The sequence below is a fragment of the Rhodothermales bacterium genome, assembly GCA_034439735.1.
Taxonomy (GTDB): Bacteria; Bacteroidota; Rhodothermia; order Rhodothermales; family JAHQVL01; genus JAWKNW01.
Map to the genome: position 1 here is coordinate 1 of JAWXAX010000125.1, position 57,671 is coordinate 57,671.

The following is a 57,671-nucleotide window of genomic DNA, read 5'->3' on the forward strand; positions in this document are numbered from 1 at the left end:
CAGCGGCCGGCCGCTGCGCGCATCCAGCACCTGCCCCAGTAGTCGTCCGCGAACGGCTTCCCGTTGGATCGGTGGCACAACGACATAAGTCCCGGACGAAAGCCGGATGTAATCCAACTCGGCGGACGACAGGATACAGCCCAGCACGGCCTCGGCGCCGGCGTTTTCGATGGCGCAAAAGGCTTCACGATGATCAACCAGTTGCGGGTCGAATGACACGGCGCGGCCGGTGAGTCGGGAGAAATACGACAGGGCCTCGACGAGCGGCACGTCCCGCAACGACACGGAAAAGCCGGCCGCCCCGGATTGCCCCAGGGCCGGCGCGGCCAGTGTCATGGCTAATAAAAGGGTCGCTATGCCTGCACGCGCGCCTCGGGCCATCAGCTTACAGTGTGTTGAGTGTACCGATAAACAGGATTGCGCCGGAGTGCGCCTCGCGGATGGCGTAGATAAACGGCCGGTCGGCGCGGAAGAAGATTTCCCGCGGCTCGTTCGGGTTGTAGCTGGTCGTGGAGACCTCGGCGGCGGTGACGGCCGCGGCTTCGGTGCCTTCTTCGTTGACCTCGACAAACGTCTTGTGGAGCACTCGGCTGATGACCAGTTCGATGGCCGGGTCCTGCGGGATGCCCGAGAAATCGGCCAGCCCCTCGACGAACGCATCCTCGATCCCGAGCGCCGTCAGGGCGTCGTTCAGCGTCTGCTTGTATTCCAGGGTAAAACGGGGCAGGAAGATGTTGACGGCCTGATCGTCGAAGTCATCGACGAGGCGGGCCCATTTTGTGTCGTCAAGGGAGGCGATCAGCGCCGGCAGATCCTCCGTCGTTTCGGGCAGGATGACCGTCATCCGGTACTGGCCGTTGCCGTACGGGAGATCGATCGAGGCGAAGTCGTCGCCGGCCTGGTAGGGCACCGTCGCCTTCATCCGCATGAGCGGCGCCTGGGTGATGGCGCCGTCGGAGCCCGTGAACGGCTCGGGCTGCGTGGCCGCGGCGTCGAACTGGTATTTCCAGCTGCCTTTGAAGTAGATGGCATTGATGAGATACATCACCGCGTCGTCCGGAATCGCGTCGATGATGGTCTCGATCTTATCGTTGGTCTTGTCCGCCACCCAGTCGTTGATGACGTCGACGGACGCCGGCGCCCGGAAGTCCAGCGACTCGACCACAGCGTCGTAATACGTGGTGTTGGTCTCTATAAACGCCGGCGCCGGGGTAAAGGTCGCCTCGTGCCAGATCGAGTTGGCGATGTCGGTCTGGACAAGCGGATCGAGCCCCTGGAGGTACTCCATGAGCGATTTCGAGGCCGTGTTCAGGTCCTCGACGGACAGGCTGGCGTGACCGAGCGTTTCCACCATCTGGTCGCGCGTGTCGCCGGCGGCGCCGTTGACGGCCATGCCGAGGGCGAAGGTCACGCTGGTCGGGGAGATAAACAGGTTCTCGTCGGGTGCGTCATCGGCGAGCGCGGCGTAGAGACGCAATCCAAAGGCATTGCTAGCACCGACGACCGATTGTTCGCTCGCGGAGAGCGCGCGGAGGTCAGGGTTGGCTTCGTCGACGGAATCACACGCCGGCGCGAGAAGGGCAAGCGCCAGCAGGGCCGTCAGGGAAGCATGTTTTATGGGTATGGGTATCAGGGATATGTTCATGATCGTGTACGTCGATGGGTGGATGGGGCGTGCGCGCGGCGTCGCGTTCATGGACGGTAGATTTCGTATCCATTGGCGGTGCGGCGATAGGCCAGGTTGACCGACGCGCAGATGTCGGTGAGGACGGATTCGAGGGATTGTGGCGAGGGTTGGATGTAGCCAACGGAGACCTCGCCAAGGGTTCGTTCGACCGCGATGGTGCGGCCGTATCGCCGGCCGAGCTCGTCGGTCGCCAGCCGGAGGGGAAGGCCCTGGAAGGCCAGGCCGCCGCTGCGCCACGCGAGGGTTAGGTCCAGCGCGACCGTTGTGGGTCGTTTCGGGCGTGTGGTGTCGGCGTGGACGACGGTTTCCTGGGCGGCATCGAGGGTGACGCCGGCATCGTCCGGCACGAGCGCCTGGACGAAGACGCGGCCTTCCTCGACGGCGACGCGGGTTTCGCGGGCGTCGAGCGCCGGGCGCGTCGATACGTTGAAGCGGGTGCCGAGGACCTGGACGCGGGCATTGTGTGTCTCGACGACAAACGGGGAGCCATCGGATGCAACGCTGAAGAACCCTTCACCATCGAGGCGGACGGTGCGAGAGAGCCGGCCCAGGAACGGACGATAAGTGAGCGAGGAGGCGCTGTTGAGCTCGACGGTCGAGCCGTCCGGTAGATGGGCCACGAGCCGTTCGCCGGGCAGCGCCTCGATGGTCCGTAATGTCGTCCACCACAGGAGGCCGCTGATAACGAGCAGGACGACCGAGGCCGCAAGGGCGAGCATCTGATAGGAATGGAGTGGAAATACCAGCCGCAGGGTCGGTGCCTTCGCCTCCGCGACGCGTCGCAACACGTCGTCGGTGAAGGTATTCGAAAACGTCGCGGCGCCGCCGGCGTGGATGGCCTCGCGGAGCCATTGATGCTGCCGGTGCAACAACGCCGCGTCCGGGGAGGTGCGCAGCAGGTCGTCGAGCCGGGCGGCCTGGTCGGGCGACAGCTCGGTGTCCAGCGAACGCAGGATCAGCGCTTCGTCATGCTCGTTCATCGTCGTGCAGGTAAGGGAGCAGCAGCTCGCGTAATTTGGATTGGGCGCGCGACAGGCGCGATAACACAGTTCCTAACGGGAGGTCGAGGGCGTCGGCCGTCTCGCGGGTTGAAAACCCCTCGATGAGCCGAAGCACGATGACGGACCGGAAGGCCGGCGGCAGCTGGTCGATCGCCCGGCGCACCAGATGGCGCTTTTCGGCAGCCAACACCGGTCGGTCGGTCTGCTCCTTCGACGCCATATTGGCCAGGGCTTCCGGTTCGGCCGGCGCGAGGCGTTGCCGCGTCCGTTGCCGGCGTTTGAGTGCGTTGAGCGAGAGGTTGACGGCGATCCGGTGCAGGTACGTCGCGACGGACGAGTCGCCCCGGAAGGTGTCGATCGTCCGGTAGAACCGGATAAACGTCTCCTGGCCAATGTCTTCCGCTTCGTCGCCGGGGCCCATCATCCCGATCACCACTGCCGCGACGCGATCCTTGTACGCATCGACGAGGACGCGAAAGGCATCCCGGTCGCCGGATCGGATCCGCTCGATCAGGGCAGCCTCGCCGGCATACACTCTGGCTTCGCCTCGTTTCTGGGTTTCGTGCAACGATATCACCCGATTGCGCCTCTCTTCGGTCTGGTGTCGCTCGTTAGACACCGGGTAGGCTCGGTCTATTCCCGAAAGGTGACATCGCATCACCCATGAATTCCGATATACCCCGCCTCGCCGGCGACGACATCCCCGGCGGCGCTGATTTCAGCCAGAAAAACCAGTTCGGTCCGCCCGCCTTTCGCTGCCTCGTACGGCGCCTCGACCCGGATGTAGTTGTCGGTATACCCGTGCATCAGGCCGCTGTCGTGGGCATGCTCCCAGTGGACGGGCCGGGTCTGCCCGAGGTGCGTGCGGTAGAATGCGAGGCGTTTTTGCTCAGACAACACGCGTAGCCGGCGATTCCGGCGCGAGCGCACTTCGGGAGGCACAGGCGTTTTGCCGTCTGGCAGGAGGCGGCCGACAGCCGCGGTATTCGGGCGCTCGGAATACGTAAAGGCGTGGAGATAGGCGAGGGGCAAGTCGGCCAGGTACGCGTGTGTCGTTTCGAACGAGCGGTCATCTTCGGCGGGGAAGCCGACGATCACATCCGCGCCGATGGCGGCGTGGGGGAGGACGGAGAGAATGCGTTCGACGCGGGCGGTGTAGACGGCGCTTCGATACCGCCGTCGCATCGCGCCGAGGACCGCGTCGTCCCCGCTCTGTAGCGGGAGGTGAAAGTGGGGCTGGAAGGCGCGCGAGCCGGCGACGAAGTCGATGAGCGCATCAGTGAGCAGATTGGGCTCGATCGAGGATATCCGATACCGCTCGACGCCGTCCACCGCGTCGAGCGCGGCGACTAGATCGAGCAGCGACTCCCCGCTATCTTCCCCGAACAGCCCGATGTTTACGCCGCTCAGGACGATTTCGCGAAAGCCACGGCCGGCGATGTCCTGGGCCTGACGAACGGTTTCGTGGATGGACTGGGAGCGACTGCGGCCACGGGCGAGGGGGATCGTGCAGAAGGCGCACGTATAATCGCACCCGTCCTGTACCTTCAGAAAGGCCCGGGCCCGCTCGCCGGCGTGGTAGGCCGGCCCGAAGGTGTCCGCTTCGTCGATGCAGGATACATGGACCTGGCTGGCTTCTCCCTTTTCGAAGGAGCGGATAAGGCCAAACAGGTTGAACTTTTCCCTGGCTCCGAGGACGGCATCGACCCCGGGGATGGCGGCGATCTCTTCCGGCTGGAGCTGTGCGTAACAGCCGGTGACGATCACGAAGGTATGTGGATTGGCCCGCAACGCGCGCCGGATGACCTGCCGGCACTTGCGGTCCGCCTCGTCCGTCACCGTGCAGGTGTTGACAACCGTAACGTCCGCCGGCTCGCCGAAAGCCACGGCTTCGAAGTTACGGGCGACAAACGATTCCTGGAGGGCGCCCGTCTCCGCGTAATTGAGCTTGCAGCCGAGGGTATAAAAGGAAACACGCGCCATATGCTGCAAGCGGATTGCGGGAAACTGGCCGCCCGGGTCTTAATCAAGAATCGGTGCGGCGAATGGGATGAATCCGTATCTTACTGGCCGTTCTCGTTGGGACGCGACGTAAGGAGGACACGAGGTATCGTCTCCCCACGGGGACGGCCGATTGGATTCTATAAACTTAACTAGACGAACATTGATCGCCCGAGAAGGATATTTCATCGTTGCCATGGCCACCCTGTTTGCCATCGTGTGCGTGATGGTGGGGCTACAAATAGAATCCAAACTGCGTTTGTTCCTAATTGCTCTGGGTGCGATTGCCCTGGCGTTCACCCTCTATTTCTTCCGGGACCCTCGGCGCACGGTGCCCGTACATCCGGATGCGGATCGGATGATCCTGGCGCCGGCGGACGGGAAGGTGGTGGAGATCGTGGCGGAGACCGACTCGTTGTATATCAAGGGGCCTGTTCGTCGGATATCGATCTTCCTGTCCCCGCTCAACGTGCATGTCAATCGGGCGCCGGTAACCGGCGTGGTGGAGTTCGATCAGTACGTATCGGGCGATTACCTCGTCGCGTGGCACCCGAAGGCGAGCGAAAAAAACGAGCGGTCGCAACTGGGGGTACGCCATCCCAGTGGGGCGCCGGTATTGTTCAAGCAGATCGCCGGCGCCGTGGCGCGGCGTATCGTCTATCATATCACGGTGGGCGATTCCGTGCAGGCAGGGGAGCGTTTCGGCATCGTCAAGTTCGGGTCTCGGATGGACGTACTGGTTACGCCGGACGTACACTTTGATGTCGTCGTTGGGCAGAAGGTCACGGCTGGCGAAACCATTCTGGGATTTTTCCCGCCCGCCGATCCAGCCCGTGTCGTCGGCGCGGCGCGGCAGGGGGGCCTCGAGTGAGCGATATGGCGACCCCTCCCAGCGACAACCAACCGCCGAGCCATCGAATGGCGAAACAGCGTAGATTTCGCGAACGTCTGATGGCGTATCGCGCGAACCGGGGCGCCCGCCCACGGCGGCAGATCCCGCTCGTGGCCGTGCCCTCATTTTTTACGCTCATGAACCTGTTGTGTGGGTTCGGGGCGATCATCCAGATCCATGAAGGGCGCTTCGATCAGGCCGGGTGGCTCATCGTCTTCGCCGGCTTTTTTGACGCGCTGGATGGGATGATGGCGCGCCTGACGAACGCGTCGAGTATGTTCGGCGTCGAGTTGGACTCCTTGAGCGACATCGTCTCCTTTGGTGTCGCGCCGGCGTTCCTCGTGTATATCTTCGGGCTCCAGCAGTTTGGTCTTCTGGGGCTGATCGTGTCCGCGTTGCCGGCGTTGTGCGGCGCCGTGCGTCTGGCCAGGTTCAACCTGAGCGTCGATACTCAGGGGGACAAGCCGGAATATTTCAGCGGCTTGCCCATACCGATCCAGGCGGCCGCCATCGTGGCGCTGATCCTGAATATCAAAGATGTGACCTGGCTAAATCAGTTCAGCTTCAGCTCGATCTCGCTCCTGATCCCGATCGTGGCGGTGCTGGCCGGCCTGATGGTCTCTACCATCCCCTTCGACGCACTGCCGAAGCCGACGCTGCGCTACATCCGGTTGCACCCGTACAAGTTCGGCGCCTGCGCGATCGGCCTGCTCCTTACAATCTTCCTCCAACAGGTCGGTCTCCTGATCTCGATCCTGGTGTATATTCTGGCCGGGCTGACGAATGCCGCGGTTCGTGTGGGTAGAGCCATCATGAACACACCGACGGAATCTCCGATCCAGAACAACGAATATCCCTGAACCGCGCGCACGAGCGCATTGATGTCGCCATGTATAAAGCCATCGCCACCATCACGTTACGCCCTTCGATCCTCGATCCACAGGGGAAGGCCACACAACGTGCCCTGCACGACCTGGGCGCGTCACTGGTCGAGAGCGTTCGCATCGGGAAGTCCGTCGAACTCATGATCGACGCGGCCACGGAGGCCGAGGCGCGTGAGGTGGCGGCCCGGGCGTGTCAGCAGCTCCTGGCCAACTCGGTCATGGAGGATTACCGGATAACCGTGGAGGCGCAGCCGGCTATGCGCGCCTGAACGCCGACGAGCGAAACTCAAGACAACTAAGCATGCGATACGAACCGCAACATCCTGATACACGTCCGGCCTCGTCGGTCGCGCCGGATGAGGAGGTGCTGGTCGAAGAGGGTACGGAAGAGCGCCTGGACACCCCGTGGCGCGTGATCTTGTATAACGACGACATCCACTCATTTGAGGAGGTGATCCTGCAGATCGTCAAGGCCACGGGGTGTACGGATAGTCAGGCCGAAGCACACGCTTGGACCGTCCACACGCAGGGTAAGGCTGCCGTGTTTGAAGGGACGTTTGAGGAATGTTTTCGCGTGCAGGGCGTGCTGCGCGAAATCCAGCTGGTGACCGAGATCGAAGGGTGACCGGGGATACGCTGTGCGCCCGATTCAGGCGCTGCGGCGGAGGGTGATATTCTCCTGGAGGACGTGTACGTTCGATTCGGTGGCGATACTGGGAGCCGGCGTGGCGGTGTCCGGCGCTGAGAATAGGGGCAGCAGCGTGTCTGTCAGCTTCGCATAGTCCTGCGCCCCACGGGAGTTGAGGTCGAGGTCAAAAACCGTCGCTCCGCCCTTATACGAGTTCGCGAGGGAGGAACAGGTACGAATTTCTACATCGAGCACCTGGGCCGGATACCTCCCTTGAAGGTATTCGCGGTACCGGTCGTGCACGCGCCGGCGGGCGTCCACCTGGGTGAGTACGAAGTAGGGGAGATGGAGGTCGGGGTTCAGCTTGTCGCGGATGACGCGGATGGTCTCGGCGGTTTGTTCGGCGCCCATCACGGGCTGGTACTCGGGCGTGACCGGGATGAGCGTATAGTTGGAGGCGACGAGTGCGTTGAGACTGAAAACCGTGATGGCGGCGGCGGTGTCGAAGATCACCATGTCATATTCGCTGCCACGGGCGAGGGCTTCCTTGATAAAGAACACGTCGGTTGCCTTGTTCAGGTGCCGCATCTTGCTCGTCATCATGGTGGAGCTGGGGAGGATGTCGAGGGAGCCGACCCGTGTGAGCTGGATCTCGCGAAGGGAGGCGCCGGGCTCGAAGAGCTCGAGGCACGAGCCGGCGCTGGGGCGCTGCTGGAGGCCGAGCATGCTCGTGAGGAAACCCTGGGGGTCCAGATCCACAAGCAGCGTTCGGTGCCCTGTGAGGGAGAGGGCGGCCGAGAGATTGACAGCCGTGGTAGTCTTCCCCGTCCCGCCTTTGTGGCTACAGATCGTAAGAATGCGCATGCGAGGTCTATCGCTTGATGAATCGCGGTTCGTTCGCCCGAGGCTGTCCGGCTCCATGCCTCCGCTTATTAATGTCCCTGCCGTTTGAGAAGCCGCTCGATGCGGTCGACCCGGGCGTTGAACTGCGGGTCGGTGTCCATATAGCCCTCGATCGTCCGCAGCGCGTGGATGACCGTGCTGTGGTCGCGGCCGGCAAAGTAGGCGCCGATCGACTTCAACGACTGGTGCGTGAGCAGTTTGGCGAAGTGCATCACCGTTTGCCGGGCGAGCACGACTTCCCGTTTGCGCGACTTCCCGACGATGTGCTCGCGGAGGATGCCGAACTCTTCCGAAACCACGTCCATGATTCGCTCCAGCGTGATGCGCGTCATGGGGGTGCCTCGTTCACCCAGGACCTCGCACACGAGTCGTTCGTCGATCTCCGTCTGGTGGAGCAGGCTGTGCGCCAGCAGCTTGGTCAGAATACCTTCCAGGTCGCGGATGTTCGTGGACACCGACCGGGCGATCGTATCGATCACTTCGGGGGGTAAGTCCAGGTTATACCGCCGTGATTTCTGCAATAGGATGGCGGCACGCGTCTCGAAATCTGGCGCACTGATATCCGCCGTCAACCCCCACTGGAAACGGGAGACGAGGCGGGCATGAATGCCCTGGATGTCGCGCGGCGGGCGGTCGGCGCATAGGACGATCTGTCCGCCCGATTGGTGGAGGACGTTAAACAGGTGGAAGAACTCTTCCTGGGTGCGTTCCTTGCCGCTGAGGAACTGGATGTCGTCCACTACCAGCACGTTCAAGCCGCGGTAGAAGTTGGCGAAATCGTGGCTCCGGTTATTCCGGATGGCCGCGATAAACTGGTTCGTGAAGTTGTCACTCGACACATAGACCACGCGCAGGTCCGGATGGACGCGCATGGCCTGGTGGCAGATGGCCTGGGCGAGGTGCGTCTTTCCCAGGCCGACGTTCCCATAGATGAACAGGGGATTAAAACTCGTCGACCCCGGTCGGTGGGCGATGGCCAGGGCGGCGTTGCGCGCCAGGCGGTTGCCGTCGCACTCCACGAACTCATCAAACGTGTAGTGTTCGTTCAGCTGAGGCGGGGCGATGTTGTCGTCCTGCACGGAGCCAGAGGCGGAAGGGCGCGCGGACGCGGGAGCCGGCGCAGGTTCGGGTTCGCGGATGGACATCGGCATGCCGTCGCCGGCCGGCAACGGCTCGCGGGTATAGTGGCGTTCGGCGGGTGGTTCCGCCTCCTCGAAGCGAGAACCGCCGATGGTATACGCCGGCCGCGCATTCGGGCCCAGCACCAGGCGGACGCTGTCGTCCATGACCTCCCGGAAATGCTCCTCAATCCACCGTTGGTGGAAGGCGTTCGGTACCTCCAGATTCAGAATTTGCTTTTCGTGACCGTCGAGAGACAGCGCCCGAATAGGACGGATCCAGGTTTCGTAGCTATAAGCGGGCACTCTGCTCGAAATCTGCGCAAGACAGTCAGTCCAGACGGTTTGTGCCCGTGCGTTCATGCGAGTTGACAGAGATAGCGAGTTGATTGGTCGCTGATGTGCGGTAAAAAAGGGTCTTAAGAGTACGTCTCGAAACGGTTCACTTGCAACCAGACATCGGCGCAATTTTCCCACACGTTATTGGACAGGTTACCCACAGCTTTTGACGCCCCCGCACCGGGTTTTCAACAGGTTGTCCACACGGGCGTACATGTTCCGGGTTCAATGTTTGGGGTTCCGTGTTTTATAAAGAAAAAACCCGGAACTCCGCACCCGGAACCCTTCTCTCTTCATTCGTTGCAGCCGCATGGATCGGAAGATTATCCACATCGATATGGACGCTTTTTTTGCGTCTGTCGAGCAGCGGGACGACCCTTCGCTGCGAGGCCGGCCCGTGGTCGTGGGTGGCAGCCCGACAGGTCGTGGGGTGGTGGCGGCCGCCAGCTATGAGGCGCGCGTCTACGGCATCCACTCCGCCATGCCGGCTCGAACGGCGCTGAGGCTCTGCCCGGACCTCGTCTTCGTCCGAGGCGATTTTGCGCGGTATCGCGAGGTGTCCAGCCAGATGCGAGGCATCGTGTCGGACTATACGGCGCTTATCGAGCCCATGAGCCTCGATGAATGTTACCTCGATGTTTCCGATCTGCCCCACGGATTTAAGACCGCCACCGCCGTGGCCAGGGAGATCCGGGCGCGCATCCGGGACGAACTTCGCCTCACGGCCTCCGCAGGGGTGGCGCCGCTCAAGTTTGTAGCTAAAATGGCATCCGACTTCAAGAAGCCGGATGGCCTGACCGTCGTTCCGCCCGCGCGCCTGCTGGACTTCCTCCACCCGCTAAAAGTCGCCCGCCTACCGGGCGTCGGTCCGGCGACGGAGGCGTTTCTGCACGAACACGGTATCCACACGATCGGTGATCTGGCCGTCGTATCCAGGGAACACGCCGATGGGTTATTCGGGAAGTTCGGCTGGCGGTTATGGGAACGCGCCAACGGAATCGATGCGGGAGAAGTGCGCATCCATCACATCCGTAAGTCCCGCAGCGCCGAGCGCACCTTCGCCGAAGATATCGCCGTGCGCCCCGAGATGCATCGCGCGCTGGAGTCCCTCGCCGCTCGCGTGTGCCACGAGATGGCGCGCGATATGCTGTTGGCGCGCACGGTTCGGATCAAAGTCCGCTACCGCGACTTTACTACATTCACCCGCGCCACTACCCTGTTCGACGCCACCGCCGACGAAGCCCTCGTCGCCCGGGTCGCCATCACCCTGCTTGAACATGTGGCGCCTGTACAGCCCGTCCGTCTCCTCGGCGTAGGCCTCGCCAACCTGGTTTATCCTGATACCCCGAGGCAGCTGCGTCTGGATCTGTAAACGCGTTGAACGTTAACTCGTCGTCCCGAGCCCAGCGAGCGGCCCCCACTTTTCACTTTTCACTTTTCATTTTCTGCTATGCTCGAGCGCCTTCAGCAAGCCCTTTCCGACTATCATTTCGCCGGCGTACCCCTGTACGATATCGTGATCATCGCCGGAGTGTGGATCCTACTTGCCGGCATCCTGCTCTTCATTCAACAACAGGCCGGCGCGCGTCTGGAACGGATGGCCGCTCGGACCTCCAACCTGATCGACGACCTGCTGTCGACCGTCGTGAATAACACGCGGGGCTATTTTCTGCTGGCGATTGCGTTTCTGTTTGCACTGGGGTTCGGGGAAATTCCCGACGGGGCGGCCCTGGTGATTCGCCGCATCGTGTTATTGATCTGCCTGATCCAGATGATCGTGTGGGGGTCAAGCTTGATCACCCTGTGGATCGACAATTACCGGAAACGGCGGTTTGAGGAAGACCCGGCGGCGGTAACCACCATGATAGCGGTGGCCTTTCTCGGCCGCTTGGTGCTCGGCCTCATCGCTATTCTAATCGCGCTCGACAATTTTGGGGTTGACGTGACGGCTCTTGTCGCCGGCCTGGGGATCGGCGGCATCGCGGTCGCCCTGGCCTTACAAAACATTCTCGGGGACCTGTTTGCTTCGTTATCGATCATCCTCGACAAGCCGTTTGTCGTGGGAGATTTTCTGATCGTGGGCGACACGCTGGGTTCGGTGGAGAAGGTGGGGTTAAAAACCACCCGGCTGCGCAGCATCTCTGGCGAACAGATCATCGTGTCCAATAGCGACCTGTTATCCAGCCGCATCCGGAACTTCAAGCGGATGTACGAGCGCCGGGTCGTGTTTGAGATCGGGGTGATCTATGAGACCAAGCGCGAAGTACTCGCCGAGATCCCCGAGATGCTCAAGGCGATCGTCCTATCGCACGAGAAAGTTCGGTTCGACCGCGCCCACTTCAAAGGGTTTGGCGACTTCGCGCTGACCTTCGAGGTGGTGTATTTTGTGCTCAGTTCGGACCACGTGTTGTACATGGACATCCAGCAGTCCATCAACCTGGAACTCTTCCGACAGTTCGAGGAGCGCGGCATCGGCTTCGCCTATCCGACGCAGCTGGTGTATACCAAAAGCGTGGAGGCAGCGGCGTGATCGACACGTACCGCACCCTCGCCGGCCCCGTCCGCGCCGAACTTAAGGTCAAGGGCTCGCGGTTCATCGCCGAGGCCTTCCCGATTACGGCCCCCGAGGAGGTGACGGCACACGTCGCGGCCATCCGCAAGCGGGCCTATGACGCCACCCACCACTGCTTCGCCTATCGCCTCGGTGATGATTTTCGCTACAGCGACGGAGGAGAGCCCTTCGGCACGGCCGGCCAACCCATCCTCCGGCAGATCGATGCGAAGGAGGTGACGAATACACTGGTGGTGGTGACCCGGTATTTCGGCGGGGCGAAGCTGGGCACCGGCGGACTCATCCGCGCGTATGGTGACGCGGCCGCCGCTGCGATGGCGGAAATCGTTGTCCGGGAAGAGGTTGTGCTCGTCATGCTGAAGTTGCGATTTCCGTACGATGAGACCTCGCCGGCGATGCGGCTGATCGAGGAGATGGAGGGGAAGCTGGTCGGATCGACCTACGGCGACGACACGGAACTGGAGGTGGCCGTCCGCGCATCGCGTGTGCAGGCGTTTCGGGAGGCGTTTGTGGAGCGGTTGCGGGGGCGAGGGGCGATCGATTAATGCGGCCGCGATATCTCGGGGCCCTACGATTGTTGAGTGCGGCGAGCGGCCACCGCCAGTTCGTCACACCGGTTGTTGAGCCTGTCGTCCGCGTGGCCTTTAACCTTGGCCCAGACGATCTTGTGGCGCTTCTCAAGCTCCAGCAGGCGCTTCCAGAGATCCTGGTTCTCCACCGGCTTCTTGCTTGCCGTCAGCCAACCGTTTTTCTGCCACTTCTTGAGCCAGCCGTCCGTGAAGGCGCGTAACATGTAGGCGCTGTCGGTGTGGAGGGTGACTTCGCAGGGTTCCTTGAGGGCGTCCAGCCCCTCGATCGCCCCCGTGAGCTCCATGCGGTTGTTGGTAGTGAGCTTCTCGAAGCCCGTGAGTTCGCGCTGGGTGGCGCCGTGGATCAGGATGGCGGCCCAACCGCCCGGCCCCGGGTTGCCGCTGCAGGATCCGTCGGTGTAGAGGACGATGTGCTTCAAACGAGCGTTGAACGTTTTTGGGTTTGGACGTTTAACGAGGTCCGGTCGAGAGAATGAGCCGGCCCACCAGGATACGCATTCCACGGTATCCGACTGTACACGAACGATGAAATTTGTCGATTACGTCACCATCTCGGTCCGCAGCGGGAAAGGCGGCGCCGGCGCTATATCCTTCCGGCGCGCCAAGTATGAACCCAACGGTGGGCCCGATGGGGGCGACGGCGGAGCCGGCGGCTCAGTGATCCTCGAAGGCGATACGCACCTCTACACGCTACTCGACCTACGCTACAACCGCCACCACTTTGCCGACAACGGCAAGCCGGGCTCTGGGGCCAATAAACAGGGCCGGAGCGGCGACGATATCGTCCTCCGCGTCCCGATGGGTACGGTGGTGCGGAACCTGGAGACCGACGAGATCATCGGAGAGATCGTCGCGCAGGGCCAACAGCTCATGCTGGCCCAGGGCGGCCGCGGTGGCAAGGGCAATACGTTTTTTAAGACATCCACCCACCAGACTCCCCGATACTCGCAGCCGGGTGAACCGAGCATCGAACTGGAAGTCGTCCTCGAACTCAAGCTCCTGGCCGATGTCGGTCTCGTCGGCTTTCCGAACGCCGGCAAAAGCACGCTTGTGGCGTCCCTCTCCGCGGCTCGCCCGAAGATTGCGGACTACCCGTTCACTACCCTTGAGCCGGCCCTCGGGGTCGTGCGTGTCGAGGAGTATAAGTCGTTCGTCATCGCGGATATCCCCGGCATTATTGAGGGGGCGAGTGAGGGCCGCGGCCTCGGGCTCCAGTTCCTGAAACACATCGAGCGGAACGCGATCCTCCTGTTCGTTATCCCGGTCACCGACGACGACCCGGGCGCCTCGTATCGTATCCTGCTCAACGAGTTGGAGGCGTTTAATGCGGACCTGCTTCGGAAGCCACGGATGGTCGCGCTCAGCAAGATCGACCTCTTGCCCGTAGAAGACGCCGACGAGTGGATTACGATGGTTCGCGCCGGTTTCCCGGCCAATCTGCACATCGTCCCGATCAGCGCCGTCGCACAAAAAGGGCTGGAGAGGTTACGTATGGACCTCTGGAATCGTCTAGAGAAGAGTAAGGGATGACACGCAGGCCGGCGGCATCCCGCCTTGTGCCTTCCGAATCGATTCCCCATGCCCCACGTACCCGACGACTCCCCGGATGAACAACGCGCGCTGATCGCGCTGTCGCTGGTGCCCGGCGTGGGACCCGGCAGGATCAGACTGCTGGTGAACGCCTTTGGATCTGCCGCCGAGGCGCTTGAGGCGCCGCGCGCCGCGCTGGCGCGGCTGGAGGGATTCGGCGGCATCACCGCGGACGCGATCGTCAAGTTCGATGGGTATGACCTGGTCGAGGAACAATGGCGCCGCGCATGCCAGGTCGAGGCTCGCATGGTCACCGAATGGGACCCCCTCTACCCCGAAGCGCTGCGTACGATCTATGATCCCCCGGTTTTTTTGTGGATGCGCGGTGAGGCCGTGGCGGCAGACCAGCGGGCGATCGCCATCGTCGGGACGCGCAAGCCGTCGGAATACGGGAAGCGGATGAGTGAGCGGTTCGCTGGCGAACTCGCCGAGCGCGGCTATACCATCGTGAGCGGACTGGCCTACGGAGTGGACGCGATCGCCCACGCGGCGGCCCTGCAGGCCGGTGGCCGCACGCTGGCCGTGCTGGGGTCCGGGGCCGATTGGATTTATCCCGCCCGAAATCTCCCGCTGGCCATGCGCATCCAGGCGGCTGGCGCCATCTTCTCCGAGTACCCCCTCGGCGCCCGCCCGGATGCCGTGCATTTTCCCCGGCGCAACCGGATCGTGAGCGGCTTGTCGCTCGGTACACTGGTGGTCGAGGCCTATGAAAAAGGCGGCGCGCTGATCACGGCCGGCCTGGCGCTGGAGCAGAACCGCGAGGTGTTCGCCATCCCGAGCGCATTGACCAACGCGGCCGGAGCGGGAGCCAACCGGCTCATCCAGCGCGGCCACGCCAAACTTGTGCAATCGGTGGACGACGTGCTTATCGAGATCGAGCCGGCGTTTGAAGCGAAATCAACCCCGACAGCGCCGCCGCTCGATCTGAATCCCACCGAGCGGCAGCTTTACGAGGCGCTTGCTTCAGAACCGATACACATCGATACCCTGTGCGCGCGTACCGGCTTCGATACCTCGACAGCGCTCGTGTATTTGCTCAGCCTCGAATTCAAGGGATTGGTGTTTCAGATGGCCGGCAAACAGTTTTATATCAGCGACCGTGCGCGATAACCCGACGATAGCGCGTGTTGCCGTTCGAACCCGTAGGGACACGATACTTGTCAGGCGCTATAGAGTATATCTAGGTATTGCGCTGTAGCGTTGCGACTCTGAATGATTTGTTGCGCTGATCCGCAAGCTAATTGGGCTACTTCCTCCTCGTTATTTACTGACTTTACCTTTACGCGTTTACTCGTTGCGCGTTATTCGATCGGTATGAAAATCACGCTCCACAGCGCAACGGTGCGTACCAGGATACCAAACGTTCAACGGAAAAACGTGAAACGCGTAACGTCAGTTATTTAGTACTGTCATCCCCGACCCCGATCGGGGACCCATACAAGGTTTAATTTTGCACAAAACCGTGCCTGGCACCGCAAGTAAGCCATTATGAAGTCTCCTGTGGATCCCCGCGTTCGCGAGGAGGACGAATTACTGACGTTACGCGCACACAGCGCGAATGTCATCCTGAACGCAGTGAAGGACCTTTCTAAGACGCGTCGATGGCGTTTTTTAACGCAAAATCGCGTTCTAGAAAGACGCTTCACGAGGCTCAGCGTGACATGCATGCCGGGTTGCGTAACGTCAGTTAGAAGGCTTTGCATGATCTTCTGTCCAGGTAGAACGGTGTGGCGCCAAGTGTACTGGCTCAGCGTGATCGCAACCCTACAGCGTCTGACTTATGTTGTGTCCCTCTTGACCGCCATCGTGTCCTGATGAATCGCGCGCCGTTGAACGTTTAGCCGCTCGGGCGTTAAAGAGGGCCACTCGAACGGTAAACGTCGGTGCAAGAACCAGGGATCAGTATGGAAATGGAGCGCGAGGAGACACAGATCATCCTTGAGGTGCCGGCCGGTTATACCGAGTCCGAGCGCCTGGATGTGTACATCACGGGTTTCGTCGCGAACGCGACGCGGACAAAGGTGCAGCAGGCGCTTCAGGACGAGCGAGTTCGGGTTAACGACCGGGTCGTCACCCGCTCGTCGTACAGAGTCCAGGGCGGCGATCACATCGTCTGCACCGTCCTCCGGCAGCCACCCGTCGAGGCGCGGCCTGAAGCGATACCTCTGGAGATTGTGTATGAGGATGCATGGCTGCTGGTGGTCAACAAACGCGCCGGCATGGTCGTGCATCCCGCCTACGGCAACCGGACGGGTACGCTGGTGAACGCGTTGCTGCACCATCTCGGCGCCGGACCGATATCGTTCGAAACGGAAGAGGAGGAGGAAGAGGAGGTCGTGGTCGGCCTTTCGATGGCCACGGCGCGCCCGAGAGGTATGGAGGGAATCGATATCCGGCCCGGAATCGTGCATCGGTTGGACAAGGACACCTCGGGCCTGCTCGTGGTCGCCAAGGACGACGCCACCCACGCCCACCTCGCAAGGCAGTTCTACGACCGCACGAGCCGTCGCACGTACGAGGCGCTCGTCTGGGGAGAGCCAACGCCGCGCGAGGGCGTGATCGAGACGTCGCTGTTTCGGGACAGTCGGGATCGGCGGAAGATGGCGGTGGTGCCGGCGGAAAAAGGCAAACGCGCCGTCACGCACTACGCACTGATCGAATCGTTCGGTTATACCTCGCACCTCCAGTTCAGGCTGGAAACCGGGCGCACGCACCAGATACGCGTCCACGCCGAATATCTCCGGCATCCAATCCTCGGGGACGCCACCTATGGCGGGCAAGAGGTTCGGTTCGGACCGCAAAGCTCCAAACGAGCGTCGTTTTTTCGTAACTTGTTCGAGCGCATGCCGCGGCAGGCGCTGCATGCCCGCACCCTTGGGTTTACCCACCCCAAAACTGGCGTGGCCATGGATTTTGACTCACCGGTGCCCGAGGACATGGCGTGGGTGATGGAACGCCTCCGCGATGTCGACGCCCTGTTGTACCGCGGCGAGTAGGTACACGATCCGTCGTGTACTGCCTGCCAGGAAGCACGGCTCCGGGGATTTGGCGAGGATCGGAACGAGTCCCCCCCTGGGTCGTTCTTGCTTGCCATAATTGGCCGGCCGGCCATCGCATGCGCTGCCTCGAAGATTACCCGGAGTTGACGTGTTCGAAATCGCCCAGTTGTTAACATCGAAGACGGTGCGCGTCCAGCTTCCGGGGAGCACGAAGGCCGAGGTGTTGAAACACCTCCTCGAGCTTCTGGAAGACGATCCCCGGATTGGCGATTTTGAGCGGGTCCGGGAGGCCGTCCTGGTTCGCGAGGCGTTGATGTCCACCGGCGTTGGTAAAGGACTCGCTCTGCCCCATGCACGGACGTCGGCTGTTGACGAAATTGTCGCCGCATTTGCCACCTCGGCCCACCCCGTGCCATTCGATGCGATCGATGGGGAGCCTGTGCAGCTTTATTTTTTGCTCGTCGGGCCCGAAAACGCCCGATCCGAGCATATAAAGACCATGAGCCGCGTATCCCGACTGATGAACGAAGCCGCCTTTCGTGAGCAGTTGCTGGCGGCGAAATCGGCCGCGGCCATCATCGCCCTGTTTGAAGAAAGCGAACGAAACCTGGGATGAGCAGCCGTCTGAAGAATATTACCGGTACCTTCGACATCCTGCCGGCCGGCGCAAGCCGCGAGGGGGTCCATGCCCAGGGCGCGGCCGAATGGCGGTACATCGAACACCGTATCCGGTCGATCTTCGAGCGCTTCCAGTTCGAAGAGATTCGCACGCCAATCCTCGAACCCACCGAGTTGATCGCCCGGGGTATCGGCCAGCTGACGGATATCGTCTCAAAGGAAATGTTCGCCTTCGAGCGGGAGGACACCCAGTATGTGCTTCGGCCGGAACTGACGGCGCCGGTCATGCGCGCCTATCTACAGCATCGCATGGACCAGCTCGGCGGTGCGCAGAAACTATTTTACATCGGCCCCTGCTTTCGGGCCGAGCGGCCTCAGAAGGGCCGCTACCGCCAGTTTCATCAGTTTGGCGCCGAGGTGATCGGGGTCGAAGCTCCCATGGCGGATGCGGAGACGATTGCGGTCATGATGGCCATCTACCACGATTTCGGTGTAACGAATCAGCGCCTACGGATTAACTCCCTCGGCGACGCCGCCAGCCGGCCGCGATACCGCGATGCGCTCCGGGCCTACTTCGAGCCATTCAAGGCCGATCTTACCGAGACCAGCCTGGCCCGGCTCGACAAAAACCCGATGCGTATCCTCGACACCAAAAACGAGAAGGAACGTCGGCTTCTCGACGGCGCTCCGCGCCTGGTGGATTTTATCGACTCCGAAAGCCAGGAGCATTACGAGGCCGTCAAAGCGTACCTTGCCGATGCGGGCGTCGCTTATATCGAGGATCCCTTTTTGGTTCGTGGGCTCGATTATTACACCCGAACGGCGTTCGAACTCGAGAGTGACGAACTGGGCGCCCAGAGCGCGCTGGCCGGCGGTGGGCGGTACGACCTCCTGGCCCGAGAGATCGGCGAAGAGGTCGGTGTGCCGGCGGTCGGCTTCGCTGCCGGCATCGAGCGCCTCTTCCTCGCGATTGAAGCCCTCGGCCACGCCTTCCCGGAACGCTCTCATCCCGACGTCGCCCTGGTGGCGCTCGGAGAAGCGGCCGGACGGTGGGCGTTTATCCAGGCGCTGGCGCTCCGCGCCTCCGGTCTGGCTGTCAGTGTCGATCTCCAGGGTCGCTCCATGAAAGCCCAGATGCGCGACGCCAATCGCTCCGGCGCGCGGTACGTGGTGATCGTGGGCGACACCGAACTCGCGCAGCGCGCCGCGCCCGTCAAGCACATGGCCACCGGCAACCAGGAGTCCGTCGCGATCGACGCCCTGGCGCCGTATCTGACGTCTCACGCGCCGCAGGGGGCTTAATCTAGGAACAGCATGTATCCACGACTCAGCGACATCTTCCGGGACCTGTTCGGGTTTGAACTCCCGTTTCCGATCTTTTCGTTTGGCGCCATGGTGGCGATCGGCGCGATGACCGCCGGCTGGCTGCTCGGGAAAGAGCTGGACCGCTACTACGGGATGGGGCGGATCGGCGGGGTATTGATGAAGGTGGACGGGAAGGGCAAAAAAGGCCGTACCGGCATGCAGAAGGTGGCGCCCTCCAATGTGGTATGGGTCGTGACGATGATCGCCCTCGGTGCGGGGTTCGCCGGCGCAAAACTCTTTCACATTCTCGAAAATCTCGACCAGTTTGCCCGCGGCCCACTTGCGATGATCTTCTCTTCGGGCGGGTTTACCTTTTATGGCGGCCTGGTCGTGGCCACCATCGTGATCGTGTGGTATCTGCGCAAGAAGGGGTTAAGTGTACCCATTTTCGCGGATAGCCTGGCGCCGGGGCTCATGATCGCCTACGGGATCGGGCGACTGGGGTGCCACCTGGCCGGCGATGGGGACTGGGGCATCGCGAGCGACATCGCCAGCAAGCCGTTCTGGCTGCCGATGTGGATGTGGGCCGAGACGTATCCGAACAACATTCTGGGCGCTAACCTGTCTCAAGCGCCCGTATACCCGACGCCCATCTATGAATTCCTGGCCTGCACGCTGCTGGCCGGGTTGCTCTGGAGCGTTCGAAAACACCCCTTTCAAGCCGGCTGGCTGTTTTCGCTCTATCTGTCCCTCAATGGCATCGAACGGTATTTGATTGAACAGATCCGGGTGAATAACACCTTTGATCTCTTCGGCATCGTGTTCACTCAGGCTGAGATGATCGCTGTCGTCCTCTTCGGACTCGGCGTGTTCGGGCTCATCCGCTTTTCGCGTAGACCACCAACCCACGGCGATGAACGAGACAACGAGAACGGTCCTGATCGGGCGAAAGCCGGTAAAAGAAGCCCTGATCAATCAGCCGCGGTCCATTGACAAGATTCTGCTGACCAAAACGAGCGGCTGGCCCGAAATCGATGCCATTCGGGCGGAAGCGTCGCGAAACGGCGTGCCCGTGCAGTATGCGCCGGACGTCCGGCTGGATAAAGAATGTGGCCGCGCCAACCACCAGGGGGTGGTCGCTTTTGTCAGCGGCGTCGACTACCGGGACCTCGACGACATGCTGCGGGAGGTGGCCCCGACGCGTGACGATGTGACCGAGAAACAGCCGATCCTTCTCGCGCTCGATCGGGTGGAGGATCCGCACAACCTGGGGGCGATTCTGCGAAGCGCGTTGGCCGCCGGCGTGGCCGGAGTCGTCGTGCCCGATCAACGGATGGCGCCGCTAAATGCCGCGGCCATGAAGGCCAGCGCCGGCGCGGCGATGCGCCTCCCGATCGCCCGCGTTACGCGGCTGGCCGATGCCCTTTATCTGATGAAGGAGCGGGGGTATTGGGTTGTCGGGGCGGATGCGAGCGGCGAGGCTACGATCTGGTCCTACGACTGGCGGCGCCCCGTGGTGATCGTGGTTGGCAGTGAAGGCGCCGGCCTACATCCATCCGTACTCGAACAGTGTGATGCGCTGGTTTCCATCCCGCTGTACGGACCGATGGAGTCGCTCAACGTGTCGGTAGCGAGCGCGCTCACGGTGTATGCGGCGGCGAAGCAGCGGCATGAGGCGTGAACGTCCGGAGAAAAGGGTAGAGGACGATAGGGGGAATACAGGGCGCGCGGACGACCAGCCACGCGTTATTTTCGGGGGTTGAGTCGGTAAACGATCTTCCGGACGGTGTCGAATTGCAGGTACGGATATTCGCGCCGCAGCGTTTCGATCGCGTCACACGCCGGCACTTCTTTTTCGCGCAGTATCCAGAATTTGATGCGGATCTGGTAGTCCCGTATCCCTTTATCACTTAGCAGCGAATGGCTCGCCAGCATATCGTACATTTCGTCGCTGAGGAATTCAGCGAGTGGATTCTGCGTGTCCTCGCGGGTTTCGGTCAGGAGATACATCGCTTTCGGAGTCTTCGGTTAACAGGCATCACGTAGGTGGATACCCTGTACGCACGCGGCATAAGGAGTAATCACCTGTATAATCCTAACCGATTATGCTCCTACATTCGCCGCAATTTCCTCCGAACCGTATTGGCTTCCCGGCGAATCGTTTTATTGCCGAGGCGAACGGCCTACTCTGCCAAGAAATGGTGAACGGACGTGGGTCAGGGGCTGTGTCGTGCTTCGCGCCGGAGATGGGGTAGGGAAAATAAGGAGTCAACGTCGGCGCTGGCGTCGGCACTCAAGGCCCTCTCGGCGACGCGCGCGGCGGTACGGACGAGCGGAGAGGGGTCGTCGATCAGCGATGCGATGGCCGTTGCGGCCGTCTTGTTCTCCAGCCGCGCGTAATACGCCAGGAGGCGGATGGCACCGATTCGAAGTTCGGTCGGTTGGTTGGCGGACGTATAGGACGACGCCAGCTGTACCCCTTCCCGCGTCGATATCCCCACCTGGGGGATGGCGACCATGCCGGCGAGACGCACACGTTCTTCGTGGGACGGCGTGATCAGGGCCGAACGAACGATATCCTCGGCGGAGGGCGCTTTTACAGCGGCCAGAACGCTTACGGCCGTCGCCTGAAGGGCATAACTCATCGCTGTTTCGGCCGTTTCGAGCGCCATGATCGTGGCGTTGGCGGTATCGGAACGGCGCGCGAGGCCCTCCAATACGGTCTGACGGATGCGCGGGCTCTCCTCTTCAAAAGCGTTCATCAACATCCGATCCCCGTTCTCGGAAGGGGGCAGTGCGGCGAGAAGGGTAACGATGGCGGTGTAGACCGCTTCGGGCGGTCGGCTCTGCACGGCCGGCTGGAGTCCGATCGCCAGCGCGGGATCGTTGCGGGAGGCGCCAAGCGCTTCAACAGCCGCGAGCCGATCCATGATGTTCGGGGCGTAACGCAGCTGGGCGACCCACGCCGTGAGCGTCTGCTCCACAGCAACCGTCATCAGGTAGCGATGATCGGGGTCGACCAACACAAATCGCGGCGCAAAGGTAAGCGGAAAGGAAGCGGTCTGTTCGGCCTCGTTCATGGCGAGGGTGAAGCGCTGGCTGCTCCCGAGGGTGTGGACCTCGAGGTCCAGGGAGAGGTCGAAATCCGCCGGCACCAGGTACCCATCCTGTCGCTGGCTGAGGTTGACATAGAGCGACTCGGCCACCGGGTCGTACCGGTAACGCACATCCAACTCGGGGTGGCCGGCGCTGTACACCCACTGGTCGAAAAAGCTCTCAAACGACGTTTTGGACCAGGTGGCGAGGGACTGTTTCAGCATGTCCGCATTCACGGGCGAAAACGCCCTGGCGCGGCGGAAGGCTTGGAGAAAGCCCCAGAACGACTCATCGCCGAGTTGCTGATGGATCGCATGGAAGATCCAGGCCCCCTTGGCTCGGGCATGGGCATCCGAAAGCTGCGCCGGCTGCTCCCATTGATTCCAGACGAGGGGACGGCGGTACTCCGCTCCCTCGTCGAAGTACAGCTCGGCCAGATGATGGAGGCCGGCGTAAAAGGCATCATCCCCCTCGCGCTCGCGGAGGTACAGGAGTCCGATGTAGGAGGAAAGTCCGGTGGCGATCCATGCGTCCGCCCAGAAATCGGGCGGAAGCATCGCGCCCACCCACTGGTGGGCGAGGGCCGTGGCGAGGGGCAGGGTCGGCGACTCATCCAGGATCGCGCGTTCGTCGAGCAGGAAGCGGTCGTTGAACAGCGTGTACCCGGTGAAATCCAGCGTGTCGATCAGGAGGTCGTTGGCCAGTACCTGTGTATATCGGGGCCATGGGTAAACGGCGTCGAACCGGGCGGAGAGGAAGTTTAGGATCGATCCCGTCTCCTGGAAGGTTCGCGCCACGTCGTCTGTCCGTTCTTCTGCCACCCACTGGGCGAAGGGGACGGTGTAGCCGTTGCTGAGGCGTACGGACTGTTCATATTTATAGAATCGGCCCACAACAAGCCCTATGGCGTAGGTCGCGTGTTGTTGATCCTGCACGTAATGAAACTGTACGAGGCCGTCTTCGGTCGGCATCGTTTCTGACAGGAGTCCGTTCGCGAGGACCTCCATATCCGGCGGGACGGCGACGAGGACTTCGGAGGTCGCCAGGTCGGCCGGGCTGAAGGGCAGCGGCAGCCAGAAACGGTGGCTCTCCGGCGCGGCGTCGGTCCAGAGTAGGGTCGGCGCGCGTGAACCGGCCGGCCGGTGCAGGTAGAGACCTCGGGCCGGCGTGGCAGCGTAGGTGATCTGAACCTCGATAGGGCCGTCGGTGTGCGCGAGAGAATCGAGCCCGACATGCAGGGTATCCGTGCCGGAGAAGGCGAATGTCGCCCCTGTTTTTTCCCCGTCGAGGATGCCCATGCGCACACTGAAGACCTCGATGGACTCGGCGCGGAAGGGCAGGGTCGAAAGGGAATCCTCAACGAGACGAACGCGGTAAGTGGCGACGCCAAAGATGCGGCCGGCGTCCATCTCGACGCGCAGGGACACGCGTAGATGTTCAAGATCAAACGGCTGGGCCGGCATCTCATGCGCCGGCGCGGTGAACAGCGCGTGGGTGGTGGATGACTCGGACAGGGTACCTTGCTCGACAATCGGTTGCGCGGACGCGACGCACGTGGCGCCGAGCACCAGCAAGGACAGCATGAGGCTGCGGAGCGCTACGGTCGAGTTCATGTCGGATCAAGGAAGCCGAGGTTCGCGAGGAGATGGGAGCTTACAGCGCTTTCCTCGGAGATTCAACCGTATCCGTGCGAAGTACCTGCCAAGATACGCCCTGGAGCACCAGGGCGGCGGCTCCGAGTAGGGTGTACAAGACGAGCTGAATGCCGTGGGAGAGTACGGCGTAGACGACCGCGTCGGCGGCGTCGATTCCGAAAACGTGCATCAGGGCGAGCTTGATGATGTAGTGATACGAGCCTGTACCCCCTGGCGCCGGCACGGCGATGCCCAGCGAGCCGAAGACCATGATGGCGAACGCATCGACCAGGCCGAGATCGTAGCGGGCCGTCATATCCAGCATTAATAACGGGAGGTAAGCCATCATCACGTAGGCGCCCCACATCGCCACGGTGGTGGTTAGCATGATCATCCGTCGCGGCGAGCGGTGCAACGTGTACATCCCATCTCGAAACGAAAGAGCGGCCTTGCGGAGTCGGCGCATGAGGCGGTGGTCGCTCCGCCGCGCGGCGCGGATGGCGAGGATGATGGCGCCGAGGCCGAAGGTGGTTGCCAGTGCATAGCTGACGGCGGAGATTCGCCCAAGCGCACCCAGGAACGGACGCCACAAGCTTTCATCGAGGAAAGCCAGGTGGTCCAGATACAGTGCGAACGTGGCTACGAGCGCAAGCAAGAGCACCAGGCTATCCAGTAGCCGCTCGATCACGACCGTGCCGAGCACGCCACTGATCCGCAGGTTTTCCTGCCTGGCCAGGTTGGCCGAGCGCACCACCTCGCCGAGTCGCGGCGTGGCCAGGTTTACCAGATAGCCGATCAGCACGGACAGGAACGCGGTGCGGAAAGAGACCGTTGCCGTTGGCGCGGACGCGCCCTGTGGGGGAAGCGCTTCAATCAACATCTTCCACCGGTACGCCCGCAGGGCGTGGGCGAACACGATGACGGCTAAGAGCGGCAGAAGCCATACATACCGGGCCCGTGCGAGAGCGTCCCCCAAGTCGCCGAGAGCCACGCCGCGCAAGGCCAGATACAACAACACACCGCCAAGGAGCAGGCTGATACTGTACGACAGAAAGCGCTTCATGGGCGGAGTACACAACAAAGGCCAGGGAGCCTATTCGGCGCGAAGGTCGATGACCTCGACGCCATCGGGCGGCTCGAAGGTGAAGGGATCGCCGGCGAGGGGTGGATCGAACTCGAGGTGCTCGAGGCCAAAGTCCAACTCGGCCTCGTTCATGTCCAGCACGCGGAGCCGCGTGATCACGCTGTCTGTATCTCGCATCCAGAGCGTGACCTCCCGGAAAAACGATTCCTCCGCGAGCGGCCGAAGCGTGAGCACCTGGTGTCGAACGCCGTCCAGGTACTTCAGATTCGTCTCGAGGATTTCGTAATGCGTGTCGAAGGCGAACAGGAAGTCGCTCAGCGAAAAGGTCGAGGGATCGTCCACATAATAATGGACCAGTACCTGGTTCTCGTATCGGTTGTAGATCCAGGTCGTCTCGCCGTTCGTGACGAGGGTCTGCCCGTCGGTATCGACCCGGTACCGGTCGCCCAGGAGTACGATCGTTCCTTCCACACCCGGCAGGCGCTCGCCATCGGGGGACGTGAGTTGCTGGCTGAAGTCCGCCCGGATCGCCACGTCATCCCGGTATGTTGCTTTGAGCCGGCCGAGCATCTCTTCGGGCGATTGGGCGTGGAGCAGTGGCAGACTCAGTAGGGAGTGCACTAAATATAGTACAGCGTAGGCAGCGAGATGGACGTTGGTGCGGCGGTGGAGACGCTTCATAGAGGGTCTGCCCGGATGGCCGGACATCGTTTCTGGTGTAAAAAACGGCCCTGGTAGAGGTGCCGGACGCCAGATGGCGGCTCCAGCGCCCGATGGGCCGCGTGTGTTGAACAGGATCGTCCAAGGACCGTGCCCCGCGTTTACGGCTGCCCGGCGAAGAATGCCTCCAGGGCGTCGGTGAACGCGGCGACGTCGCGCTCGTCGTTATACACATGAGGCGAGATCCGGATCGCGGTGCCTCGTTCGGATACACTGATGGCATGCTCGCGTAGGAGCGTGGCGAGGCCGTTGATGGGTCGATCCGATGGGATCCGAAGCCCGAACAGGTGATGCGCGCGGCAGTCCGCATCGTCCACGAATCCCCCCAATTCCCGAGCCCGCTCGATGAACGGCGCCATTAAGTCCGCGGTATACAGCTGGATGGCCGGCGGCCCCCAGTCCAGGACGCGATCGAGCGCGGCCAGCAGCATGGGCAGGAGGATGAAATTCGATCGTTCACCGACATCGAACCGCAACGCGCCGGGCTGGTAGGTGTCGCTATACCGCACCAGTCCGCCAAACTGCTCGCTCCCGGCGCGGCCGATCCAGTTTTCTTCAAGCGGAACGCCGTCGTCGAACCGCGGCCCGAAATAAGCGAGGCCGGTGCTATAAGGTCCCATTAGCCACTTATAACCGGCGCAGATGACGGCATCTGGCTGGATGCGAGCGACATCGATCGGGAGGGCGCCAATCGACTGCGTCCCGTCGATGACCAGGGCTGCCCCGATGTCGCGGCAACGCCGGCCGATCGCATCTAGATCGAACAGCGTTCCATCAGCCCAGTGTACGTGCGGCATTGCCACGATCGCCGTTCCTGGGACGATAGCCTCGAGCACGCGCTCGTTCCACCGCCGGCCCCGCCCCGGCGCCACGGGTGGCGCCTCGACGGTGTGGATGACCGCGCGACGCTCGTTCGCCAACCGACGCCAACTGTAGATGTTACTGGGAAACTGCTCCTCCAGTACAACGATACGCTCGCCGGCGCTAACGGGAAGATTACGCGCCGCCGTCGCGATGCCATAGGAGGCCGAACCCACGATGGCGATCCGATGCGGATCCGACGCTCCGATCAAACCGGCGAACCGCTCGCGCACGGCGCGTGCAGGCTCAAAAAAATCCGCCGGCGCGATGTGATACGGCGCTCGTTTCTGCCGCATCCCAACGATACCGGCCTCCTCTACCTCGCGCAACAGGGGCGACATATAGGCGCAGTTGAAATAGTGGCTGTCTTCGGGGAGGGAGAAGAGGGATTTCTGGCAAGAAAGCATGGGAAAGGCAAAAGGGGAAAGTGAAAAGTGAAAAGTAAAAAGTGAAAAGTAAAAAGTGAATAGAAGACCTGTCATGCTGCTGTCATCCTGAACGCAGTGAGGGATCTTCGAGCGGCAGGCGGTGAAGGACTGGTAGGATGTATCAGTTCAACGCAAGAACGTTCAACGCGTAAACGTTCTACAAACGCGGGAGGGTCAACCCCCCGTCTAGGGTGATGGCCTGGCCGCTGGCGTAGGGTAGATCGCCTCGGACGAGCATGGCCGCGGCCTTGCCGATGTCCCCGGGGGTGCCCCAGCGGGGTTCGAGGAGCAGACCCTGTTCGATGAGAGTGTCGTATTTCGAGGCGACGCTGGCGGTCATGTCGGTCTGGATGAGGCCGGGGCGCAGTTCGTACACGGGGATGCCGTGCGGGGCGAGGGCGACGGCCCAGAGCTGTGTGGCCATGGCGAGGCCGGCTTTGGAGACGCAGTATTCGCCCCGGTTGATCGAGGCGACGGTAGCGGAGATCGAGTTGATGGTGACGATGCAGCCCCGCCAGGAGGAATCTTCGGCCTTCTGAGAGATCATCCAGCGCGCCGCGGCCTGTGTCAGGAAATACGGGCCCTGAAGGTTGACCCGCAACACCTCCTCGAAGCTCTCCTCGGTGGCGTCGAGCAGGGCGTTGCGGGCGCGGGGCGCCATGCCGGCGTTATTGACCAGCACATGCAGGCCGCCGAAGGTGTCCCGGGTGCGGTCCAGCAACGAGGCGCGATCGGCGGGGTTGGCGATGTCGGCCACCTGGTACGCGGCGCGGACGCCGGTCGCGCCCAGGTCGGTGAGTACGTCGATGACCTCGATGGCGGGTCGGCGGCCACACAGCATGAGGTCGTATCCCTCCGCCGCCAGGGCCCGGGCAATGCCGAGTCCGATGCCGCGGGTGCCGCCGGTGATCAGGGCTACACGGTTCATGCGAGGTCCCTCTCCAGGTCGGGCACAGTCACCCATGCGCGTTTTTTCCAGGATTCGATGGCCTTTTCGGCCAACTGGACGCCTTTCGCACCCTCGAGTAGGTCCAGCCGGTAGGGCGAGTCGGTGACGACGTGCCGCAGGAATAGCTCCCACTGCGCGCGGAAGGCGTTCGGGTACGGCTTGTGGTCCGGCACCGGCGTCCAGCCGGTGTAGAAGTTGATCGGATTCGGGATATCTGGATTCCAGACATGCCGAGGCGTGGCGCCGTAGGGCTGGAGCCAGCATTGCTGCAGGCCGGCGACGGCCGAGCCCTTCGTGCCATCCACCTGGATCGTCAGCAGGTCGTCGCGCCGGGGGCGGGTGCACCAGGACGAGTTGAAGTGGGCGATGATGTTGCCGGCAAGCTCGAACGTCGCGTACGCGGCGTCGTCCGATGTGGCCGCGTAGGGTTGGCCGTCTTCGTCCCACCGCCGGTCGATGTGGGTGGCACCGAGGCAGGAAACGGATTGAACGGCGCCGAACAGGTTATCGAGCACATACCGCCAGTGGCAGAGCATATCCACCAGAATCCCGCCGCCATCCTCCGCGCGGTAGTTCCACGAAGGCCGTTGGGGCGGGACGATATCCCCCTCGAACACCCAGTAGCCGAACTCGCCGCGCACGCTCAATATCCTCCCGAAAAACCCGCTGTCGATGAGTGTCTTGAGCTTCACCAGGCCCGGGAGGTACAGTTTGTCCTGGACGACGCCGTGTTTCACGCCGGCCTGTTTCGCGTAGAGGTACAGGTCGTACGCCTCGCGCGCGGTCATCGCCGTGGGCTTTTCGCAGTAAATGTGTTTCCCGGCGGCAATGGCCAGCCGCACGGCCTCGACGCGGCGCGTGGTGGTCTGGGCGTCGAAGTAGACACTGTACGCCGGGTCGGCCAGGGCGCTAACGAGGTCGGTGCTCCAGCGGTCGATGCCGGCCTGATGGGCGAGGCGTTCCAGCTTGACGCTATTGCGGCCGATGAGGAGCGGTTCGGGGAAGATGACTTCCGTTTCGCTGATCGGAATGCCGCCCTCCTTACGGATGGCCACAAGAGAGCGCATCAGGTGCTGGTTGGTCCCCATGCGCCCCGTGACGCCGTTCATGATGATGCCGACTTTATGGATCGATACCATATTTTGACCAGTAAAAATTACAGGTTGGAAATTAAAGTGAACGGTCGTCACACGTGGTGTTTGTAGGCATCCACGATGCGGTCTAGAAACACATGCTGGTCCATCGCCCAGTATTCGGTGGAGAAGATCTCGACTTCGATGAACCCGGCGAAGCCGGCCTTTTCCACCAATCGACGGATCTGTCGGATGGGAATGCAGCCCTCGCCCATGAGGCCCCGGTCGTTGAGCAGGTCTCGGGTGGGCGAGCGCCAGTCGCATACGTGGAAGGCGAGGATACGGTCCCCGCAGCGGGCGATTTCGGCGGCGAGGGCGGGGTCCCACCAGACGTGGTAAACATCGACCGCCACACCCAGGTGATCGTCCGCGACGGCCTCCACCAGGCCGTTCGCCTGGCCCAGTGTGACGATGGCCGAGCGGGTATCGGCGTACATCGGATGGAGCGGTTCAATAGCCAGTTTCACCCCGCGCTCCCTGGCGTGCGGCAGTACCGCCTCGATGCCGGCCCGGATCTGCCGGCGCGACTCCTCCAGTGACTGGCCGACGGCGGCGCCGCATACGAGAACAACAAGCGGCGCGCCGAGCGCCGCGGCTTCGTCGATCACGCGCTTGTTTTCGTCGATGGCCGCCGCGCGGCCTTCGGCTTCAAGCGCCGCGAAAAAGCCCCCGCGGACATACGATACGATCGTCAGGCCGGCCTCGCGGATCCGCCGGCCGGTGTCGGGAATCGACCGACCATCCAGGGCGTCGCGCCAGACGGAAATGCCTCCAATGCCGGCCGCCGCATAGGCGTCGATGGCCGTCTCGATGGGCCAGGGCTTTGTGGTGATGGTGTGGAGGCAGAGACGGGAGGACATTGCAAAAGGCAAAACGCAAAATGCAAAAGGTAAAAAGGCAAGAGCAGTTCTTCTGTAGGTGTTGCCGATGCCTCGTTATTGAGAGGCCCCTCCCCGCGTCGAGGAGGGGCGAATCTCGGCGGCGATTTATCGACGCGGGGATGGGGAGGAGTCGAAGATTGAATAAAACGTCAGGTACGGCTTATTCTCGGCGAGGCGCTGGATGTAGAGGGCGAGTTCGCGGAGGTGGTAATCGCCCCACATACACGATTCGCCGCGCGGGACGCGGTCCGCGTCCGGGGCGTGGTCCCATCCGTTCGGGCGGTGGTATACGGCGTGGAGGAGCAGGCCTTCGTGGTTTGGGTCTTCGCTGAGATAGGGGGCGCCGAGGAGGGTTTTTGCGGTGGTGAGGCCGGCATTCAGGTACGTATCGCCGCTGCCGGCGGCCCTCCCGTTCAGGTAGGCGCCGAGGCGCAGTAGACCCTGCGCCGTGATGGCGGCGGCGGAGCTGTCGACGGGTTCGTGGGGATTAAACGGGTCGGCCCGACGGTCGAGGTAGTCGCCCATCCGGGCCAGTCCAGGGGCGCCGGTATCCCAGTACGGCACCCCGCAGGTGGGGGTCTGCGCGAGGTAGAAATCGGCCGTGGTTTTTGCCGTGCGGAGCAGGAGGGCTTCCACCTCGGCGCGCCCGCCGAACGACGTGAATGCCGCGTCGGGCAGGGTCGCGAAATACTCAAGCTGCTCTGCGTAGCCACAGACGATCCACGCGAGGCCGCGCGTCCAAGTGGAGAACGGCGTGTAACCCTGTTGGGTGCTCGGGCAGCGGTACCGGCGGTCGTTGAGGTTGAAGATGCTCTCGTGGACGACGCGGCCGGCGATGTCATACGCGTCCCGCCCTTCGCCGAAGTAAACGTTGTAGCGCGACGTGCTCCGCAGGTGGTCGATTGTCCTGCCCAGGAGCGAGATGCGAGCGTCATTTTCGCCCATGAGCGCGTGGCCGAGGCGGTCGGCGAGGACGAGCGCGCGCAGGGAGCGGACGGTGTCCGAGAACAGCGAGTGGGGGCCGTTGAACGAATAGATATAGCCGCCCGTCTCAGGGAGGGCCGTCCACCGCGCGGCCTGGACAGCGCCGGAGCACTTCAGCGCCAGCTCATAAAAACGCCGCTCCCAGGCATCTTCCGGGAGCCGGCCTTCGGCCATGAGGCGGAGGAGGTTGCCGTAGGTGCTGACGTTGTTGAATCCGTGGTCGTGGACGCCTACGTGGGATACGTGGGAGGCCATGAAATCGACCGTTTGTTGCCGGCCCAGCTCAAGGTAGCGATCTTCGCCCGTGGCGTCGAACTGAAGGATGGCGGCGCCGAACTGGAAGCCCTGCGTCCATTCCGTCCACCCCCTTGCGGTGTACTTTCCCTCGATGGTAAATACCGGGGCGCCGCGGGTGATGTCGAACGAGGCGGCGAGGCGGTCGATTTTGTGGGCGCTGAGATCCCACAGGTGGTGGATGGCGGGCAGGAGGGCAGCCGGCGTGAGGGTGGCGTCGGAATGAATCACGGTGCGCGGGAGAGTGGATAGAAAGCGGCTAATCTACAAGAATCGGCGCGAATATACGCAGGATTGCCAGATCTTCCGTACGTTCCGCTCTCGCCTTGCCCGAAACCTCATCGAAGAACCGCATGCGCTCCGCCGTAATAGTATCCGTTATTGCAAGTGGATATATCCTGATCGGCTGCCAGAAGCCTCCTGTCGTCAACGAATACGGCCTTGTGCCGGGCGTGGTGGGGGAGGCCTTGAGCCCGGGTCAGCTGCGGGAGATCGAACATGCGCTGGATGGCCTGGAGGTAGCTCCGGGGCTAGAGGCGACGCTGTTTGCGGCGGAGCCGATGCTGGCGAACCCGACGAACATCGACATCGATGCCCGGGGCAGGGTGTGGGTTACCGAAGGCATCAACTACCGACCCCAGCTCAACCCGCAGAATCCCGTTCGCGGGGAAAGCGAACGCATTCTCATCCTCGAGGACACGGACGGCGACGGCGCGGCCGATCTGCGCAAGGTGTTTTACGAGGGTACCGACATCAACGCAGCGCTTGGGATCGCCGTTTTTGGAAACCGGGTGTTCGTTTCCGTCAGTCCAAACATATTCGTGTTCGTGGATGAGGATGGGGACGATGTGGCAGATCGGAAGGAGGTGTTGTTCACGGGCATCAAGGGCGTTCAGCACGACCATGGCGCGCATGCCTTTACGTTTGGGCCGGACGGCCGGCTGTATTTCAACTTCGGCAACGAAGGCAAGCAACTGCTCGACGCCGACAGCGTCCAGGTGGTCGATGCCTCGGGCGAGGAGGTGAAAGAAGACGGCCAGCCGTATCGGCAAGGCATGGTGTTTCGGATGAATCCAGACGGGACCGACTTCGAGGTGCTGGGGCACAACTTCCGCAACAACTACGAGGTCGCGGTGGATGCGTTTGGCACGCTGTGGCAATCGGACAACGACGACGACGGCAACCGCGCCACCCGCATCAACTTCGTGATGGAGTATGGCAATTATGGGTTTCGGGACGAGATGACCGGGGCCGACTGGCGCCAGCGGCGCACGGGATGGGAAGAGGAGATTCCGCAGCGGCACTGGCACCTGAACGACCCCGGCGTGGTGCCCAACCTGCTTCAGACGGGGGCCGGCTCGCCAACGGGGATCGCCATCTACGAGGGCCGACTCCTTCCGGAAGTGTACTGGGATCAGATGATCCACACAGATGCCGGCCCAAACGTCGTCCGCTCGTATCCGGTCAGCAAAACGGGTGCGGGGTACAAGGCCGAAATCGTCAACATCCTGAAGGGGACGCACGACCAGTGGTTTCGGCCGTCGGACGTGGCGGTGGCGCCGGACGGATCGCTGATCGTGTCCGACTGGTACGACCCCGGCGTTGGCGGGCACCACGTGGGCGACCTGGCGCAGGGCCGGCTCTACCGGATCGCCCCGCCCCGCACGCCCTACACGGTCCCGACCCACGATCTATCCTTACCAGAAACAGCCGTTATTGCATTAAGAAGCCCTAACGTGGCCACTCGGTATCTGGCGTGGACAGCCCTCAATGTAATGGGAGCCACGGCGGAGACGGCGCTGGATGAGCTGCTCGACGATCCGAATCCGCGCATGCAGGCGAGGGCATTGTGGTTATTGGGACAGATCGAGGGGCGCGGAGCGTCGACGGTGGAGATGGCGCTTGCGGACGAAAACGAGGATATCCGCATCGCCGGCCTCCGTCTGGCCCGGCAACTCGACCTCGACCTTATTCCGTATATCCAGCAGGGTGCAGACGATCCCTCACCCCAGGTGCGGCGGGAGGCGGCCATCGCGCTGCGCCACAACGACTCGCCGGAAGCACCGGCGCTCTGGGCGCGGTTGGCCGCGCAGCACGACGGCGTGGATCGATGGTATCTCGAGGCGCTCGGTATTGCAGCCGACCGCCAGTGGGACGCGTTTTTTGCGGCGTGGCAGGAGCAAAATCGGGAAGATTGGGACACGCCCGCCGGCCGCGACATCGTCTGGCGCGCCCGCGCCGAAGCGGCGCTGCCGTTGTTGACTGAGTTAATCCTGTCCCCGACCACCACCGACACGGAGCGGCTGCGCTACTTCCGCGCGCTCGATTTCCACCCCGCGAGTCCGGCGAAAGCGGCCTTGCTGGGCGGTTTACTCGCCGCCGACCACCCGAGAGAGCTCGACATCCGGGTGTTGAGCCTGCAGCATCTGGCCGGCAGCGACGCCATGGAAACCCCCGCCACCCGCGACGCGATCTATTCGACCCTGGACGACGTCCGCGGCACCCGCGCCTTCCTCGACCTGGTGGACCGATTCGAGCTTGCCGATCAGGGAGAAGCCCTTTTTACGATGGCCCTTGCCGACCCCGCAGGCGACCTCGGCAAGGATGCCGGCCGCATTCTGCTTGATCTGGACGGTCGTGAACGAATCGCCGCCGCGGTAGCCGCGGCCTCCACGGAGGAAAGCACCGCGATCATTTCGCTGCTCGACGGAGTCGAGTCCAACGGCTCTCGCGGCACGCTCGAGTCCCTTTTCCGAGACCCCTCCTTGCCGCTCGAAGTGCGCCGGCGGGCCCTTGAGGCGTTTGGCCCCGGCTGGCAGGGTGAAAACCGGGTACTGACGCTGCTCAAGGAAGGCGTCATGCCGGAGGAGCTCTCCGCCACGGCTTCGAGTATCCTGTTCGCCTCGACGGATAGCCGGCGCCGCGGGCAGGCCGAGCAGTATTTTGAGCCCCCCTCCGGCATGACGGGTGAAGCGCTGCCGGCCATCGAAGCGCTCGTGACGATGCAAGGCAACCCGAAGGAGGGGGCGGTCGTGTTCGCACAATTCTGCAGCACGTGCCATGTCGTCCAGGGCCACGGGGTCGACTTTGGGCCCGCGCTTACCGAAATCGGCAACAAACTGACCCCGGAAGCGCTCTATACCGCCATCCTCTACCCCGACGCCGGCATCGGCTTTGGCTACGAAGGCTACGTTTTGAAACTGAAGGACGGCAGCGAGGCCGTCGGCTACATCCTCAACCAGTCCGGCGACGAAATCCGCCTCCGCGAAGCCGGCGGGCGGACCAACAGCTACTCGGTGTCCGATGTGGCAAGTAAAGAGATGCTGGGCCAGTCGCTCATGCCGGCGCTCGGCCGCTCGCTACGTCAGGAAGAACTGGTGGATCTGGTGGCATACCTGAAGGATTAGCGATTAAACGATTAGCGATTAAACGAATAGCGATTAAACGATTAGCGATTAAACGAATAGCGATTAAACGATTAGCGATTAAACGATTAGCGATTAAACGAATAGCGAATAGCGATGGGGGGGTGCACTACATCCCTCTACATCGCTATTCGCTAATCACGAATCACGAATCGCCAATCAGTACGCTCCTTGCCGGGTGAGGACGACTGTTGCGGTGCGGACGAGGATCTGGAGGTCCAGCATCATCGACCAGTTGCGGACGTAGTACGGATCCCACTGCTTCATCCCGTCCAATCCGCTGTCGCTGCGGCCGGAAACCTGCCAGAGGCCCGTGATGCCTGGCTTCACAACGTTGCGCAGTTCGCGGACTTCCGTCGGCAGCGCGTTGTGGTGGTACGCCGGCAGCGGGCGCGGGCCGACCATCACCATGTCTCCGATGAGCACGTTCACCAGCTGCGGCAGCTCGTCGAGGCTCGTACGGCGCAGGATATTGCCGATCTTCGTGATGCGGGGGTCCTTGCGGAGCTTGAAGAACATTTCCCACTCCTGACGCAGCACTTCGTCTTTGGCGAGGGCCTGCTTGAGGGCTTCCTCGGCGTTGACGACCATCGTCCGGAACTTGAAGGTGCGGAAGATGCGGCCGTCCTTGCCGAGGCGCTCCTGCAGAAACAGCGGGTTTTTGCCGTCTTCCAGGAGGATGGCGAGGTAGATCACGGCGCAGACCGGAAGCCAGAACGGCATCGTGACGAGCACGATGAGAATGTCGATGAGCTGCTTGGCGGCCTGCTTGGCTTTCGAAGGGCGGACGGTGACGAGTTCGGCGGTAGACATGATCGGGGGGGAGCTTCGGGGGGGTGTGCCTGAGTGACGTAAGAAAAATACCCCAATCCCCGGCCGCGCCGGTGCGCCTGCCGCATCGCCCGTCATACGCAATTATGCATCATCACACATGATCTCAGGCTATCGCGTGTGGTCCATTGGAGTAGCGTGAAGCGCCATGTGGCGCATTGGGTGTGAGTATGCTTACCGATCCCGGGATAGGGCCAGTACGATCAGGGAAGCAACGGCTTGAAGAACATTCAAACGTGGGCGTTTTTTAGCTTGACTTCAAAAATGACGCAAATACGTTATTGCAGTTACCATAACATGTTATGTAGGTTGCGCATAACATGTATGTCAAGCAGGCCAAAGTGTGGCTTTGAATGGGAAGGTATTCCCCAAATGTCGCCATTTTGTCATTTCCATGTGCGCAAGTGTCATGATTCCATGATCCATCTCCTCCGGGTGGTGAACGAGAAGAGAATGCCTGTCGGCGTATGTGCTCTGTCCCTGTGGCGGCCGGCTTTTGCTGACCGCCAGTACATTTCAACCTGAGGAATACGATGAAACCACGTGTCTGGCTGTCGGCACTGACAGCCCTCCTAGTGCTAGGGATGGCGGCATGCGATGCCTCGTCCCCTGATGATTCACTTCAAATTAGAGGACCAGAAAACGTTTCAGCCGATGTGCAACCCGATCCGCCGGCAGGTGATGTGCTGCCTGTCATCACCGTGGATGGGGTGATGTTCTGCGGCACGACGCATACCGTGGATCTCTGGGCCGGCCAGTTTGAGGATGTCGGCAGCGTAACGATCTATAATGACGGGAGCAACCTCTACGTCACGGTCTATTCCGAGGCCGGCTATCAGGCGGGCGAGGAGCAACTCAAGATGTGGGTGGGCGGTGATCTCGCGAACATGCCAAGGAACGGGCCCGGCAACCCGCAATTTGGGCAGTTTCCCTACAAGATCACGACGGACGGCGGAACCACGTACACCTTCACTATTCCGCTTGACGACCTGAGCCTGGTCAACGCCTGTGGAGACCTGATCTATGTCGTGGTCCACGCGGATGTGACGACACCGGGGGGTGGAAGTGAAACGGCTTTCGGTGGCGATACGGGCGGTGATACGGGTGAACGCTGGTGGTACTACACCACCTATACCATTCAGTGCTGCGATACGCCGCCGCCGTTTGACCAGAGCGAAACGGCCTTTGCGAAAGGAGGCTATGTCTGGACCACCGCCAAGAAATCGAATCCAGAAAACCTACCTTCGCTTAACCTCATCAAGAACCGATGGGGATGGGCCATCAATCTGAATGGCGACGGTACGACGACCTACGAAATCTGGGCAGGCGCCGGCCTGAATCTTACCTCGAATGGTACGCTCGTAGGATCGCTCAGCGTTGAGGTGATTGGCTCGTCGGTCACCGTTTCGTATACCATGACGCCGGGGTATGCGATGCAGGAAGCACACATTTACGTTGGTGACCTGAGCCCGACAACCACTGCTCCGGGCCAGTATGGCCACACGGTCTATTTCGACCCGCTGGCCTCGTCCTACAGCTACACCTTCGACGCGACCGATACGAACGGGGATGGCATCTGGGTGATCGCTCATGCGGTTGTGAACTGGTAAGAACTCCCGTTCTGGACTGCAAACGAACTACGGAAAGCTCCCTTCGGCAACGGAGGGAGCTTTCTCACATTGTACCACGGGGGAAGTGATGAATGGGTCTGGATCGAAATCCAAACCATCACCGCGTAATTCCAGTTCTCAGCCGGGGAATGCATGAGTGGCAGTGGAAATAGTGGCCGGCGACGCGTTATGTTGAGGTCAGTTTCTCATCAGGCAGTTGAAAACGTATCGGACGCGTCCCATGAATCGTCGCACCTTTCTCGCCCAAACCACCGCTCTAGCCGCCCTCGCTCCGCTCATGCCCGTATCCACACATTCCATCAAGCCGTCTTTTTCGATCTCGCTGGCCGAATGGTCGCTCCATCGCACCCTCTTTTCGGGTGCGCTGCAGCCGTTGGACTTCCCCGTGGTGGCCAGGCGCACCTATGGCATCGACGCCGTTGAATACGTCAACCAGTTTTTCCTGGTGTCGGAGCTGTTTGTGGCCGAATTAAAACGGCGGGCCGACGGTGAGGGGGTAAAAAATCTGCTAATCATGGTGGACGACGCCGGCCGGCTTGGCGATGCCAATCCAGCCCTCCGCCAGGACGCCATCAACCGACATCGGCCCTGGCTGGACATCGCCGCCGCGCTCGGCTGTCACTCTATCCGCATCAACGCCCGCAGCGAGGGCTCGGCGGAGGAGCAGACGAAGTTGATGGCCGACGGCCTACAGCGTCTGGGCGATGAGGCCGCCACGCGAGGGCTCAACGTCATCGTCGAAAACCACGGCGGTTTCTCAAGCCAGGGCGCCTGGGTGGCCAATCTCATGCGAACGCTCAACCACGCCAACGTGGGCACCCTGCCCGATTTTGGCAACTGGTATCCGGCGGACGAATACGGCGGCCCGACGCCGGCGGGCAAGGCTGGCCCGTATTACGACCGGTACCAGGGGGTCGATGAGACGATGCCTTTCGCCCGCGGACTCAGCGCCAAGTCGTACGCCTTCGACGCGCAGGGCAATGAAACCAGCACGGACTTTGGGCGCATGATGGCAATCGCCGTGAAACACGGATTTTCAGGCCACGTCGGGATCGAATACGAGGGATCGGCCCACAGCGAACACGACGGCATCCTGGCTACGAAACAGCTGCTGGAGGGCGTCAGGGCCTCGATGGGGTAATCCAGGAGCGCTTGTTGCGACAGGCATCAGAGCAGTAGCGCACCTCCTCCCACACCCGCTCCCACTTTTTTCGCCAGGTAAACGAGCGGTTGCAGACGGCGCATGCCTTTTTCTGGAGGTCCCATTTGTTCGGTTTTCGGGGCATAGGACTCAGTTTTTTGTCCTCAACGTAGACCGTCCTCCATCGACCCCCATGATCTGCCCCGTTATCCAGCCGGCTTCTGGGGATACGAGAAAGGCGGCAAGGTTGGCGACATCCTCGGCGTCGCCCAGGCGCTGGAGAGGGTGTAATTCCGCGATAGCCGCGGCCATCTTTTCGTTGCCCAGCATGCCGGCAGCCAGCGGGGTGCGGGTAAGCGACGGGGCGATCGCGTTGACGCGGATCTTCGGGGCGAGCTCGGCGGCGAGGGAAAGGGTGAGTCCGTTCACGGCGCCTTTCGCCATGCCCATCGAGGTGTGAAATGAAAATCCCTGCGAGGCCGCTACGGTGGAAAAGAGGACGACCGAGGCCGGCGACTCCGATTGTTTGAGTGCCGGCACGGCCGCCTGGACGGCCAGCGCCGCTCCGAGGGCATTGACCTGGAAATCCTTCATGAAATCTGACTCCGTCATCCGCCCGAAGCTGCGCAGATTAATCGTGCCCACGGCGTAAACCAGGCCCGCCCACGGCCCCGGGGCGTCGCTGGAAACACGGCCGAACACGGTATGGTCCGTCACATCCCCGGCCGTATAGGTGGCGCCGAGTTCTTCGGCTACAGCCACCAGCCGGTTTTCGTCACGCCCGACAAGATGGAGCGGGTACCCCCGTGCGTGGAGGAGCCGGGCCGTAGCCGAGCCGATGCCGCCAGAGCCGCCGTAGATGATATAGGGTGCGGACATGATGTTGGGCCAATCTGTGTGGGAGGTTGCCGAGAGTAACTGCCAACGATAACCTCCATTACCCGAGAGTGCCTATTCGCTCCGCCCCAACGCATCGTTCACTCCTTTCAGGGCCGGGTAGAGGGCTTTGTAGAGTTCGTAGAACCGCGCGTACGTCGCCACGGCGTCGGGCCGGCACGGGGTGCTTCCTGTAACCCGGATACACGCTTTGGCTGCCGCGTCTACATCCGGCCAGGCGCCCACGCCCACGCCGGCCAGCAGCGCCGCGCCGTAGGCGGCGCCCTCGGTCGTGTTCACCGTCGCCAGCTCCGCCCCGAGAATGTCGGCCAGGATCTGGCGCCAGACGGGGCTTTTCGCGCCTCCGCCCGAGATCCGCACCTGGCGCGCCGCGGGGAGTCCGGACGACCGCAGTAACTCGAAACTGTCCTTCAACCCGAAGCCCACGCCTTCCAGCACGGCGCGGGTGAGGTGGTCGCGGGTGTGCCGGACCGTCAACCCTACGAAGGCGCCACGTGCGTAGGGATCCGGATGGGGCGTGCGTTCCCCGGTGAGGTAGGGGAGGAAGAGCAGCCCGTCGCTGCCGGCGGGAATGTCCGCCGTAGCATGTACCAGGTCCTCGAACTCGACCCCGGGTGCGATCGTGTCCCGATGCCAGCGGAGGCTGCCGGCAGCGGATAACATCACCCCCATCATATGCCAGCGCCCCGGCACGGCGTGGCAAAAACCATGGAGCCGCCCCTCGGGCTCGATGGCCGGCTGGTTAGCACTGGCGAACACGACACCCGAAGTGCCGAGCGTCAGGGCGACGATCCCTTCTTCCACGGCGCCGACCCCGACGCCCTGCGCCGCCTGATCCCCCCCGCCGCCCACAACGGGGATGCCGGCCGGGATGCCGAGCAAGGCCGCGGCCTCGACCGAAACCCGGCCCGTGATTTCAGGCCCCTCGTGGGTATCCGGTAACCACGCACGGGGGATGTCGAGCGCGGCGAGGACCTCATCCGACCAGTCGCGCTTTCGGATATCCAGCAGCAGGGTGCCGGCCGCGCCGGCGCGGTCGGTGGCGTAGTCGCCCGTGAGGCGGAAGCGAACGTAATCCTTCGGCAGGAGCACGTGCCTGATCCGGGCGTAGTTCTCGGGTTCGTGGTTGCGGACCCAGAGGATTTTGGGGGCCGTGAACCCGGTGAGGGCATCGTTGCCGGTGAGCTGGATGAGCCGGCTCCGCCCGACACGGGTTCGGATTTCGTCGCACTCGGCCCCGGTACGCTGGTCGTTCCAGAGCAACGCCGGCCGGATGACCTCGCCTTTTGCATCCAGCAGCACCAGACCGTGCATCTGGCCGGTGAGACCGATGCCGGCGATGTCTGCTGGATGCACTCCTGTCTTCGAGATCACGGCCCGCACACTCTCTACGGTGCCTTTCCACCAGAAATGGGGATCTTGTTCGCTCCACAGAGGCCGGGGAGTGTCGTACGGGTATTCGGAAGAGGCCACGCCGGCGACGACGCCGACGTCGTCCATGATCAGCGCTTTTGTGGCGGTGGTGGAACTGTCGATTCCGATGAAGTAGGACATGGGGGAGTGGAACGTGAATGTACAGGCGGTCCAATATATTGTGCCTGTTTATCTAATGCGATTCAATACGTCGATCAATCTCGACTGACCCTACGGAAACCATGCCCTTGCCGCGCAAAAATTCTGAAATCCCCCTCGAAACTAAAGCAGACACGCTCCGTTTTTAGCCGCGCGCTCACCCAGTACGTTCCAACCCAAAAGCGGGGGAACGCCCCGCACGTCCTTGTCTGCCCGATGCACATTTCCATAGCCGATTTTCTGGAGCATCATTATCGCCACTTTAACGCCGCGGCGCTCGTCGATGCGGCGAAGGGGTATGTCGATCATATCGATAAAGGCGGAGCGATGATGGTTACCCTTGCCGGCGCGATGAGCACCGCCGAGATGGGCCTCTCGCTCGCCGAGATGATCCGGAAGGACCTCGTCCACCTCATCACCTGCACGGGCGCCAACCTCGAGGAGGACCTGTTCAACCTGGTCGCGCACGACTTCTACGTCCGTATCCCGAACTACCGCGACCTCACGCCGGCGGACGAGGAGAAGCTCCTCAGCCGGCACCTCAACCGCGTCACGGATACCTGCATCCCGGAAGAAGAGGCCATTCGCCGGCTTGAAAAAGCCGTGCTCAAGGAATGGCAGGACGCCGACCGCAGCGGCCAGCGCTACTTCCCGCACGAGTTCATGTACCGGGTCATCCGGAACGGCTCGCTCAAGCCGTATTACCAGATCGACCCAGCCGACAGCTGGCTCGTGGCGGCGGCCGAGAAAAATCTTCCGATCATCGTGCCCGGTTGGGAGGATTCGACCCTCGGCAACATCTACGCGGCCCACTGCATCCAGGGGGATGTCCGGAACGTGCACACGGTGCGGTCGGGAATCGAATACATGATGATGCTCGCCGGCATCTACGAGCAGGAGACCAGCAAACGCTCGATCGGCTTTTTCCAGATCGGCGGCGGCATTGCCGGCGACTTCCCGATCTGCGTCGTCCCGATGCTGCATCAGGACTTGCTCCGCACCGAGGTCCCGCTCTGGGGGTATTTCTGCCAGATCAGCGACTCCACCACCAGCTACGGTTCCTACTCGGGCGCCGTCCCGAACGAAAAGATCACCTGGGGGAAACTCAGCGCGGACACTCCGAAGTATGTGATCGAATCCGACGCGACGATCGTTGCGCCATTGATTTTTGCGTACGTCTTGGAGCGCTCGAAGGTGGCGGCGGCAGCCGGCGCGGCCGTATCGGCCTGAACGGTTGCGATCCCCACTGAACACCACACGATTCTCATCAGCCTTAGATTCAAAAACGATATTGGGAAACAAAGCATCTGTTGATACCCTCGGCCAGGACGTCGTGGAGGAAGCCACCTGGACGCCGAAAGACGCCGAGGAGATGTATCACCTGAACTTCTGGTCGGACGACTTCTTTCACGTCAACGACAATGGAAGCGTCGGCGTGCGGCCCGTACAGGGCAGCAAGCAGTCGGTAGATCTCAAGAAGGTGGTCAAGGAACTGGAACGCCGGGGCACCCGCTTCCCGGTGGTCGTCCGGTTTCAGGACATCCTGCATGCGCGGGTGGTCCGGATCAACGAGGCGTTTATCGACGCCTGCAAGGAACTGGGCTACAAAAACCGCTACAACTGCATCTATCCCATCAAGGTGAACCAGCTCCACGAGGTGGTGGAGGAGATCCTGGACGCCGGCAAACCCTACGGCCTCGGCCTCGAGTGCGGCTCTAAAGCCGAACTGGTCGCCGCGCTGGCGCACCTGGAGGACGACAAGACGCTGCTCATCTGCAATGGCTATAAGGATGATGTGATGCTACGCATGATCCTCTCCGCGCAAAAGCTCGGCAAGCAGGTCATCCCCGTCATTGAGAAATACACCGAGTTCACGCGCCTCCTCAAGCTCGCCGAGGAAATGGGCCTGCGGCCGCGTATGGGCGTCCGCGTGCGGCTCTCCACGCCCGGCGTAGGCAAATGGGCGGAGTCCGGCGGCGAACGATCCAAGTTCGGCATCACCATCCCCGAGCTCGTCCGCGCCGTGGAAGAACTGAAGGGCCGCGGGCTCGCGGATTCTCTCCAGTTGCTCCATTTCCACCTCGGAAGCCAGCTCACGGACATCCAGACCCTCAAAAAGGCGATCAAGGAATTTACCCAGATCTACGTCCAGCTCTGGCAACGCGAAATCGAGGTGAAGTACCTGGACATCGGCGGCGGCCTGGGTGTCAACTACGGCCTGGGGTACGGCACAACCACCGACAGCATCAACTATACCCTGATCGAATACGCGCGCAGCGCCGTGTATGCCGTTCAGGAAGTGTGCGATTCCACCAATACCCCGCACCCGATCATTCTCTCCGAGAGCGGTCGCGCGCTGTCCGCGCACCATTCCGTCCTGGTTGTGGATATCCTCGGCTGTCATCGTAAGGAGGGCATGGACCCCGACTTCAAGCCGGGCAAAGGCGATCACGCCATCATCCGCGAGATGGACGAGATCTGGCGCATCGCATTGGCCGACAAGAAACAGCGCCTGCCGGTCCTGCTCGAAGCCTACCACGACGCCGTCGAGAAACGGCTCCAGTCCGAGTCCCTCTTCTCGTTTGGCTACCTGCCCATCGAGCAGAAGGCCATCGCCGAAAAGCTGTACTGGAGCATCTGCTACACGATCAACGAAAAGGTGAAGCAGAGCAACGCGGAATGGCTGCCGGATGAACTGACGCATCTGGACGATGTGTTGATCGACCAGTACCAGTGCGACTTTTCCGTTTTCCAGTCGATGCTCGACTACTGGGCCATCGGCCAGTGTTTCCCCGTGATGCCCATCCACCGGCTCGACGAGCGCCCGGACCGGCGCGCGATCCTCGTGGACCTCACGTGCGACTCCGACGGCAAAGTCTGCACCTTCATCTCCCCCTACGAAGACAAGGACTATCTGGAGGTGCACGACCTCAAGAACGAGGAGGCCTACTACCTCGGCTTCTTTATGATGGGCGCCTACCAGGACATCATGGGAGACATGCACAACCTGTTCGGACGCGTCTCCGAGGTGCACGTCTACGCCAGCGAGGAAGAGCCCGAAGGATTTTATATCGAGAAAGTGATCCCGGGCGCAAGCGTCGAAGAGATGCTCGCCCAGGTGCAGTATTTCCCCAACGATCTGCTCCGGCGCATGAACAAGCTCGTGCGGGAGAAGGTGCAGTCCGGCGTCATCCAGCCCAGCGCCGGCTACGCGATGCTCGAGGAGTACGAGCAGATTATGAAGGAGACCACCTATTTCAGAAACACGTGATTGGAGGAGCGATGGCCAACGAACAGGTCACCCTCGGCGTCGTCCAGATGCGATGCTCGGCGGACCCGGATGACAACCTGCGCCGCGCCCTTCAGATGAGCGGCGAGGCGGCGGATCGTGGCGCACAGATCGTCTGCCTGCCCGAGTTGTTTCGCAGCCGGTATTTCTGCCAGAACGAGGACTCGGCGCATTTTGCGCTCGCCGAACCCATCCCGGGCCCGTCGTCCGACGCCTTTGCGGCTCTGGCGAAGGAGAAGGGTGCGGTGATCGTCGCCAGCCTGTTCGAAAAACGGGCGGTGGGCCTGTACCACAACACCGCTGTCGTCGTCGATGACGACCGGGGCATGCTCGGCCGTTACCGAAAGATGCACATCCCGGATGATCCGCGGTACTACGAAAAATACTACTTCACGCCCGGCGACCTCGGGTTTCGGAGCTTCGAAACCTCGCGCGGCCCTATCGGCGTGCTCGTCTGCTGGGATCAATGGTACCCCGAAGCGGCCCGCCTCACGGCATTACACGGCGCCGAGATCCTGTTTTACCCCACGGCCATTGGCTGGCACCCCGAGGAGAAATACTCTCACGGCGAAAAACAGCATGATGCCTGGGAGATCACCCAACGGGCCCACGCGATTGCCAACGGGTGTTTCGTGGTGGCGGTCAACCGGACCGGCTTCGAGCCGGAGCCTGGCGCCGCGGCCGGCCAGGGCATCCAGTTCTGGGGGCAGAGCTTCGTCGCGGCGCCGGACGGCTCCATCCTCGCACGTGCTTCGCAAGACGATGAGGAGATCTTGATCGTGAACATCGACAAGCAAGCCATTTTTGATCAGCGTTCCGGCTGGCCGTTCCTACGCGACCGCCGGATCGACGCGTACGAAGCAATTACCCGGCGGTATATCGACTAGCTTCGCCATGGACATACTACCTTCGACGCTCACGCCCACACCCGACTCGCCCGCCGCGCTCGGTTACCACATGCCGGCCGAGTGGGCGCATCAACAAGGCGTCTGGATCTCGTGGCCTCACAACCCGGACACCTGGCCCGGCTTTTTGCCGCAGGTCGTGACGTTTTATGACGAACTCACCCGCGCCATCAGCGAGGTGGAAGAGGCCCATATCAACGTCACCGGGGACTCCATGCGGCACGACCTCGAACGCCGTTTCAAGGACGCCATTGCCCGTGGACGGGTCGTTTTACACGATTTTCCGACCGACGATGCCTGGTGCCGCGACCACGGCGCGACGATCGTCGCCGGCCCCCGCGGCCGCGCGGCCATTGACTGGCGCTATACGGCCTGGGGCGGCAAATACCCGCCGTACGACCAGGATGACCGTATCGCCGATCAGATGGCCACCTACCTCGGCCTCCCCATTTTTCGGCAGGAGGTGACCCTCGAAGGGGGCGCGCTCGAAATCAACAGCGAGGGGCTACTGCTCACCACCGCCTCCTGCGTGCTGAATCCGAACCGCAACCCCGGCCTCACGATTCCCGCCGCCAATCAGCTGCTGGTGGATACCCTCGGCGCGCGGGACATCCTGTGGCTTGAAGGCGAGATCGCCGGCGACGACACGGATGGCCACATCGACAACCTGGCTCGCTTCGTGAACGACGACACAGTGTTTATCGAACCCCGCCTCGGTGAAGCCTCGCGCGCCATCCTGCGCGACTACCGCACCCCGATGGGCGGGGCACTCACGATCGTGGAACTCCCACTGCCCGAGCCGATCGAACGGGACGGGCAGTCCCTGCCGGCCAGCTACGCCAACTTCCTGATCATCAACGAATTGGTGCTGGTGCCCGGCTACGGCGAGCCCGAGGACGGAGTCGCCTGTGCCATGCTTCAGGAGCATTTCCCGACGCGCGACGTCGTAGCCATCGACGCCCGCGCCGCCATCGTCGGTCTCGGCGCCATCCACTGCCTCACGCAACAAGTGCCTGAATAGGGTACACGTTTGGAAGTGGCGGGGCATAGCGGTACCATTCCTCTCGTCATCCTCGCGAATGCGGGGACCCATACGACCAACAGGTCTTGCATGGATCCCCAATCGAGTTGGGGATGACGAGACCCTACGAACCTCACACCAGTCATCCCAATGTCTCAATTTGCCCGCTTTATCTGGCTCTTTATCGTCGTTTCCATCGCCGGCCTGACTTCGAGCGCCCAGCCAGCACCCGCCGGCGCCGCCGGCTACACGATCCAGCCCTTCGCCTCCGGCCTCGATAGCCCGTGGGGCATGGCGTTCCTGCCGGATGGCCGGCTGCTCGTGACCGAGCGTATCGGCACCTTACGCATCGTCGCCACCGACGGCACCGTCTCAGCGCCCGTCGAAGGCGTGCCGGAAGTCTGCGCCTGCGGCCAGGGCGGGTTGCTGGACGTTCAACTGCATCCGCACTATCAGCAGAATGGCTGGATCTACATCAGCTACTCCGACAAAAAGATGAACGCGGCCGGCGAGGCCACGGGCTTCACGGCCCTCATGCGCGCCCGCCTCTCCGGGAACGCGCTGATTGACCAGCAGATGGTCTACACGGCGCCTGAAGACGTGTACAGCACGCGCGAGCACCATTTCGGCTCGCGGATCACGTTCGACGACGCTGGCTACCTCTTTTTCTCGATCGGCGACCGTGGCGTCATGGAAGATGCCCAGCGGCTGGATGTCCCGAATGGCAAGATCCACCGCCTGCACGACGACGGGCGCGTGCCGGCCGACAATCCCTTTGTCGGCCAGGCCGGCGCCGTGGCGACGATCTGGTCGTACGGCCACCGTAACCCGCAGGGCTTGCAATGGAACGACGGCGCCCTCTGGAATACCGAACACGGTCCGCAGGGCGGCGACGAGCTGAACCTGGTGCGCAAAGGCCTCAACTTCGGCTGGCCGGCGATCACGTACGGCATCAACTACAACAACGAGATCATCAGCGAATTTACCGAAAAAGAGGGCATGGAGCAGCCGGCGACCCACTGGACGCCGTCGATCGCCACCTGCGGCATCGACTTCTACGACGGGGCCGCGTTTCCAGGTTGGAGCGGCGACCTGTTCGTGACGTCGCTCAAGTTCGGCGAACTCCACCGCGTTGAGATCGACGGCACAACCGTCGTCAATCGGGAAGTGGTGCTCAAAACCGACGGCCGGCTGCGCGACGTTGAAACGGGTCCCGATGGCTACCTTTACATTGCTATCGAGGGCATGCCGACGAGCATCGTCCGTCTCGTGCCGGCCGGGAGTTGATCATGGGCGGATGGCTGGATCGGATTCCCCTTACGCTGCTGATCGTGGGCGCCACGCTGATGGCGCTGGCGCCGTTTTATCCCGAGCCGCACCTGTGGCAGAAAGCCAGGATGCTATTCGCGGGTGAACTGACGCGTCCGGAGGATATCTTCGATGTCCTCTTTCACAGCGCGCTCCTGATACTGGTGGGGATCAAGGTGAAACGCGACTACTTCTCTTCCGAAGACGGGGTGGAGTGAGCGGTTGAATCCGATGTCTCTTCATCGGCACCGAAGCGTCGGGGCCTACGTTTAAGCCAACGTAGGCCCCGACCTCCACGCTCTCGGGTAGGCCTTCGGCGCGCGAGGTGCCGTGGTTGGTATCAGCCATTTCAACTGTGGGGAAGACGGCGTATCTTCCCATGCTACAAAACCCCTTTTTGCGACGGGCACCCGTTAGGATTTGGCATCGCGCTTTATTTTATGTTGATACCCACCGTAATCGCGCACGCGCGCCGCGCCGCGCTGATTGTACTTCTTGTTGTGCCACTGGCCCTGATGCTTGCCGGCTCAACGGCCGCAGCCCAGCAAGCCGCCACGCCGGCCACCCCCTTGTCGCTCGACGACCTGCGGAGCTTCAAGCCCACCGCCGGCAACTGGCAGATTGTCGGCGGGTTTACGGCGGATCGTAACGCCGATCAGGCCTTTACGACGACGCCTGGAACGGGTATCCTCGCCAATATCCAGACGGAGAGCGCCCGAGACAACCTGTTTACCACGTGGGAACACGCCGATATCGAACTGGATTTCGAGGTCATGATGCCCCGGGGCTCTAATTCGGGTGTTTATTTCCAGGGCCGCTACGAGATTCAGCTCTTCGATAGCTGGGGCGTCCCGGCGCCGAGTCCGGCTGATATCGGTGGCATCTATGAACGGTGGGACGAAGCGCGTCCCGAGGGCCAGAAAGGCTACGAAGGCCATGCCCCCCCCGTCAACGTCGCCCGCGCGCCGGGGCTCTGGCAGCACCTGAACATCGTATTCCGGGCGCCGCGTTTTGATGCGGCCGGCCTGAAGACCCGTGACGCCGCCTTCGTGCGCGTCGCTCTGAACGGCGTCGTGCTCCACGAAAACGTCGAATTGGGCGGCCCCACCCGCGCCTCCGCCTGGGACGATGAGGCCCCGCGCGGTCCGCTCATGATCCAGGGAGACCATGGTCCTGTGGCGTTCCGCAACATCGGCTACCGCCTGTACGGACCCGAGCAGGTGACCCTCTCGAACCTGCGGTATGGCTACTACCAGGGGGCGTTCGACTGGCAGATGCCCGATTTGGGCGATCTCACCCTGACGCATGAAGGGCCCACGCCGGCGATCGATGCCGGTCTCGCCGATACCGAAAAGCGCTTCGCCCTCCAGTTCACCGGCTCCCTGGACATCCCGACGACGGGCGATTACGTCCTGGAGGTGGCGCACAGCGCCCGCGTCCGGCTGGATGTCGATGGGAAAACCGTCCTCACTGACCGCGACGACAATGTGGCTGCGCCGGGTGATTTCGCGCTTCGCACCACCCGCCTCCGGCTATCGAAAGGGGCCCACCCGTTTGCACTCACCTACGCCAGAGGCAACTGGCACGGCGACCCGACGGCCCTCGGCTTCTATATCGCAGGCCCGGGATTATTGCGAACGGAGCTCTCGGCGCCCGGCTCCTTACCGCTCGATGCCTTCGCGGCCTATGAGATCGCTCCGGCCGGCGAGGCCTCGATCCAGCGCAACTTCGTCATGCACCGAGGCGCCCCACGCACCCACGCGATGTCGGTCGGTGAACCCTCGGGCATCCACTATGCCTTCGATACCGGAACGGGCGCCTTGTTGAGCCTGTGGAAAGGCCGATTCGTCAATGCCGCGACGATGTGGTATCAGCGCGGTGATCTGCAGAGCGCCATCCCACTCGGCAGCGTCCTCGAACTCAGCGGCTGGCCGACGGTGGCCGTCCTTTCCGACGACGCGGCGCCGTGGCCCGAAACGCCGGAGGGGTTTCGGTTCAAAGGGTACAGTCTGAATGAATTTGAGCGGCCTATCTTTGCCTACCAGGTGGGGGATACGGAGGTGCTGGATCAGCTGACGCCCGAAGGCGCCTACTTTTCGCGGCGCATCGCGTTGTCCGGATCGGCCCCGGCCGGCAAGGTGTGGCTGTTCATCGCCGAGGGTGACCGGATCGAGCTGATGCCCGACGGCGCCTACGCCGTGGACGACCACACCTATTTCATCGAAAACCTCCAGGGAGGGCTTGCCTTCGTGCGTAACGTCGGCGGGAAAAGCGAGCTGCTCATCAGCGTCGATGTCGCCGGCGGCGCTCTGGTCTCCTATGATATTGTCTGGTAGATCCGCATGATAAAGCCTGTTACGCTACACGGCATCGCCGCACGACAGCCCAAGCCGCTCGCTCGAGTGGTTGGGATTACCGTCGCCGCCGCCCTGCTGGCTTCCTGCGCGGAGCCTCGCCCGATGGGGGACCCTCTGGACCACACCCCGGAGGAAGTGGGGTATTATTACCAGGTGGTCGATATCCCCATCCCCGAGGACATCATCCTTGAAGTGGGGGGCCTGGCGGTTCTGCCAGACGGACGGCCCGCCGTGGCGACACGTCACGGGGAGGTCTGGCTGGTTGACAACGCCTACGGTGAACGCCCCGAAGCGCCGGCCTTCACGCTCTTCGCGCGCGGCCTGCACGAACCCCTCGGGCTGCTGCGCCATGAAGGGTCGCTGTATACCGCCCAGCGCGGCGAATTGACGAAGATGACCGATACGGACGGCGACGGACGCGCGGAAAACTTCGAGACGGTCTACGCCTGGCCGCTGACCGGCAATTACCACGAGTATTCGTATGGTCCGTTATTGATGAACAACGGTAATTTCTTCGTCTCACTCAACCTCGGCTGGTTCGATCGAGGGGAGAGCCGGGCGAAGTGGCGGGGCTGGGCGCTCGAGATCACCCCGAAAGGGGAGATGACGCCGATGGCCGTCGGCTTCCGCTCGCCGGCCGGCATCGGGATCCTGGAAAACGGCGACATCTTTTATGGCGAAAACCAGGGAGATTGGATCGGCTCCGGGTGGATGACCCACATCGAAACGGGCGATTTCCTGGGGCATCCCGGTGGATTGAACTGGACGAGTGAGCCGGAGTGGACCCATTTCCAGCTGGCGTACGACGATATCCCCAACACCGGCGCTCCGATGGCGGAGGCCGCGAAAACGATCGAGCCACTCAAACTGCCGGCCGTCTGGTTTCCGCACACCATCATGGGGATATCGACCTCCGCCATCATCCAGGACATCACCGACGGCGGCTTCGGGCCGTACGCCGGCCAGGTATTCGTCGGGGACCAGGGCCACAGCAAGCTGATGCGGGTTTTTCTGGAACAGGTCAATGGCGAATACCAGGGCGCCAACTTCCCGTTTTACGAAGGCTTCGCCTCGGGTATTTTGCGGACGGCGTGGGGGCTGGATCACTCCCTGTTTGTGGGCCAGACAAGCCGCGGATGGGATGCGACCGGCAAGGCGCCGTACGCGCTCCAGCGGCTCGTATGGACCGGCAATGTGCCTTTCGAGATGAAGGAAGTACGCGCCATGCCCGATGGCTTCGAGATCGTCTTCACCCAGCCGGCCGACCCCGCCGCCGCGGGGGATCCCGCGATGTACACTGTACAGGGCTTTACGTACAAGTACCACAACACGTACGGCAGCCCGGCAGTCGATATTCAGACGCTGCCGGTTCGCCATGTCGAGGTCTCCGATAACGGCCTGAGGGCACGCCTCGTGGTGGATGGCTTGCGTGAAGGCTACATCCACGAGATCCGCCTCGGTGCGCTGCCGTCCCAGTCGGGCGCGCCGCTGCTGCACGACTTCGCCTATTACACCCTCAACGCGATCCCGGATGGAGAGCGACTTACCGTGGCCGGCGCGCATGCCGCGGCGTCCGAGCCGGCGTCAGACGTCAGCGCTGGCCTGAAGCATAGGACACAGCCGCCGGCCAGCTGGAATTCTGGCCCCGAATTGACCCTCACCCTGGGCACGCTCCCGGGCCTGCGGTTCGACGAGGCGCAGTTCGAGGTGAAGGCCGGCGCCCGCGTGGCGCTCACGTTTAATAACAACGACGATATGCTCCACAATCTCGTCATCACCGCCCCCGACGAGGCGGACCACGTGGCCACGGAGGCGCTCAACCTCGGGCTGCGCGGGCAGGAGATGGGCTATGTGCCCGATGCCGGCGCCGTCCTGTTCTTTACAAGCCTTTTACAACCCGCCACCACCGAAACCATTTACTTCGAGGCGCCGTCGATCCCGGGCGACTACCCCTTTGTCTGCACCTTTCCCGGTCATGCCGCAACCATGCGGGGTATACTCCGCGTACGAGCCTGACAGGAGCCCGTCATCCACACGCTCCGCAGGACGACTCGCACTCCATTCCTCCACCGACTCCTTTCCCCATGATGAAAAAGCACCTTCGCCGGCTACTGGCTCTCCTGACGCGCACGCCGAATCTTCGCCCCGCCGCCGTCCCGGCGCCCGTTGTCCGGAATCGCTTCTGGACGGGAATCGCCCTGACACTCCTTGCGACGAGCCTCCTGAGCGCACCCGCCCTCGCCCAGCCTTCCAAAACTGAGATGGCGACGCACCTGAAAGCGATCGATCAGCTCACCACCGACGCCCTCGCCGCCAGCAAAAAGGCCGAGACGGCCGCCTCCGTGGCCGAAGTGAAACGCGAGGCAGACATTGTATTCGCTTCGATCTGGGGCATCACCTCCGGCCTCGCCGACGGCGCACTGGGTGCTGAAAAGGTGCACGACTGGAAAAGCCGCTGGCAGTCCGATACGGATGACTTCGAACTCGAGACCCCCGAAAAATTCGGGGTGCTGCCGGCCGCCGTCACCGATCCGGCCCTGATGGGCATCGTCGGACGTGGACGCTACGTGCGAGACCTGATCAAGGTGGAAGCTGAAGCCGGCAAAGCCCACTTCCAGCACACGTTCGCCGCCCTCAATAATGTGATCGGGTGGCAACGGATGGATTATGCGCCGGCCCGCGGCGGCATGCCGCGTGTCGACCTCACCGCCCAGTGGGACGCGCCCTCCGAGTTCTGGCTCTCCTCAGCCGATACGGGCTGGATCTTCGACGCCTACTCCCAGGCGGTGAACATCCTCAAAACGTCGTATGGCGACGATATCGGCGCCGCCCGGAAGCACGCCGCCGGCATGACGCAGTTGCTCGAAAAAGTGCGCGCCGGCGTCGACGCCAATGGCAACAACACGGTCGAGCCCGCCATGATGGAAGGCGGCCTCGACACCGCGCTCCAGCATGCGCGTCTGGCCGGCATCAACCTGCCCTGATCGCGCTACGTGAACTTCGCCTTCCTCTTTCCAGGCCCAGCTTTCCTATTGCCATGAACTCATTCCAGCGAATTTTTTTCATCCTCCTGATGCCGGCTATCCTCTTTGGCTGCTCCGGCGCCCGATCTACCGCCGTGGAGACGATGAACGCCGCCGATCCTAACGCCATACGGGTGCTTATGATCACGGCGACCAACGGCTTCCGGCACGAGTCGATTGAAGCCTCGAAAACCGTCATGCAAGCGGCAAGCGATTCCACCGAGTTCGTCATCGACATGACGGAGAACGTGGAGGACCTCAACGACGCCAATCTCGCGAAATACGACGTCCTCTTTTTCGCCAACTCCACCCTCCGCGTGGCCAATGACCTGACGGACTCGGAGCGTGTGACGGCGCGGGACCCGATGGTGGGCGACTGGGGCAACTACGACCTTTCCTACGAAACGACGCAAGGCAAAGCCACCGGCAAACTCGCCATCTCCGGCGCACCCGGCTCGCTTACCGGATACATCAAAGTGGGTGATGCCCCGGCGCCGCTGACGGTTGTGACGTTGGCCGGCCGTGCGCTCACGTTTTCGTGGATCGAAAACGACCTCGGCTCGGGCGCCGCGACCATCACGGCCACTACCCAGATCGATGGCGATGCGATGAACGGCTCCGTCACCGTCGACGGCACCGACATCGTGCTCACGGGCACCCGCACGGGCCCTCCCCGCGATAGCTACGAAGGGACGCCGGTGAACCACGCGCAGCGGGCCGCCATCATGCGGTTCGTGCGTTCGGGCAAAGGCGTCGCCGTGGCACACGCCGGCCTCGATGCGTTTTATGGATGGAGCGAATACGAAGCAATGGTCGGCGGCGGCCTCTTTAAGTCAAACCCGTGGACGCAAGAAGTCCGTGTAACCATCGAAGAGCCTACCAACCCGGCCGTGGCCCACTTCGGAGAATCGTTCACCATCAATGACGAAATCTACGTCCTCAACAACAATCCCCGCTGGAACTCCCGCGTGTTGGCCTCACTGGACATGGCAAGTGTCGGGGTGACGGAAGAACCATCGGATCAGGAGCGCAACGACTACCCGATTTCCTGGATTCGGAAGTACGACGGCGGACGCGTGTTCGTCACCAAGCTGGGCCACTTTGCGGAGGTCTGGCAGAACCCGGCGTTTGTTACCCACGTCCTCCAGGGGATGCGCATGGCCGCCGGCCGCGTCGAAGCCGACTTCGGCGGACGGCGCGTAAAGGAAGTGATCGCCGCGGACGTCTGGCCGGATGACATCGCGGTCGATGATCGCGGTAACGTCTGGATTGCTGAATTACGCGGCAAGATCCACCGCTATGACGCCACGACGAAGCAGACGCGCCTCCTCGCCGAAATCAAGACGACCGACCCGACGGGCATCGAACACGGGATCTATGGCATCGAGGTCGACCCAAACTTTTACGCCGGCGAGCCTTACGTCTACATCTTCTACGCGGAGCCCGAGACGTTTGTCAACACGCTGCTGCGGTACGAGTACCGGAACGACGCGATCGATTTTTCCACCGAGAAGATCATCCTCCGCGTCCCCACCGAGCCGCAGTGCTGCCACCAGGCTGGCGACCTCGAGTGGGGCGCCGACGGCACCCTCTTCATCTCCACCGGCGATACCGGGTACTCCGGCACCCGGCCCGAATGGGAGATCAGCGAGGAGCGCGTAAAAGCGTTCGCCGAGAAGTACGACCTGAACGATACGCACTGGTCGCGCATCGTGGACTCCGAGCATACCTCGCAGAACCTGACTGATCTCCGTGGCAAGGTGCTCCGCATCAACAAAGACGGTTCGATCCCGAAGGACAACCCGCTCTACGGCCAGCCCGGCGTCCGCTGGGAGATCTTCGCCTACGGCCTGCGCAACCCGTACCGCATCAAGTGGGATCAGGAGACGGAATCCCTGTTTATCGGCGTGGTCGGCCCGGATGCGGTGTACGACTACGACGAGTACAACGTCGCACAGGGCGGAGAGAACTTCGGGTGGCCGCGCTCGATCGGCCGGCTGTTTTACAATGAGTGGACTCCGGACATGATTCCGAACTTCAAGCCGCCGATCTGGGAGTACCGCTATGACCAGGGCGGCGCCCGCTCGGCTACGTTTGGACCGGTGTATCGCTTCAAAGGCGCCGGCGCATTCCCGGAGGCGTTTCAGAACAAGGGCTTCGTCTACGACTGGTCCCGCCGTTGGATCAAGTGGGGCGACATCGAGGAGGGCACCTATACCTCCGACGACGAGCGGATGGTAAAGAACACGCCGCTCCAGTACTCCACCCGCACCACGCGCCTGACGAACATCAAAACGTTCGATCAGCTCACCATGAGCACGCCGATATCGATGGAAGTCGGTCCCGACGGATGCATCTACGTGGCGGAATACGACGGATTCTGGGATCCAGGCCCTAACGCACAGGTCACCCGCTACTGCTGGGTGAACGACTGAGGATCGAACGATCCCCCCGGACCCGAGTCGGGGTCTGGGGGGATGGGTTTCCGAATCGATCGGAATGTGGGGGGCGTGGTGTGGCGTCGGGTTACGCTTCGCTAACCCGACCTACGGGCTGATCCGACGGGGCCGCGGCGGGATTGGGTGGCGGGGGGAAACTCGCCGGCTTCTTTGCCCGGTTTCTTCCGAAGATATTGATGATCGCCACGGCGCTAACCAGCAGCACCAGCGCCACGCCCATGCGCCAGGTCACTGTCTCGCCTCCCAGCGCCCAGCCCAGCAGAATAGCCACGCCCGGATTGACGTAGGCGTATGTCGTTGCCACGGTCGGTGTGGTATGGGTGAGGAGCCAGACGTACGCGCTGAACCCGATGAACGAGCCAAAAACCAGCAAATAGGCCCAACTCAGCACGGAGCGCATGGTGAAGGAGGCCAGGTGGATCTCCGCCGCCTCGCCGGCGACCAGGCCGGCCAGCGTCAGCATCAGGCCGCCGCCGAGCATCTGCATGGCGGTGGAGAGGAACGGATCGGCGGGGAGACCGGCGTTGCGGCCATGCAGCGACCCCACCGCCCAGCAAATCCCGCCCAATAATGTGGCCGCCGCCGCGGCGACATTGAGTCCATCGCCGGCCAGAATCGACCCGGTATCGAACAACAACGCCACGCCCACCGCACCCACGATGAACCCGATGATCGTCAGCCGGTTAGGTGGTGCGCCTTTTTTCCAGAGCCAGTCCAACAGCGCCATCCACATCGGCACAGTCGTGATGAGCAGGGCGGCAAGGCCCGACGGGATAAACTTCGTCGCCCAGGCGAGGGTGCCGGTGCCAAAACCGAGCATCAGGGTGCCGACGAGGGTCGCCCGCCGCCACTGGACGAAGGTTGGACGCTCGCCGCCGCGCATCCTGAGCCACAGGTACATGACGCCGCCGGCGATGCCGAACCGGCTCCCCAGCAGCAGCAGCGGGGGCAACGTTTCGACCGCGTACCGTATGGCCAGATACGTCGATCCCCAGATGATGTACACACTGGCAAGCGCCGTGACGAGCGCCCAGCGTGCCGGTGGTGTCGAGGTAGCCTGCATGCGGAGCGTTCCGATCGATGGGGATAACACGGAAAACCGAGGGGGGACCACAGGGGGGACCACAGGGGGATGTAAACCCGCTTCGTCGCAATCGGGGCCGCGTATCCAGTGATCTTTTTGAGAAGCTTGCGGACGGCCTGTCGTATCTTGCCGGGCTGACAAACCGAACCCGCATGCACTCTCCGCGCTACCTCCTTCTCCTGATCTTGCCAGTCCTCGCCGCGTGCCGGCCTGTTGCTCCTCCCGAACCGGACCTCTCGTCCGTAATCGACGCCCTCGACGCCTATATCCAGTACGAGATGGCCGATAAAGGGCTACCGTCGGTGTCGATAACCCTCGTCGATGGGCCCGACATCGTCTGGTCAAATGGATATGGGACCGCGCAGCCTGCTTCCGGGGCGCTTGCGACGGGGCAGACCGTCTACCGCGTAGCCTCGCTTTCGAAGCTCTTTACGGCAATGGCCGTGATGCAACTGGTCGAACAGGGCCGGCTCGATCTTGACGCCCCCATCGAGACCTATCTGCCGGACTTTAAGCCGGCCAACCCGTTCGGGACCCCGGTGACTCTACGCCAGGTCCACAGCCACCGCTCGGGCCTCGTGCGCGAGCCGCCGGTGGGGCATTATTTCGACCCCGACGAGCCCTCGATCGAGGCCACCGTCGCCAGCCTCAACCAGACGGCGCTCATTTACGCGCCGACGACCCGGACCAAATATTCAAACGCGGCCGTCACCGTGGCCGGCCGCGTCGTGGAAGCTGTAGTGGGCGAGCCGTTCGCCGACTACGTGGACCGCGCGCTACTGCATCCGATGGGGATGACGACCAGCAGTTTCGCCCCCCGGCCCACCCTCCGCGCCGGGCTGGCGGAAGGGACCATGTGGACCTACGACGGCCGCACGTTCCCCGCGCCGGTGTTCGAGTTGGGCATGGCGCCGGCGGCCAACCTGTACACCACCATGGACGACCTCGGTCGTTTCATGACGGTCCTCTTCGCCGGCGGCATCGGTCCCGATGGAGCCACCGTGATCTCCCCCGCATCGCTGGATACCATGTGGACCGTACAATTTGCCGGCGGCGGGGATCCGCGAGCGCCTGGTTTCGGCCTGGGCTTCTTCGTCGATGCCTTCGAGGGCGCGCGACGCGTCCAGCACAGCGGGGTGATGTACGGTTATGCCACCCGCCTAGCCGCACTGCCGGACGAGCGGCTTGGCGTGGCCGTCGTGGGAACGATGGACGCCGCGAACGATGCCGTGGACCGGATCGGCGCGTACGCCCTTCGGCTGCTGCGGGCGCACAAAGCCAGTCTACCCCTGCCCGGTTTCGAACGGTTCACGCCCGTCGACTCGCTCCTCGCGCGCCGGCTCGACGGCAGGTACGAATCGAACGGAGCGGTCCGCGAACTCATCGAACGCAACGGCGAACTCTACCTCTTCAACGGCCTCGAACGCCACCGCCTCCGGATGCGGGGCGACTCCTTGATCACCGACGACCGGCTCGCCCACGGCTACACCTTGCTTCCGGAAGGCGACGCCCTGATCGATGCCGCCGGCCAGCGGTT

The 57,671-nt window shown here is 62.5% G+C and carries 49 protein-coding genes (1 of these 49 running past the window's edge); 28 read left to right on the forward strand and 21 right to left on the reverse strand.

Annotation, left to right across the window (positions count from 1 at the left end; translation table 11 throughout):
• From SH809_10055 to mtaB, 5 genes are all read right to left on the reverse strand, one after another.
• On the reverse strand, window positions 1-336 hold a 336-nt coding region (locus SH809_10055), incomplete at its 3' end, for a hypothetical protein (GenBank protein MDZ4700036.1).
• Between the two features lie 49 nt (window positions 337-385).
• Window positions 386-1,645: a serpin family protein gene (locus tag SH809_10060; protein MDZ4700037.1), complete on the reverse strand. Its 1,260-nt coding sequence runs from the start codon at window positions 1,643-1,645 to the stop codon at window positions 386-388.
• Between the two features lie 47 nt (window positions 1,646-1,692).
• A complete protein-coding gene (locus SH809_10065; GenBank protein MDZ4700038.1) occupies window positions 1,693-2,667 on the reverse strand; it encodes a FecR domain-containing protein in 975 nt (324 codons plus the stop codon).
• Window positions 2,654-3,256, reverse strand: a complete 603-nt coding sequence (locus tag SH809_10070; protein MDZ4700039.1) for a sigma-70 family RNA polymerase sigma factor — start codon at window positions 3,254-3,256, stop codon at window positions 2,654-2,656. Before SH809_10070 ends, SH809_10065 begins: the two co-directional genes overlap by 14 nt.
• An 89-nt stretch (window positions 3,257-3,345) precedes the next feature.
• Window positions 3,346-4,671 carry a tRNA (N(6)-L-threonylcarbamoyladenosine(37)-C(2))-methylthiotransferase MtaB gene (gene mtaB / locus SH809_10075; protein MDZ4700040.1) on the reverse strand — a complete coding sequence of 442 codons (1,326 nt, stop codon included), beginning with the start codon at window positions 4,669-4,671 and terminating at the stop codon, window positions 3,346-3,348.
• A 181-nt stretch (window positions 4,672-4,852) separates the two neighbouring features.
• On the opposite strand from mtaB, the gene SH809_10080 reads away from it, so the two are divergent.
• From SH809_10080 to SH809_10095, 4 genes are all read left to right on the forward strand, one after another.
• On the forward strand, window positions 4,853-5,560 hold the full coding sequence (locus SH809_10080; GenBank protein ID MDZ4700041.1) for a phosphatidylserine decarboxylase family protein: 708 nt from the start codon (window positions 4,853-4,855) through the stop codon (window positions 5,558-5,560).
• 80 nt (window positions 5,561-5,640) lie between these two features.
• Window positions 5,641-6,441, forward strand: a complete 801-nt coding sequence (gene pssA, locus SH809_10085; GenBank protein ID MDZ4700042.1) for a CDP-diacylglycerol--serine O-phosphatidyltransferase — start codon at window positions 5,641-5,643, stop codon at window positions 6,439-6,441.
• A 29-nt stretch (window positions 6,442-6,470) separates the two neighbouring features.
• The gene (purS, locus tag SH809_10090; GenBank protein ID MDZ4700043.1) at window positions 6,471-6,734 is read left to right on the forward strand and encodes a phosphoribosylformylglycinamidine synthase subunit PurS; all 264 of its coding nucleotides are present in this window, start codon (window positions 6,471-6,473) and stop codon (window positions 6,732-6,734) included.
• 32 nt (window positions 6,735-6,766) lie between these two features.
• Window positions 6,767-7,090: an ATP-dependent Clp protease adaptor ClpS gene (locus tag SH809_10095; GenBank protein MDZ4700044.1), complete on the forward strand. Its 324-nt coding sequence runs from the start codon at window positions 6,767-6,769 to the stop codon at window positions 7,088-7,090.
• A gap of 24 nt (window positions 7,091-7,114) precedes the next feature.
• On the opposite strand, the gene SH809_10100 is transcribed toward SH809_10095, so the two are convergent.
• Together SH809_10100 and dnaA are read right to left on the reverse strand one after the other, a co-directional pair.
• Window positions 7,115-7,957 carry a ParA family protein gene (locus SH809_10100; GenBank protein ID MDZ4700045.1) on the reverse strand — a complete coding sequence of 281 codons (843 nt, stop codon included), beginning with the start codon at window positions 7,955-7,957 and terminating at the stop codon, window positions 7,115-7,117.
• Between the two features lie 68 nt (window positions 7,958-8,025).
• Window positions 8,026-9,477, reverse strand: coding sequence for a chromosomal replication initiator protein DnaA (gene dnaA, locus SH809_10105; GenBank protein MDZ4700046.1), 1,452 nt, complete (start codon window positions 9,475-9,477; stop codon window positions 8,026-8,028).
• 286 nt (window positions 9,478-9,763) lie between these two features.
• Between dnaA and dinB the strand changes: the two genes are divergently transcribed.
• The 3 genes from dinB to SH809_10120 all read left to right on the forward strand — a co-directional run bounded on the left by dinB (window position 9,764) and on the right by SH809_10120 (window position 12,570).
• Complete coding sequence (dinB, locus tag SH809_10110; GenBank protein ID MDZ4700047.1) at window positions 9,764-10,825, forward strand: DNA polymerase IV; 1,062 nt, start codon at window positions 9,764-9,766, stop codon at window positions 10,823-10,825.
• Between the two features lie 78 nt (window positions 10,826-10,903).
• Complete coding sequence (locus tag SH809_10115; protein MDZ4700048.1) at window positions 10,904-11,983, forward strand: mechanosensitive ion channel family protein; 1,080 nt, start codon at window positions 10,904-10,906, stop codon at window positions 11,981-11,983.
• The gene (locus tag SH809_10120) at window positions 11,980-12,570 is read left to right on the forward strand and encodes a YigZ family protein (protein ID MDZ4700049.1); all 591 of its coding nucleotides are present in this window, start codon (window positions 11,980-11,982) and stop codon (window positions 12,568-12,570) included. Before SH809_10115 ends, SH809_10120 begins: the two co-directional genes overlap by 4 nt.
• Window positions 12,571-12,593: 23 nt before the next feature.
• Here SH809_10120 and rnhA read toward each other — a convergent pair whose 3' ends face one another.
• The gene (gene rnhA / locus SH809_10125) at window positions 12,594-13,034 is read right to left on the reverse strand and encodes a ribonuclease HI (protein MDZ4700050.1); all 441 of its coding nucleotides are present in this window, start codon (window positions 13,032-13,034) and stop codon (window positions 12,594-12,596) included.
• A 106-nt stretch (window positions 13,035-13,140) separates the two neighbouring features.
• Between rnhA and obgE the strand changes: the two genes are divergently transcribed.
• The 7 genes from obgE to rlmB all read left to right on the forward strand — a co-directional run bounded on the left by obgE (window position 13,141) and on the right by rlmB (window position 20,808).
• Window positions 13,141-14,145 (forward strand): GTPase ObgE, encoded by a 1,005-nt coding sequence (gene obgE, locus SH809_10130; GenBank protein MDZ4700051.1) that lies wholly within the window; start codon window positions 13,141-13,143, stop codon window positions 14,143-14,145.
• A gap of 48 nt (window positions 14,146-14,193) precedes the next feature.
• The gene (gene dprA, locus SH809_10135; protein MDZ4700052.1) at window positions 14,194-15,315 is read left to right on the forward strand and encodes a DNA-processing protein DprA; all 1,122 of its coding nucleotides are present in this window, start codon (window positions 14,194-14,196) and stop codon (window positions 15,313-15,315) included.
• Between the two features lie 794 nt (window positions 15,316-16,109).
• Window positions 16,110-17,201 carry an RluA family pseudouridine synthase gene (locus SH809_10140; protein ID MDZ4700053.1) on the forward strand — a complete coding sequence of 364 codons (1,092 nt, stop codon included), beginning with the start codon at window positions 16,110-16,112 and terminating at the stop codon, window positions 17,199-17,201.
• 151 nt (window positions 17,202-17,352) lie between these two features.
• The gene (locus SH809_10145; GenBank protein MDZ4700054.1) at window positions 17,353-17,820 is read left to right on the forward strand and encodes a PTS sugar transporter subunit IIA; all 468 of its coding nucleotides are present in this window, start codon (window positions 17,353-17,355) and stop codon (window positions 17,818-17,820) included.
• The gene (gene hisS / locus SH809_10150) at window positions 17,817-19,124 is read left to right on the forward strand and encodes a histidine--tRNA ligase (protein MDZ4700055.1); all 1,308 of its coding nucleotides are present in this window, start codon (window positions 17,817-17,819) and stop codon (window positions 19,122-19,124) included. The genes SH809_10145 and hisS overlap by 4 nt, the downstream gene beginning before the upstream one ends.
• 12 nt (window positions 19,125-19,136) lie before the next feature.
• Window positions 19,137-20,120: a prolipoprotein diacylglyceryl transferase gene (locus SH809_10155; protein ID MDZ4700056.1), complete on the forward strand. Its 984-nt coding sequence runs from the start codon at window positions 19,137-19,139 to the stop codon at window positions 20,118-20,120.
• Window positions 20,041-20,808: a 23S rRNA (guanosine(2251)-2'-O)-methyltransferase RlmB gene (gene rlmB, locus SH809_10160; GenBank protein ID MDZ4700057.1), complete on the forward strand. Its 768-nt coding sequence runs from the start codon at window positions 20,041-20,043 to the stop codon at window positions 20,806-20,808. The genes SH809_10155 and rlmB overlap by 80 nt, the downstream gene beginning before the upstream one ends.
• A gap of 65 nt (window positions 20,809-20,873) precedes the next feature.
• Here the strand turns inward: rlmB and SH809_10165 are convergent, their stop codons facing one another.
• The 9 genes from SH809_10165 to SH809_10205 all read right to left on the reverse strand — a co-directional run bounded on the left by SH809_10165 (window position 20,874) and on the right by SH809_10205 (window position 31,422).
• Entirely contained in the window at window positions 20,874-21,137 is a 264-nt protein-coding gene (locus SH809_10165) for a hypothetical protein (GenBank protein MDZ4700058.1), read from the reverse strand.
• A gap of 206 nt (window positions 21,138-21,343) precedes the next feature.
• Window positions 21,344-23,836: a M1 family aminopeptidase gene (locus SH809_10170; GenBank protein ID MDZ4700059.1), complete on the reverse strand. Its 2,493-nt coding sequence runs from the start codon at window positions 23,834-23,836 to the stop codon at window positions 21,344-21,346.
• 40 nt (window positions 23,837-23,876) lie between these two features.
• Window positions 23,877-24,920, reverse strand: a complete 1,044-nt coding sequence (locus tag SH809_10175; protein ID MDZ4700060.1) for a lysylphosphatidylglycerol synthase transmembrane domain-containing protein — start codon at window positions 24,918-24,920, stop codon at window positions 23,877-23,879.
• A gap of 30 nt (window positions 24,921-24,950) precedes the next feature.
• Window positions 24,951-25,622 carry an outer membrane lipoprotein carrier protein LolA gene (locus tag SH809_10180; GenBank protein ID MDZ4700061.1) on the reverse strand — a complete coding sequence of 224 codons (672 nt, stop codon included), beginning with the start codon at window positions 25,620-25,622 and terminating at the stop codon, window positions 24,951-24,953.
• 140 nt (window positions 25,623-25,762) lie between these two features.
• Window positions 25,763-26,929, reverse strand: a complete 1,167-nt coding sequence (locus SH809_10185) for an aminotransferase class V-fold PLP-dependent enzyme (GenBank protein ID MDZ4700062.1) — start codon at window positions 26,927-26,929, stop codon at window positions 25,763-25,765.
• 178 nt (window positions 26,930-27,107) lie between these two features.
• On the reverse strand, window positions 27,108-27,878 hold the full coding sequence (locus SH809_10190; GenBank protein ID MDZ4700063.1) for a 3-ketoacyl-ACP reductase: 771 nt from the start codon (window positions 27,876-27,878) through the stop codon (window positions 27,108-27,110).
• Entirely contained in the window at window positions 27,875-29,038 is a 1,164-nt protein-coding gene (locus tag SH809_10195) for a Gfo/Idh/MocA family oxidoreductase (GenBank protein ID MDZ4700064.1), read from the reverse strand. Before SH809_10195 ends, SH809_10190 begins: the two co-directional genes overlap by 4 nt.
• A 47-nt stretch (window positions 29,039-29,085) precedes the next feature.
• Complete coding sequence (locus SH809_10200) at window positions 29,086-29,892, reverse strand: sugar phosphate isomerase/epimerase family protein (GenBank protein ID MDZ4700065.1); 807 nt, start codon at window positions 29,890-29,892, stop codon at window positions 29,086-29,088.
• A 126-nt stretch (window positions 29,893-30,018) separates the two neighbouring features.
• Entirely contained in the window at window positions 30,019-31,422 is a 1,404-nt protein-coding gene (locus SH809_10205; GenBank protein MDZ4700066.1) for a hypothetical protein, read from the reverse strand.
• A gap of 122 nt (window positions 31,423-31,544) precedes the next feature.
• Between SH809_10205 and SH809_10210 the strand changes: the two genes are divergently transcribed.
• The gene (locus SH809_10210) at window positions 31,545-34,598 is read left to right on the forward strand and encodes a PVC-type heme-binding CxxCH protein (protein ID MDZ4700067.1); all 3,054 of its coding nucleotides are present in this window, start codon (window positions 31,545-31,547) and stop codon (window positions 34,596-34,598) included.
• A 177-nt stretch (window positions 34,599-34,775) separates the two neighbouring features.
• Here SH809_10210 and SH809_10215 read toward each other — a convergent pair whose 3' ends face one another.
• The gene (locus SH809_10215) at window positions 34,776-35,429 is read right to left on the reverse strand and encodes a sugar transferase (GenBank protein ID MDZ4700068.1); all 654 of its coding nucleotides are present in this window, start codon (window positions 35,427-35,429) and stop codon (window positions 34,776-34,778) included.
• A 674-nt stretch (window positions 35,430-36,103) separates the two neighbouring features.
• On the opposite strand from SH809_10215, the gene SH809_10220 reads away from it, so the two are divergent.
• A complete protein-coding gene (locus SH809_10220) occupies window positions 36,104-37,057 on the forward strand; it encodes a hypothetical protein (protein MDZ4700069.1) in 954 nt (317 codons plus the stop codon).
• A 241-nt stretch (window positions 37,058-37,298) separates the two neighbouring features.
• Window positions 37,299-38,219 carry a TIM barrel protein gene (locus tag SH809_10225; GenBank protein MDZ4700070.1) on the forward strand — a complete coding sequence of 307 codons (921 nt, stop codon included), beginning with the start codon at window positions 37,299-37,301 and terminating at the stop codon, window positions 38,217-38,219.
• A gap of 150 nt (window positions 38,220-38,369) precedes the next feature.
• On the opposite strand, the gene SH809_10230 is transcribed toward SH809_10225, so the two are convergent.
• Complete coding sequence (locus SH809_10230; protein ID MDZ4700071.1) at window positions 38,370-39,098, reverse strand: SDR family oxidoreductase; 729 nt, start codon at window positions 39,096-39,098, stop codon at window positions 38,370-38,372.
• A gap of 72 nt (window positions 39,099-39,170) precedes the next feature.
• On the reverse strand, window positions 39,171-40,670 hold the full coding sequence (xylB, locus tag SH809_10235) for a xylulokinase (GenBank protein ID MDZ4700072.1): 1,500 nt from the start codon (window positions 40,668-40,670) through the stop codon (window positions 39,171-39,173).
• 234 nt (window positions 40,671-40,904) lie between these two features.
• On the opposite strand from xylB, the gene SH809_10240 reads away from it, so the two are divergent.
• From SH809_10240 to SH809_10285, 10 genes are all read left to right on the forward strand, one after another.
• Window positions 40,905-41,918, forward strand: coding sequence for a deoxyhypusine synthase family protein (locus SH809_10240; protein ID MDZ4700073.1), 1,014 nt, complete (start codon window positions 40,905-40,907; stop codon window positions 41,916-41,918).
• A gap of 61 nt (window positions 41,919-41,979) precedes the next feature.
• Complete coding sequence (speA, locus tag SH809_10245) at window positions 41,980-43,959, forward strand: biosynthetic arginine decarboxylase (GenBank protein MDZ4700074.1); 1,980 nt, start codon at window positions 41,980-41,982, stop codon at window positions 43,957-43,959.
• 11 nt (window positions 43,960-43,970) lie between these two features.
• Complete coding sequence (locus tag SH809_10250) at window positions 43,971-44,864, forward strand: carbon-nitrogen hydrolase (GenBank protein ID MDZ4700075.1); 894 nt, start codon at window positions 43,971-43,973, stop codon at window positions 44,862-44,864.
• Between the two features lie 7 nt (window positions 44,865-44,871).
• Complete coding sequence (locus tag SH809_10255; protein ID MDZ4700076.1) at window positions 44,872-45,903, forward strand: agmatine deiminase family protein; 1,032 nt, start codon at window positions 44,872-44,874, stop codon at window positions 45,901-45,903.
• A gap of 150 nt (window positions 45,904-46,053) precedes the next feature.
• Window positions 46,054-47,190 carry a PQQ-dependent sugar dehydrogenase gene (locus SH809_10260; protein ID MDZ4700077.1) on the forward strand — a complete coding sequence of 379 codons (1,137 nt, stop codon included), beginning with the start codon at window positions 46,054-46,056 and terminating at the stop codon, window positions 47,188-47,190.
• Window positions 47,191-47,192: 2 nt separating this feature from the next.
• Window positions 47,193-47,429: a hypothetical protein gene (locus tag SH809_10265; protein ID MDZ4700078.1), complete on the forward strand. Its 237-nt coding sequence runs from the start codon at window positions 47,193-47,195 to the stop codon at window positions 47,427-47,429.
• A 222-nt stretch (window positions 47,430-47,651) separates the two neighbouring features.
• The gene (locus SH809_10270) at window positions 47,652-49,547 is read left to right on the forward strand and encodes a family 16 glycoside hydrolase (protein MDZ4700079.1); all 1,896 of its coding nucleotides are present in this window, start codon (window positions 47,652-47,654) and stop codon (window positions 49,545-49,547) included.
• A 6-nt stretch (window positions 49,548-49,553) separates the two neighbouring features.
• Entirely contained in the window at window positions 49,554-51,584 is a 2,031-nt protein-coding gene (locus tag SH809_10275) for a plastocyanin/azurin family copper-binding protein (protein MDZ4700080.1), read from the forward strand.
• A gap of 68 nt (window positions 51,585-51,652) precedes the next feature.
• Complete coding sequence (locus SH809_10280; protein ID MDZ4700081.1) at window positions 51,653-52,552, forward strand: hypothetical protein; 900 nt, start codon at window positions 51,653-51,655, stop codon at window positions 52,550-52,552.
• A 53-nt stretch (window positions 52,553-52,605) separates the two neighbouring features.
• Complete coding sequence (locus tag SH809_10285) at window positions 52,606-55,026, forward strand: ThuA domain-containing protein (GenBank protein MDZ4700082.1); 2,421 nt, start codon at window positions 52,606-52,608, stop codon at window positions 55,024-55,026.
• 91 nt (window positions 55,027-55,117) lie between these two features.
• On the opposite strand, the gene SH809_10290 is transcribed toward SH809_10285, so the two are convergent.
• The gene (locus tag SH809_10290; protein MDZ4700083.1) at window positions 55,118-56,113 is read right to left on the reverse strand and encodes an EamA family transporter; all 996 of its coding nucleotides are present in this window, start codon (window positions 56,111-56,113) and stop codon (window positions 55,118-55,120) included.
• Between the two features lie 173 nt (window positions 56,114-56,286).
• Here SH809_10290 and SH809_10295 point away from each other — a divergent pair, with 173 nt between their 5' ends.
• Window positions 56,287-57,671: the 5' portion of a serine hydrolase gene (locus SH809_10295; GenBank protein MDZ4700084.1), read on the forward strand. 952 nt of this gene lie beyond the right edge of the window; only the first 1,385 of its 2,337 coding nucleotides appear in the window; it begins with the start codon at window positions 56,287-56,289; its stop codon lies off the right edge, out of view.

Coding starts and splice junctions, on each gene's coding strand:
- dnaA (MDZ4700046.1), bottom strand. CDS start 9,477: ATGAACGCACGGGCACAAACCGTCTGGACTGACTGTCTTGCGCAGATT.
- SH809_10250 (MDZ4700075.1), top strand. CDS start 43,971: ATGGCCAACGAACAGGTCACCCTCGGCGTCGTCCAGATGCGATGCTCG.
- SH809_10270 (MDZ4700079.1), top strand. CDS start 47,652: ATGTTGATACCCACCGTAATCGCGCACGCGCGCCGCGCCGCGCTGATT.
- SH809_10165 (MDZ4700058.1), bottom strand. CDS start 21,137: ATGTATCTCCTGACCGAAACCCGCGAGGACACGCAGAATCCACTCGCT.
- SH809_10155 (MDZ4700056.1), top strand. CDS start 19,137: ATGTATCCACGACTCAGCGACATCTTCCGGGACCTGTTCGGGTTTGAA.
- hisS (MDZ4700055.1), top strand. CDS start 17,817: ATGAGCAGCCGTCTGAAGAATATTACCGGTACCTTCGACATCCTGCCG.
- xylB (MDZ4700072.1), bottom strand. CDS start 40,670: ATGTCCTACTTCATCGGAATCGACAGTTCCACCACCGCCACAAAAGCG.
- dinB (MDZ4700047.1), top strand. CDS start 9,764: ATGGATCGGAAGATTATCCACATCGATATGGACGCTTTTTTTGCGTCT.
- SH809_10210 (MDZ4700067.1), top strand. CDS start 31,545: ATGCGCTCCGCCGTAATAGTATCCGTTATTGCAAGTGGATATATCCTG.
- SH809_10175 (MDZ4700060.1), bottom strand. CDS start 24,920: ATGAAGCGCTTTCTGTCGTACAGTATCAGCCTGCTCCTTGGCGGTGTG.
- mtaB (MDZ4700040.1), bottom strand. CDS start 4,671: ATGGCGCGTGTTTCCTTTTATACCCTCGGCTGCAAGCTCAATTACGCG.
- SH809_10100 (MDZ4700045.1), bottom strand. CDS start 7,957: ATGCGCATTCTTACGATCTGTAGCCACAAAGGCGGGACGGGGAAGACT.
- SH809_10265 (MDZ4700078.1), top strand. CDS start 47,193: ATGGGCGGATGGCTGGATCGGATTCCCCTTACGCTGCTGATCGTGGGC.
- pssA (MDZ4700042.1), top strand. CDS start 5,641: ATGGCGTATCGCGCGAACCGGGGCGCCCGCCCACGGCGGCAGATCCCG.
- SH809_10260 (MDZ4700077.1), top strand. CDS start 46,054: ATGTCTCAATTTGCCCGCTTTATCTGGCTCTTTATCGTCGTTTCCATC.
- SH809_10290 (MDZ4700083.1), bottom strand. CDS start 56,113: ATGCAGGCTACCTCGACACCACCGGCACGCTGGGCGCTCGTCACGGCG.
- SH809_10240 (MDZ4700073.1), top strand. CDS start 40,905: ATGCACATTTCCATAGCCGATTTTCTGGAGCATCATTATCGCCACTTT.
- SH809_10230 (MDZ4700071.1), bottom strand. CDS start 39,098: ATGTCCGCACCCTATATCATCTACGGCGGCTCTGGCGGCATCGGCTCG.
- SH809_10170 (MDZ4700059.1), bottom strand. CDS start 23,836: ATGAACTCGACCGTAGCGCTCCGCAGCCTCATGCTGTCCTTGCTGGTG.
- purS (MDZ4700043.1), top strand. CDS start 6,471: ATGTATAAAGCCATCGCCACCATCACGTTACGCCCTTCGATCCTCGAT.
- SH809_10195 (MDZ4700064.1), bottom strand. CDS start 29,038: ATGGTATCGATCCATAAAGTCGGCATCATCATGAACGGCGTCACGGGG.
- SH809_10275 (MDZ4700080.1), top strand. CDS start 49,554: ATGATAAAGCCTGTTACGCTACACGGCATCGCCGCACGACAGCCCAAG.
- dprA (MDZ4700052.1), top strand. CDS start 14,194: ATGCCCCACGTACCCGACGACTCCCCGGATGAACAACGCGCGCTGATC.
- obgE (MDZ4700051.1), top strand. CDS start 13,141: ATGAAATTTGTCGATTACGTCACCATCTCGGTCCGCAGCGGGAAAGGC.
- SH809_10060 (MDZ4700037.1), bottom strand. CDS start 1,645: ATGAACATATCCCTGATACCCATACCCATAAAACATGCTTCCCTGACG.
- SH809_10285 (MDZ4700082.1), top strand. CDS start 52,606: ATGAACTCATTCCAGCGAATTTTTTTCATCCTCCTGATGCCGGCTATC.
- SH809_10215 (MDZ4700068.1), bottom strand. CDS start 35,429: ATGTCTACCGCCGAACTCGTCACCGTCCGCCCTTCGAAAGCCAAGCAG.
- rlmB (MDZ4700057.1), top strand. CDS start 20,041: ATGAACGAGACAACGAGAACGGTCCTGATCGGGCGAAAGCCGGTAAAA.
- SH809_10280 (MDZ4700081.1), top strand. CDS start 51,653: ATGATGAAAAAGCACCTTCGCCGGCTACTGGCTCTCCTGACGCGCACG.
- SH809_10095 (MDZ4700044.1), top strand. CDS start 6,767: ATGCGATACGAACCGCAACATCCTGATACACGTCCGGCCTCGTCGGTC.
- SH809_10140 (MDZ4700053.1), top strand. CDS start 16,110: ATGGAAATGGAGCGCGAGGAGACACAGATCATCCTTGAGGTGCCGGCC.
- SH809_10115 (MDZ4700048.1), top strand. CDS start 10,904: ATGCTCGAGCGCCTTCAGCAAGCCCTTTCCGACTATCATTTCGCCGGC.
- SH809_10185 (MDZ4700062.1), bottom strand. CDS start 26,929: ATGCTTTCTTGCCAGAAATCCCTCTTCTCCCTCCCCGAAGACAGCCAC.
- SH809_10065 (MDZ4700038.1), bottom strand. CDS start 2,667: ATGAACGAGCATGACGAAGCGCTGATCCTGCGTTCGCTGGACACCGAG.
- SH809_10225 (MDZ4700070.1), top strand. CDS start 37,299: ATGAATCGTCGCACCTTTCTCGCCCAAACCACCGCTCTAGCCGCCCTC.
- SH809_10190 (MDZ4700063.1), bottom strand. CDS start 27,878: ATGAACCGTGTAGCCCTGATCACCGGCGGCACCCGCGGCATCGGACTC.
- SH809_10255 (MDZ4700076.1), top strand. CDS start 44,872: ATGGACATACTACCTTCGACGCTCACGCCCACACCCGACTCGCCCGCC.
- SH809_10200 (MDZ4700065.1), bottom strand. CDS start 29,892: ATGTCCTCCCGTCTCTGCCTCCACACCATCACCACAAAGCCCTGGCCC.
- SH809_10180 (MDZ4700061.1), bottom strand. CDS start 25,622: ATGAAGCGTCTCCACCGCCGCACCAACGTCCATCTCGCTGCCTACGCT.